Annotated in this window: 52 protein-coding genes (1 of these 52 running past the window's edge); 30 read left to right on the forward strand and 22 right to left on the reverse strand. The window is 33.7% G+C overall.

Going from position 1 to position 57,671, the window contains the following annotated elements; genetic code table 11:
- Positions 1-241: 241 nt before the first annotated feature.
- On the reverse strand, positions 242-2,203 hold the full coding sequence (locus VOI54_RS00005; protein ID WP_326280641.1) for a putative porin: 1,962 nt from the start codon (positions 2,201-2,203) through the stop codon (positions 242-244).
- Positions 2,204-2,658: 455 nt separating this feature from the next.
- On the opposite strand from VOI54_RS00005, the gene rnhB reads away from it, so the two are divergent.
- The 3 genes from rnhB (at position 2,659) to VOI54_RS00020 (ending at position 7,119) form a co-directional block, all read left to right on the forward strand.
- On the forward strand, positions 2,659-3,258 hold the full coding sequence (rnhB, locus tag VOI54_RS00010) for a ribonuclease HII (protein WP_326280642.1): 600 nt from the start codon (positions 2,659-2,661) through the stop codon (positions 3,256-3,258).
- Between the two features lie 51 nt (positions 3,259-3,309).
- Complete coding sequence (locus VOI54_RS00015; RefSeq protein WP_326280643.1) at positions 3,310-5,742, forward strand: ribonuclease HII; 2,433 nt, start codon at positions 3,310-3,312, stop codon at positions 5,740-5,742.
- A 327-nt stretch (positions 5,743-6,069) separates the two neighbouring features.
- A complete protein-coding gene (locus VOI54_RS00020) occupies positions 6,070-7,119 on the forward strand; it encodes a nucleoid-associated protein (protein ID WP_326280644.1) in 1,050 nt (349 codons plus the stop codon).
- Positions 7,120-7,159: 40 nt separating this feature from the next.
- Here VOI54_RS00020 and pdxR read toward each other — a convergent pair whose 3' ends face one another.
- Entirely contained in the window at positions 7,160-8,653 is a 1,494-nt protein-coding gene (gene pdxR / locus VOI54_RS00025) for a MocR-like pyridoxine biosynthesis transcription factor PdxR (protein WP_326280645.1), read from the reverse strand.
- A gap of 84 nt (positions 8,654-8,737) precedes the next feature.
- Here pdxR and VOI54_RS00030 point away from each other — a divergent pair, with 84 nt between their 5' ends.
- Together VOI54_RS00030 and VOI54_RS00035 are read left to right on the forward strand one after the other, a co-directional pair.
- A complete protein-coding gene (locus VOI54_RS00030) occupies positions 8,738-9,403 on the forward strand; it encodes a pyridoxamine 5'-phosphate oxidase family protein (RefSeq protein WP_326280646.1) in 666 nt (221 codons plus the stop codon).
- 147 nt (positions 9,404-9,550) lie between these two features.
- The gene (locus VOI54_RS00035; protein WP_326280647.1) at positions 9,551-10,516 is read left to right on the forward strand and encodes a bile acid:sodium symporter family protein; all 966 of its coding nucleotides are present in this window, start codon (positions 9,551-9,553) and stop codon (positions 10,514-10,516) included.
- Between the two features lie 16 nt (positions 10,517-10,532).
- On the opposite strand, the gene lipB is transcribed toward VOI54_RS00035, so the two are convergent.
- Together lipB and VOI54_RS00045 are read right to left on the reverse strand one after the other, a co-directional pair.
- A complete protein-coding gene (lipB, locus tag VOI54_RS00040; protein ID WP_326280648.1) occupies positions 10,533-11,231 on the reverse strand; it encodes a lipoyl(octanoyl) transferase LipB in 699 nt (232 codons plus the stop codon).
- A 29-nt stretch (positions 11,232-11,260) separates the two neighbouring features.
- Positions 11,261-11,419: a YqaE/Pmp3 family membrane protein gene (locus tag VOI54_RS00045; protein ID WP_019388284.1), complete on the reverse strand. Its 159-nt coding sequence runs from the start codon at positions 11,417-11,419 to the stop codon at positions 11,261-11,263.
- Between the two features lie 247 nt (positions 11,420-11,666).
- Here VOI54_RS00045 and lysS point away from each other — a divergent pair, with 247 nt between their 5' ends.
- Together lysS and VOI54_RS00055 are read left to right on the forward strand one after the other, a co-directional pair.
- Positions 11,667-13,358: a lysine--tRNA ligase gene (lysS, locus tag VOI54_RS00050; protein WP_326280649.1), complete on the forward strand. Its 1,692-nt coding sequence runs from the start codon at positions 11,667-11,669 to the stop codon at positions 13,356-13,358.
- Between the two features lie 508 nt (positions 13,359-13,866).
- Positions 13,867-16,344, forward strand: a complete 2,478-nt coding sequence (locus VOI54_RS00055; protein ID WP_326280650.1) for a TonB-dependent receptor plug domain-containing protein — start codon at positions 13,867-13,869, stop codon at positions 16,342-16,344.
- A gap of 154 nt (positions 16,345-16,498) precedes the next feature.
- Here VOI54_RS00055 and yiaA read toward each other — a convergent pair whose 3' ends face one another.
- Entirely contained in the window at positions 16,499-16,987 is a 489-nt protein-coding gene (gene yiaA / locus VOI54_RS00060; RefSeq protein ID WP_326280651.1) for an inner membrane protein YiaA, read from the reverse strand.
- Positions 16,988-17,140: 153 nt separating this feature from the next.
- On the opposite strand from yiaA, the gene VOI54_RS00065 reads away from it, so the two are divergent.
- The 3 genes from VOI54_RS00065 (at position 17,141) to VOI54_RS00075 (ending at position 20,489) form a co-directional block, all read left to right on the forward strand.
- Positions 17,141-18,658 (forward strand): hypothetical protein, encoded by a 1,518-nt coding sequence (locus VOI54_RS00065; RefSeq protein WP_326280652.1) that lies wholly within the window; start codon positions 17,141-17,143, stop codon positions 18,656-18,658.
- Positions 18,659-18,692: 34 nt separating this feature from the next.
- Positions 18,693-19,913: a hypothetical protein gene (locus tag VOI54_RS00070; RefSeq protein WP_326280653.1), complete on the forward strand. Its 1,221-nt coding sequence runs from the start codon at positions 18,693-18,695 to the stop codon at positions 19,911-19,913.
- Between the two features lie 105 nt (positions 19,914-20,018).
- On the forward strand, positions 20,019-20,489 hold the full coding sequence (locus VOI54_RS00075; RefSeq protein WP_326280654.1) for a DUF4890 domain-containing protein: 471 nt from the start codon (positions 20,019-20,021) through the stop codon (positions 20,487-20,489).
- A gap of 66 nt (positions 20,490-20,555) precedes the next feature.
- Here the strand turns inward: VOI54_RS00075 and hemL are convergent, their stop codons facing one another.
- From hemL to VOI54_RS00095, 4 genes are read right to left on the reverse strand one after another with little or no spacing between them, the layout of a single operon-like run.
- The gene (gene hemL / locus VOI54_RS00080; protein ID WP_326280655.1) at positions 20,556-21,842 is read right to left on the reverse strand and encodes a glutamate-1-semialdehyde 2,1-aminomutase; all 1,287 of its coding nucleotides are present in this window, start codon (positions 21,840-21,842) and stop codon (positions 20,556-20,558) included.
- A gap of 8 nt (positions 21,843-21,850) precedes the next feature.
- Entirely contained in the window at positions 21,851-22,663 is an 813-nt protein-coding gene (locus tag VOI54_RS00085; RefSeq protein WP_326280656.1) for a glucosaminidase domain-containing protein, read from the reverse strand.
- Between the two features lie 3 nt (positions 22,664-22,666).
- The gene (locus VOI54_RS00090; RefSeq protein WP_326280658.1) at positions 22,667-23,575 is read right to left on the reverse strand and encodes a 1-aminocyclopropane-1-carboxylate deaminase/D-cysteine desulfhydrase; all 909 of its coding nucleotides are present in this window, start codon (positions 23,573-23,575) and stop codon (positions 22,667-22,669) included.
- The gene (locus VOI54_RS00095) at positions 23,565-23,903 is read right to left on the reverse strand and encodes a hypothetical protein (protein WP_326280659.1); all 339 of its coding nucleotides are present in this window, start codon (positions 23,901-23,903) and stop codon (positions 23,565-23,567) included. The genes VOI54_RS00090 and VOI54_RS00095 overlap by 11 nt, the downstream gene beginning before the upstream one ends.
- A 50-nt stretch (positions 23,904-23,953) precedes the next feature.
- Between VOI54_RS00095 and VOI54_RS00100 the strand changes: the two genes are divergently transcribed.
- Both VOI54_RS00100 and VOI54_RS00105 read left to right on the forward strand, forming a co-directional pair.
- Positions 23,954-24,118, forward strand: a complete 165-nt coding sequence (locus VOI54_RS00100) for a C1orf53 family protein (protein WP_326280660.1) — start codon at positions 23,954-23,956, stop codon at positions 24,116-24,118.
- Positions 24,119-24,250: 132 nt separating this feature from the next.
- Positions 24,251-24,820 (forward strand): DUF4136 domain-containing protein, encoded by a 570-nt coding sequence (locus tag VOI54_RS00105; protein WP_326280661.1) that lies wholly within the window; start codon positions 24,251-24,253, stop codon positions 24,818-24,820.
- A gap of 40 nt (positions 24,821-24,860) precedes the next feature.
- Here the strand turns inward: VOI54_RS00105 and VOI54_RS00110 are convergent, their stop codons facing one another.
- Positions 24,861-25,964, reverse strand: a complete 1,104-nt coding sequence (locus VOI54_RS00110) for a bestrophin family protein (protein ID WP_326280662.1) — start codon at positions 25,962-25,964, stop codon at positions 24,861-24,863.
- 158 nt (positions 25,965-26,122) lie between these two features.
- Here VOI54_RS00110 and VOI54_RS00115 point away from each other — a divergent pair, with 158 nt between their 5' ends.
- Positions 26,123-27,883, forward strand: coding sequence for an aromatic amino acid hydroxylase (locus VOI54_RS00115; RefSeq protein WP_326283121.1), 1,761 nt, complete (start codon positions 26,123-26,125; stop codon positions 27,881-27,883).
- Positions 27,884-27,935: 52 nt separating this feature from the next.
- Here the strand turns inward: VOI54_RS00115 and VOI54_RS00120 are convergent, their stop codons facing one another.
- The gene (locus tag VOI54_RS00120; protein WP_326280663.1) at positions 27,936-28,685 is read right to left on the reverse strand and encodes an enoyl-CoA hydratase/isomerase family protein; all 750 of its coding nucleotides are present in this window, start codon (positions 28,683-28,685) and stop codon (positions 27,936-27,938) included.
- 117 nt (positions 28,686-28,802) lie between these two features.
- Between VOI54_RS00120 and VOI54_RS00125 the strand changes: the two genes are divergently transcribed.
- Positions 28,803-29,114, forward strand: coding sequence for a rhodanese-like domain-containing protein (locus tag VOI54_RS00125; RefSeq protein ID WP_326280664.1), 312 nt, complete (start codon positions 28,803-28,805; stop codon positions 29,112-29,114).
- On the opposite strand, the gene VOI54_RS00130 is transcribed toward VOI54_RS00125, so the two are convergent.
- From VOI54_RS00130 to alaS, 3 genes are all read right to left on the reverse strand, one after another.
- Positions 29,103-29,717 carry a DUF4230 domain-containing protein gene (locus VOI54_RS00130; RefSeq protein WP_326280665.1) on the reverse strand — a complete coding sequence of 205 codons (615 nt, stop codon included), beginning with the start codon at positions 29,715-29,717 and terminating at the stop codon, positions 29,103-29,105. The genes VOI54_RS00125 and VOI54_RS00130 overlap by 12 nt on opposite strands.
- 481 nt (positions 29,718-30,198) lie before the next feature.
- Positions 30,199-31,164: a GSCFA domain-containing protein gene (locus VOI54_RS00135; RefSeq protein ID WP_326280666.1), complete on the reverse strand. Its 966-nt coding sequence runs from the start codon at positions 31,162-31,164 to the stop codon at positions 30,199-30,201.
- Between the two features lie 185 nt (positions 31,165-31,349).
- On the reverse strand, positions 31,350-33,962 hold the full coding sequence (gene alaS / locus VOI54_RS00140; protein ID WP_326280667.1) for an alanine--tRNA ligase: 2,613 nt from the start codon (positions 33,960-33,962) through the stop codon (positions 31,350-31,352).
- 217 nt (positions 33,963-34,179) lie between these two features.
- Here alaS and VOI54_RS00145 point away from each other — a divergent pair, with 217 nt between their 5' ends.
- Genes VOI54_RS00145 through VOI54_RS00165 form a run of 5 tightly spaced genes read left to right on the forward strand, consistent with a single transcriptional unit; the run spans position 34,180 to position 37,393 of the window.
- Entirely contained in the window at positions 34,180-35,151 is a 972-nt protein-coding gene (locus tag VOI54_RS00145) for a M23 family metallopeptidase (RefSeq protein ID WP_326280668.1), read from the forward strand.
- Positions 35,151-35,480 (forward strand): MerR family transcriptional regulator, encoded by a 330-nt coding sequence (locus VOI54_RS00150; RefSeq protein ID WP_326280669.1) that lies wholly within the window; start codon positions 35,151-35,153, stop codon positions 35,478-35,480. The genes VOI54_RS00145 and VOI54_RS00150 overlap by 1 nt, the downstream gene beginning before the upstream one ends.
- 12 nt (positions 35,481-35,492) lie before the next feature.
- Entirely contained in the window at positions 35,493-36,107 is a 615-nt protein-coding gene (locus VOI54_RS00155; RefSeq protein ID WP_326280670.1) for a LemA family protein, read from the forward strand.
- 2 nt (positions 36,108-36,109) lie between these two features.
- Positions 36,110-36,550: a TPM domain-containing protein gene (locus tag VOI54_RS00160; RefSeq protein ID WP_326280671.1), complete on the forward strand. Its 441-nt coding sequence runs from the start codon at positions 36,110-36,112 to the stop codon at positions 36,548-36,550.
- Between the two features lie 6 nt (positions 36,551-36,556).
- On the forward strand, positions 36,557-37,393 hold the full coding sequence (locus VOI54_RS00165) for a TPM domain-containing protein (protein ID WP_326280672.1): 837 nt from the start codon (positions 36,557-36,559) through the stop codon (positions 37,391-37,393).
- Between the two features lie 13 nt (positions 37,394-37,406).
- On the opposite strand, the gene der is transcribed toward VOI54_RS00165, so the two are convergent.
- Complete coding sequence (gene der / locus VOI54_RS00170; RefSeq protein WP_326280673.1) at positions 37,407-38,711, reverse strand: ribosome biogenesis GTPase Der; 1,305 nt, start codon at positions 38,709-38,711, stop codon at positions 37,407-37,409.
- A gap of 166 nt (positions 38,712-38,877) precedes the next feature.
- On the opposite strand from der, the gene VOI54_RS00175 reads away from it, so the two are divergent.
- Entirely contained in the window at positions 38,878-39,384 is a 507-nt protein-coding gene (locus tag VOI54_RS00175; protein WP_326280674.1) for a GTP-binding protein, read from the forward strand.
- 49 nt (positions 39,385-39,433) lie between these two features.
- Here the strand turns inward: VOI54_RS00175 and VOI54_RS00180 are convergent, their stop codons facing one another.
- From VOI54_RS00180 to VOI54_RS00200, 5 genes are all read right to left on the reverse strand, one after another.
- Positions 39,434-40,951 carry a choice-of-anchor I family protein gene (locus VOI54_RS00180; RefSeq protein WP_326280675.1) on the reverse strand — a complete coding sequence of 506 codons (1,518 nt, stop codon included), beginning with the start codon at positions 40,949-40,951 and terminating at the stop codon, positions 39,434-39,436.
- A gap of 82 nt (positions 40,952-41,033) precedes the next feature.
- Complete coding sequence (gene era, locus VOI54_RS00185; RefSeq protein ID WP_326280676.1) at positions 41,034-41,915, reverse strand: GTPase Era; 882 nt, start codon at positions 41,913-41,915, stop codon at positions 41,034-41,036.
- A 124-nt stretch (positions 41,916-42,039) separates the two neighbouring features.
- A complete protein-coding gene (gene bamJ, locus VOI54_RS00190; RefSeq protein ID WP_326280677.1) occupies positions 42,040-42,735 on the reverse strand; it encodes a BamJ family beta-barrel-assembly machinery protein in 696 nt (231 codons plus the stop codon).
- A 182-nt stretch (positions 42,736-42,917) separates the two neighbouring features.
- Positions 42,918-43,586: a bifunctional 4-hydroxy-2-oxoglutarate aldolase/2-dehydro-3-deoxy-phosphogluconate aldolase gene (locus tag VOI54_RS00195; protein WP_326280678.1), complete on the reverse strand. Its 669-nt coding sequence runs from the start codon at positions 43,584-43,586 to the stop codon at positions 42,918-42,920.
- Positions 43,587-43,675: 89 nt separating this feature from the next.
- Positions 43,676-44,722, reverse strand: coding sequence for a PfkB family carbohydrate kinase (locus VOI54_RS00200; protein ID WP_326280679.1), 1,047 nt, complete (start codon positions 44,720-44,722; stop codon positions 43,676-43,678).
- A gap of 154 nt (positions 44,723-44,876) precedes the next feature.
- Between VOI54_RS00200 and VOI54_RS00205 the strand changes: the two genes are divergently transcribed.
- Complete coding sequence (locus tag VOI54_RS00205) at positions 44,877-45,905, forward strand: LacI family DNA-binding transcriptional regulator (RefSeq protein WP_326280680.1); 1,029 nt, start codon at positions 44,877-44,879, stop codon at positions 45,903-45,905.
- Positions 45,906-45,924: 19 nt separating this feature from the next.
- Here VOI54_RS00205 and VOI54_RS00210 read toward each other — a convergent pair whose 3' ends face one another.
- Complete coding sequence (locus tag VOI54_RS00210; RefSeq protein ID WP_326280681.1) at positions 45,925-46,974, reverse strand: LacI family DNA-binding transcriptional regulator; 1,050 nt, start codon at positions 46,972-46,974, stop codon at positions 45,925-45,927.
- A gap of 126 nt (positions 46,975-47,100) precedes the next feature.
- On the opposite strand from VOI54_RS00210, the gene VOI54_RS00215 reads away from it, so the two are divergent.
- The 9 genes from VOI54_RS00215 (at position 47,101) to VOI54_RS00255 (ending at position 56,642) form a co-directional block, all read left to right on the forward strand.
- A complete protein-coding gene (locus tag VOI54_RS00215; protein ID WP_326280682.1) occupies positions 47,101-48,111 on the forward strand; it encodes a zinc-binding alcohol dehydrogenase family protein in 1,011 nt (336 codons plus the stop codon).
- Positions 48,112-48,119: 8 nt separating this feature from the next.
- Entirely contained in the window at positions 48,120-49,772 is a 1,653-nt protein-coding gene (locus VOI54_RS00220; RefSeq protein ID WP_326280683.1) for a UxaA family hydrolase, read from the forward strand.
- A 9-nt stretch (positions 49,773-49,781) separates the two neighbouring features.
- On the forward strand, positions 49,782-51,230 hold the full coding sequence (locus VOI54_RS00225; RefSeq protein ID WP_326280684.1) for a tagaturonate reductase: 1,449 nt from the start codon (positions 49,782-49,784) through the stop codon (positions 51,228-51,230).
- Positions 51,224-52,051 carry an amidohydrolase family protein gene (locus tag VOI54_RS00230; RefSeq protein ID WP_326280685.1) on the forward strand — a complete coding sequence of 276 codons (828 nt, stop codon included), beginning with the start codon at positions 51,224-51,226 and terminating at the stop codon, positions 52,049-52,051. Before VOI54_RS00225 ends, VOI54_RS00230 begins: the two co-directional genes overlap by 7 nt.
- A gap of 2 nt (positions 52,052-52,053) precedes the next feature.
- Positions 52,054-52,845, forward strand: a complete 792-nt coding sequence (locus VOI54_RS00235; RefSeq protein WP_326280686.1) for an SDR family oxidoreductase — start codon at positions 52,054-52,056, stop codon at positions 52,843-52,845.
- Positions 52,846-52,942: 97 nt separating this feature from the next.
- The gene (gene fucP, locus VOI54_RS00240) at positions 52,943-54,262 is read left to right on the forward strand and encodes an L-fucose:H+ symporter permease (protein ID WP_326280687.1); all 1,320 of its coding nucleotides are present in this window, start codon (positions 52,943-52,945) and stop codon (positions 54,260-54,262) included.
- Between the two features lie 4 nt (positions 54,263-54,266).
- On the forward strand, positions 54,267-54,611 hold the full coding sequence (locus tag VOI54_RS00245) for an L-rhamnose mutarotase (protein WP_326280688.1): 345 nt from the start codon (positions 54,267-54,269) through the stop codon (positions 54,609-54,611).
- Between the two features lie 167 nt (positions 54,612-54,778).
- On the forward strand, positions 54,779-55,651 hold the full coding sequence (locus tag VOI54_RS00250) for a helix-turn-helix domain-containing protein (RefSeq protein WP_326280689.1): 873 nt from the start codon (positions 54,779-54,781) through the stop codon (positions 55,649-55,651).
- Positions 55,652-55,751: 100 nt separating this feature from the next.
- Positions 55,752-56,642 carry a nuclear transport factor 2 family protein gene (locus VOI54_RS00255; RefSeq protein ID WP_326280690.1) on the forward strand — a complete coding sequence of 297 codons (891 nt, stop codon included), beginning with the start codon at positions 55,752-55,754 and terminating at the stop codon, positions 56,640-56,642.
- 168 nt (positions 56,643-56,810) lie between these two features.
- Here VOI54_RS00255 and VOI54_RS00260 read toward each other — a convergent pair whose 3' ends face one another.
- A protein-coding gene (locus VOI54_RS00260) for a SulP family inorganic anion transporter (RefSeq protein ID WP_326280691.1) crosses the window boundary here: on the reverse strand, positions 56,811-57,671 show its 3' portion. The gene runs 753 nt beyond the window's last position; only the last 861 of its 1,614 coding nucleotides appear in the window; its start codon lies beyond the right edge, outside the window; it ends in the stop codon at positions 56,811-56,813.

Here is a 57,671-nt window from a genome sequence, read left to right on the forward strand (position 1 = left end):
TACAGCCTCTTAATACCTCTTTATCCACACTCTTTAGTCTTAAACTCAACTCCTTTCTAATCCTAATATATAATCCTTATATATAAAGAACACCACACCAATCCTATTATAACCCCATAAAAAACCAAAACCGGATTACTACAAACTAAATACCTTATCCTTTACCCTACTTCTATCTTAAAGATTATTAAAGATTAAATGTAGCCCCCCCTTTTTTATGTTATATATTGTAGGTCTGTGTTTATAAAAAGAAATTCCAAACCACACCAAAACGAATGACAAAATCCCGGTATGGATTTCTGGGTGCCGAATAAAAGTTATAACCTGTTATGGAAGAATTAAAATGCTCTAACTTAAAAAATATACGTGTCTGGCGAATTCTTGCATTTAGAAAGAAATCAAGTCTAGGGAAATCTCCAAACTTTCTATTTCTTTGTACATAAAACTCTGCCAGTACCGGATTATATGCATTCATATAATACTTGGTAAAATAGTTAAGTGTGAGTCCTGTTTGTAAATACATAGCTTTTTTAAACACATGGCTGGAGAAATACAAAGTATTACGCGTATTAAACTCCGGAACATTTAAAACAGTATCTTTATCTTTAACGTTTTGATATTCTACGGTAGTATTAAATCCAAACTTCCCAAATTTAATATCTTTTTGCAGCCTTAATCTTAAATAGTTAATTGTGTTATTACTTTGAAAAGCTGCTACCTGATTTGTAGCTTCATCTTCTTTAAAATAAACATAATTACTAATTGTTGAAAAGTCTACAGAAACATCTGCTATTTTTTTAGACACTAATTTAAAACCAACTTGTTGTGTCTCAATATTGCTTAATTTATTCTGCCAATTATAATTTATATATTGACTTTGATACAATAAGGCATTATAATTTGGTGCTTTAGAACTATGATTGATAGTTGCTGTTGCCTTTATATTGTCATTTAACCTGAACCCTGCTGTTCCTTTTATATAGTTACCCTGAAAATCTCCAGTTACATTTATCCCTATATCCCCGTTTAGTTCAAACCCTTTATAATATTTATGGTACTTTCCTCCTACCGAAACCACACTACCTTTTAACCTATTTGATATGATTTGACCATTAAGAGATACTAATCTGTTATAACCATAATTATACCTACTATGACTGGCATTAAATTGTAAATCCCCAATTATACTATTACCATAATTTAATTGAAGTTGATTATATAATGTTTTAAGCGTAACCTTATCATCTAAGTCTCTTGTGGCAAAAGCCGGTCCAAAAATAGCAGTTTGCGCCGTTGTTTGGTTATACTGAAAGTACTTAGTTTCATAAGATACAATATGATTAATATCTAATTTATTTTTAGCAACAGAATCATTAGGTTTAATCAGTTTATAGTTATGCTCAAGATGATAACGCTTCCCTATTAATATGCTTTCTGCATCTTCAAAGTTAACCTCTAAAATAGAACGCTCTAGAAATTCTGGATCTCCGCTTTCAAAATCTTCAACACTTTGATCTTGAAGCCCTCCATTTTCCTGATTCATTAGATCTTGTGTTACTATATGCCCTCTAAGGTTATACCTGTTGTTTTTGGTTTTATAATTTGTGGTAAACCTAAAATTACCTGTACTAGTTAATAAATGCTGATATTTACCTAGTGAACGCAAGCCTTTATAAGCTATAGAAAAATTAAATCCAGGTGCGGTATTTACTGTGAAAAAAGAATCAACTAATTGGCCTTGCTCAAATGCCGTTTTAAAAAATAATTCTGTTAATGGTGTTGGAACCCGATAGTAATTGATGTCTTCAATCTCCATATAATTGAAGTGCCTTGCACGGGCACCAAATATTGGCATCAAACTGGTGTTCTCAAAATTGTACGTTAATGTGTTATAGGTTTGCCCTAAATTTGAGAATGGAATTAAACCAAAATTATCCTTTCGCAAATAATTAAACTTATATTCTTTTTGGATTGTTAAAGTGGTATCCACATAAGTTGTATCATTTTGATGAGAAATAATCAAGTAGTCTTGAATTTTTGCCTTTGGCTCATCTTTTTTTTCCTGATTTGGAATTTTGTCTATACCATTACTTGGTGTCACCTGGGAAATAATGCTATTTGTAAACAACAACAAACAAACCAAAATCACTTTTTGCACCTTAGGCATGTTATTTCCTAGTTTTGATAATAAAGGTATTTTCATATTATATTTAATGACGTCAAACGTTATACTCAACGTTATTTAGCTTCTGTTTTATGAAGCAAAAGTAATTATTTGAACGTAAAGTGTCAGCAAATATTTTAAATAAAGAAAGCCAGCAAAAAAATGCTGGCTTTCTTTCAAAATATTAATTATTCATTTAAAAATAGATGAATGTTAAATATTTATTTTGAGTTAGTCAGTTGCAAACATGCAAATATTATATCTAAAAAACAAAATCCTTTAACAAAAAAAGCAATTATTTAAGAAGATCTACCCAGCTCCAATTATCAAATCGTCAAAATATCACCTATATTTTAATGATTTCTTATTTAAAAACAGCATAAATCAATAATATCAAAACGTCTGCTATTAATTTTTTAATAAAATCACATAAATCACTATGCATACATAATAATTAAGGCTCATTATTATGGATTTATCAATATTTTAGCTTCATGTTATTAAAAAATTATTCAGGCTTTATTTTAGAGTGTGGTACGGACGAAGCTGGCAGGGGTTGTCTTGCTGGCCCTGTCACAGCTGCTGCAGTAATTCTACCTAAAGATTTTAAGAATCTTTTACTAAATGACTCTAAACAGATTAGCGAAAAAAAAAGGTTTTTACTAAAACCCATTATAGAAACAGAAGCTCTAAGTTTTGGCGTGGCTCATATATTTCAGGAAGACATTGATAGTATTAATATTTTAAATGCATCAATTTTGGCAATGCACAAATCAATAACCCAATTAAAACCAAAACCTGAATTCATTATTGTTGATGGAAATAAATTCAAGCCTTATAAAGAGATTCCGTTTGAAACCATTGTAAAAGGAGACAGTAAGTATTTAAGTATTGCTGCGGCTTCTGTTTTAGCAAAAACCTATCGGGATTTATACATGGATAAAATCCATAAAGAATTCCCCATGTATAATTGGAAACAAAACAAAGGCTATCCCACTAAAGAACATAGAGAAGCTATAAGAAAATACGGAATAACTAAATACCATCGAAAATCGTTTAGGTTATTGCCTGAACAGTTAAAGTTAGAGCTTTAAGCTTTTAAGGCACTAAAAAATATATTAGGTTTGTACAAATTAATTCAGTTTATGAAATTTCTTTGTTTCCCTCTCTTGCTTTTATTGTTAATTAGTTGTTCTGATTCTGGAACAAAAAGATCTAAACTTCTGGATTTTGTTCCAAAAAACACTTCTATTATTTTAAAATCTTCAAATGCTGAAAGCTTAAAAAACAGTATTACAAATAGCGGCTTCTTACAAGAGTTTTCAAAATTAGAGTCATATAAAGACCTGCAAAATAAACTGAACGGCTTATCTGTTATAAAACCGGCTAATGATTTTTTAATCTGTTTTTCAAAAGACTCTAAAGACAGTATTCAATATTCCATTATAACAAAGCTATCAAAAGGCCTTTTTAAAACAGACTCGTTATCAAATTATATTGAAGAAAAATTATCCTATCAAAACAAAACAATTACTAAATCTACAATTAACAGCAACACTTTTTATAGTACAGTTATTGATAGTACTTTTATTGCATCGTCGTCTAATCGTATCATAGAAGGGTTCTACAACTACCCGGAAAAAAATACTGAATTAGAAAAGCTGTACAACGCCACTGACAATGACAAAACCTTTTCTGTTATTCTTAAACCTAACAACCCTTTTATTTCATCTTTTTTCAATGAAGATTCTTTATCTCTTGATACCTTTTCTGAGTATTTAGCCCTTGATATCGAGCTCAATCAAAAAGAACTTGCATTTAATGGAATTACAAAGGCTAATGATTCCACCAATAGCCTGATCAATATTTTTAAGAATACCGTTCCCCAAGAAAATCAAATTCAAAATATAGCTCCCTCAAATAGTGATGGGTTCATGAGTTTTACATTTGATAACTTCAAAGTTTTTGAATCTAATTTGTCTAAGTTTAATCGGAAAGATTCTATAACACATAACACCTCTTTATTTAATGACATTGTAGAGGTTGGCGTCATCTATGAAGGTAATAATTCTGCTGTTGTTATAAACTCCATTGATGCTATAGCCACTAACGATGCTCTGACAGGAGAACAAACAACCGTTAGCAATTACAGAGAAATTGATATTTTTAGCTTTAGCCAGCCTGTTTTATTTGCACAAACATTTTCACCTCTTATCACTTTCAATAAAGCCAACTTATATTGTAATTTAGATCATTTTTTTGTGTTTGCTAATTCTATTGAAACGCTTCAAAATATTATTGCTAACTATCAAAATAAAACCTTTTTAGCAAGCAAAAGTTACTTTAAAGCCTCCAAAGAAAATTTAAGTGATGCCTCATCATTATTACAAGTATCAAATACATCTGCTTTAAAATCTATTATAAATAAAAACCTTGAAGGGCAGCCTACTTATAGACTAGATAATTATGATGCTTCAGCCATTCAGTTTATTTATGACAACAACTTTGCACACGTAAATGGTATTATAAAAAAGAATAAAACCAGAGCTACTGTTAACTCGGTATCTGAAGAATTAAATATTAAGTTGGATACGGACCTTTTAAATAATCCACAGCTTGTAAAGAATCATATCACAAAAACGTTAGAAATTGTAGTCCAAGATATCAACAACAACCTGTATTTAATTTCAAACAAAGGCAAAATTCTTTGGAAAAAACAACTTCAAGGGCCTGTTTTAGGAAAAATTGAGCAAATAGATATTTATAAAAATGGAAGGCTCCAACTGGCATTCGCAACACCTAAGCGGGTATACGTTTTAGATAGGAACGGTAAAGAAGTTCGGCCTTTTGCTTTAAAATTTAATGATGTCATTACACAGCCACTCTCGGTCTTTGATTATGACAACCGTAAAAATTACAGGGTATTAGTAACCCAGGGCAAAAGTGTTTTAATGTATGATATCAAAGGGAAGACTGTAAAAGGATTTAAATTCAAATCTGCAAATAATACAATAATAAGCCAGCCAAAACACTTTAGAATTGGAAACAAGGATTATATTTCACTGAAAACCAAAAACAAATTGTTCATTTTGGATAGAACCGGTAAAACAAGGGTAAAACCAAAAGAATCCCACACTTATTCCAATCAACCTGTATTTTTATTCAACAATACGTTCACCACCACTACTCATAGTGGAGATTTAATATCTGTTCATCCCAACGGACGAGTTTCAAAAAGGAGTTTAAATCTTTCTGAAGCGCATTTCCTGGAAACAACAAGTAAAACCTTAGTTGCCCAAAGCGAAAACAAATTATTGATAAAAAGTAAAACTAACGAGCTGGATTTTGGAGAATATTCAAATCCGAAAATCTTTTATATCAATGATAAAATATATGTCTCTACAACAGATTTACAATCTCATAAAGTCTACTTATTTGATAGTCAGTCTAAATTACTCCCTAATTTTCCTGTTTACGGTAATAGTTCTATAGACCTCAATAACATTGATAAAGACAGGAATTTGGAATTCGTAGCTAAAGGAGAAGGCAATGCCGTAATACTTTATCAAATTAATTAGTAATGCATACACTATATAAAGCTTAGTTATTATAAATTTAACATGACATTTTTGTGGGTAATAAACTAATTTTTATCTTTAAGCCAGCTATTAATCAATTTTTTACAAAAAAGATCCCAGGTATAGACCACTCAAACTTAAGACTAACTCTCAATCTATACATATAATTTGATGTAATTATAAATAAGGTTACATCATTGAACAATAATATAAAATCAACCAAAACAAGTCCTCGAATCTCGAGCGTCAAAGTATTAGGCTTTGGCGCTCTTTTTTTACAATAATTCAAGTTATTTTAATAGTATTGCAATCTTATATATTACAGCTATGATCTCAAGAAAAAATGCCTCAATATCCCAATTTATAATTCATAAAGTGGGCAATAAGTTTAATGACACCAAAAATGCTTTCTCAGACAAGACTGTAGATTTTGACGAGGACAGCTATGACCTGATGCTTCCTTTTCTTTTAAGGCCTTTTGGCACAGTAGTACAAAGCTATAGATTTAATCACCATGCCAATATTTCTTTAAATGAAATTAACAGCTATAGTTCGCAACTATTTAATGATGAAGATAATTTTATTGAGGTTTCTAAACATATCGTTACACATTTGTATGAACAATCCAATTCTGCTAATATAAAAACAGGAGATGTTTTAGTGGTTATGTTTGAAGGTATTGAATTTAGAGACATAACAACCAACGCTATTGGTATTTTTAAGATCGAGAATAAAGTAAATTTCTTTCAAACTTATTTGGAAAACAACAGCTATGATGTGTTGGTACAAAAAGGCATCAATGCTAAAAAAGTAGACAAAGGTTGCTTGATTTTAAACCAAAGTGATACTGAGGGCAACATCATTTTAAGTGTAGATAATAATAATTATGATGCTCAATATTGGATCAATCATTTTTTAAATATCAAATATGCCGATGATGCCAATAATCATACCCAGCAATATATAGAACTTTGCAAAGAGTTTTCTACCGAAGTTTTAAAAACCAACTATGGCATGCAAGAGCAAAATAATTTTTTAGCAAAAACCATCGATTTTTTTAAAGACAATGAAGTCGTTAATATAGAACGTTTTAAAGATGAATTGTTTGAAGAGGACAAACATAAAAAAGAATTTGACTCTTATAAGAAAACATTTGAAGGAGAACAAAATCTTGTAATCAGAAATCAGTTTGATGTAGCCGAAGCAGTAGTAACTAAAGAAAAACGAAAAATTAAAACAGATATTAAACTAGACACCAATATTCAAATTAAACTAGATATTGATGCCCCTGATGCTTCAGCAGAATATTTAGAACGCGGTTATGATGACGATAAAAAAATGCATTATTACAAAGTCTTTTTTAATGCTGAAAACTAATACCGTAAACATTCATTTAAAATGATTTATTAAAAAACTGTTATTGTTCTACACAAACAAGATTCATTGTCTTTTTAAACCGTTTTACAAACTCATGGATTTCACTTTCATTGTATGTAGCAAACCCCATCCTAATAGCATTATGCTTAGAATTTGCCATATCATAGCGTTGCCATTCAGAAATAACAAGTTTTTGCTCTAAAGCTTTCTTTGCAACACTATCCCATGAGTATTTCTTATTCAATGTTGCCCAAATTGCCATACCCCCTTTAGGAATTTCAAAAGATAAGTATGCTCCTAATTCTTTTTCCAGCAATTCACAAAATAAGTCACGTCTCGACTTATAAACTTTAAGTACTTTTTTTATATGCCTGTCTAAATTCCCATTTTTTATAAACTTAGCAAACGCCATTTCCAGTACAGCATCTCCCTGCCTATCAACAAACCGTCGTAGTTTAGCACACTCATCAACAAATGCCTTGGGTGCAATTAAGTACCCCACTCTGTAAGCAGGAGCTACAGTTTTACAGAACGACCCTACATATATCACATTTCCGTTTTTATCATGGCTGGCTAAAGGTAATATGGGTGCATGGTTATAATGAAAATCATAATCGTAGTCGTCTTCAAGAACAGCAAACTTATAGGCTTTAGCAAGATTTAACAAATGTATTCTTCGCTCTGCCGATAAGGTAACCGTTGTTGGATGATGGTGGTGAGATGTTGTATAAACCGCCTTTATTTCATAACTCTTACATAGCTTTTCAATATCCTTTGTAACCAAACCATGCTCATCTACGTTTACCCTTAAAAGTTTTGCCCCTGAAAATTCAAACGTGGTATCAGAAGAACTATAATTGGTCGCTCCTATAATTATATAATCTTTATTGGAAAACAGTAATTGTGCTGTTAAATACATACCCATTTGGCTCCCTCTGGTAATCATTATATTGTCTAATGTAATGGCCAGCCCCCGCGTTTCATTTAAATACGTCACAAGAGTTTTTCTCAATGATAAGTCTCCATAGGTTGTTCCATAAGCCAAATGAGGCACTGTACTTTTTTTAGCAATAAGATTTCTATAAATCAGTGCTATTTCATTAACAGGTGCCAATCTGCCATCTGAAATACCATCGTTCACATAAATGTAATCTGTATTAAAACTTTGAGGAAAACTTCTGTTCAGGATAGAATTTCTCTTAAAATCAAATCCAACACTATCCATATTTCCATCCATTACATCAAAATCATCTCCTAATTGTCTTTTCTCCAAAATGGGCAATTTTGAATTTACAAATGTTCCTTTTTTGGGAACGCTTTCTATCCAACCTTGTAAAGTCAACTCGTCATATGAGGCAACTACAGTTTTTCTATGTAATCCAATTAATTCAGAAAGTGTTCTACTTCCCGGAAGCTTTGTAGTGGGTGCGAGTTTTCCGTTTTTTATTAAGTCAATAAATTGATTTGTTAACTGAATATAAAGGGGCTGTTTGCTTTTTCTATTTAAACTAATAATAGTTTTATAGGGAATCATAACTGGACTATTTAAAAAATGAATTCTGGACGAAATAAACCATCCATAAAACTAGTAATTTTGATTTATTAAATTTCAAAAGTTATGAAAGAATTTCAAAAATCAGAGCTAAACAAGGTTATCCGTGGTGTCAATAGAGCAACTTACAACATAGATACCGTAAGCAGTATTTTAGACGCCGGATTTATAGGTTTTATAAGTTATACTTATCAGAGTAAAGCCATTACAATTCCTATGGCATATGGCAGGATGGGCAATAAAATTTATTTACATGGTTCTAAAAAAAACAGAATGTTATTGACTTTATTGCAAAATAAAGCAGCAAGTATAACTATAATGCATCTGGATGGTTTGGTTTTAGCCCGCTCCGGATTTCATCATTCTGTAAATTACAGGTCGGCAACACTATTTGGAACATTATCTCAACTTGAAGATCCTATTAAAAAAGAAGAAGCCTTAAAATGTATTGTAGACCAAATGATCCCAAAGCGCTGGGAGAAACTTAGGCCAATGACTGAGAAAGAATTCAATAGTACACTGGTTGTTGAAATGGTTATAGAAACTGCTTCTGCTAAAGTTAGAGATGAAGGAGCTATTGATGAAAAAAACGATATGAACTTACCCATTTGGGCTGGTGTTATCCCTATAAAACAGGTTGCTGAATTTCCTGAAAGTGATACATTCTTATCTGAAAATATTAAAATTCCCAAACATGTTTTAAACTATTATCAAACCCATAAAGCACAATAGATATTTACGCTCTTTTTAGTGAAAAATCAGGGATTAAATGTGGTTACCATGTTTGAGATTTGCTATTTAGATCTTTTATTAATTTAGTCTTATTACTTTTGCTAAAGTTTTAAAATTAGCCAAAAGATCAGATAATAAGCCATTCAAATGAAAATTGACCGCTTTGTACTCGCTATTATAGCGACCATTACTATTGCTTATTTTTTTCCGTATTGGGGAAGTAAAGACAGTACGGTTCCTTTAGATTTAATTGGCAGTATAGGCGTATCTCTGATTTTCTTCTTTTATGGACTAAAATTAAGCCCCGATAAAATAAAAGATGGCTTAAAAAACTGGAGGCTTCATGTTTTGGTACAGTCTTCTACTTTTTTGATTTTCCCATTAATAGTATTGGGTTTTAAACCCTTCTTCTTATCAGAAGAAGGCCTTACTTTATGGCTTCCTTTTTTATTTCTTGCTGCATTACCTTCAACGGTATCTTCATCTGTTGTTATGGTATCTATAGCTAAAGGCAACATACCAGCAGCCATTTTTAATGCCAGTATATCCGGGCTTATTGGTATTGCCATTACACCTTTATGGATGGAGCTCTTTATACCGCCAACAGCAGGCAATTTTGACTTAGGTGCTATTTATATCAAGTTGATTATTGAAATCCTGGTTCCGGTAATGCTCGGTATAGCACTACAGCGCTACTGGGGAAAATTTACAAATAAGTATAAAAGTCAGCTTACCCTTTTTGATAAATCCATTATACTATTAATCATATACAAAAGCTTTGCTGAATCTTTTGAAGACAACGTATTCAGTTCAGTAAGTATTTTTGATTTATTTCTTATTTCCGGAATTATTATCGGACTTTTTTACAGCGTTTACTTTTTAACCGGATTGATCTCAAACATGCTTAATTTTAATACCGAAGACCGTATCACTGCACAGTTCTGTGGCACAAAAAAGTCTTTGGTTCACGGTACCGTATTTTCTAAAATTTTGTTCCCTTCCTCTTTTCCTATTGGTTTGATATTACTTCCTTTAATGCTTTTTCATGCCATGCAGATATTTATTATCAGCATTATAGCATCAAAACGAGGAAGGCGTCAGACTATTTCCTGATTTTTTAAAATCACTTCTAAACAAACTCAGCTTCAAAAAGCTTTTTAAAATGCGTCAATAGTTTTTCTTTCACCTCTGCCTCATTAATTTCTTTTTCGCCTAACTCTACATTTAAGGACGTTACTGCTTTCCCTCGAATCCCACAGGGAATAATGTTATCAAAATAACCCAGATCAGCATTTACATTTAGAGCAAAACCGTGCATGGTTACCCAGCGACTTGCACGAACGCCCATAGCGCAAATTTTTCTTGCGAAAGGTGTTCCTACATCTAACCAAACCCCTGTTTCTCCTTCGCTACGCTCAGCTTTTAATCCGTACTCTTCCAATGTAAGAATAATCATTTCCTCTAAAAGACGAAGATATTTATGGATATCTGTGAAAAAGTTTTCCAAATCTAAAATTGGATAGCCCACTATTTGTCCGGGACCATGATAGGTAATATCACCTCCTCTGTTTATTTTATAAAACGTTGCACCTTTATTAGCAAGCTGTTTTTCATTTAAAAGCAAATTTGACAAATCGCCACTTTTACCTAAGGTATATACATGCGGATGTTCTACAAACAAGAAATAGTTGTTAGTCTTTAAATCTGCATCTTCTCGTCTGTTCTTAACTTTAGTATCTACAATACCTTTAAACAGCCCCTCTTGATAATCCCAGGTTTGCTTATAATCTTTATATCCTAAATCTTGCAGTTCTACTATCCTATTCATAGGCTGCAAAATTACAATATTTTTATGGTTTAATTCTTAGGGTTATTAAGTATAACTAATGCAGCAATAACCCCAGGTACCCAGCCACAAAGCCATAATAAGAAAACAATAATAATAGAGCCACAACCTTTATCAATAACTGCTAAAGGTGGACAAATAATAGATAGTAAAACTCTCCAGAAACTCATGTGTTGATTTATATTAATTGATGATTAATTATAGGACGTTAAAGTTTTTAGTTTGTTACATTTTATAATGGCGTTTTAAAATATCCGTATCCTTCAAGTCCGCCCTGGATAAACCTAAAAGCCTGGCCCCAGTTTCCAAGGTGGATTCGAGAGGAAACTAAGCCAAAAAATCACAATTCAATGATAGAAAAAAGGAAATCAAATGATTATCTTTGTGCCTTTAAAATTTTCACATCATTTTTATAGTATGTCACAATTATCTGAACAAGAACTTGTAAGAAGAGAAAAGTTAGTAAAATTACGTGAGTTAGGGGTTAATCCCTATCCAGCAGACCTATATCCTGTAGACCACACTTCAAAACAGGTTAAAGATGCTTTTGAAGAAGGTAAACAGGTTACTATAGCCGGACGGTTAATGATGATAAAGGTTCAGGGAAAAGCTAGTTTTGCTCAATTACAAGATGCTGAAGGAAAAGTTCAGATATACTTTAACAGAGATGAGATCTGCCCTGGTGAAGACAAATCAAAATACAATGACATCTTTAAAAAACTATTGGATTTTGGAGATTTTATAGGTGTTGAGGGCGAATTATTCACGACTAAAGTTAGTGAAAAAACTGTAAAAGTCAAAGATTTTACACTTCTAAGTAAAGCTTTAAAACCTTTGCCATTACCTAAAGAAAAAGACGGTGTTATTTATGATGCTTTTACTGACCCAGAGCAACGTTACAGACAACGTTACGCTGATTTAGTAGTAAACCCACAAGTAAAAGAAGTATTTGTTAAACGTACTAAATTGTTTAATGCCATGCGTCAGTTTTTTAACGACGCTGGATATTTTGAAGTGGAAACCCCCGTATTACAACCTATCCCGGGTGGAGCCGCGGCCCGTCCGTTTATCACACATCACAATGCTTTAGATGTCCCCTTATATATGCGTATTGCCAACGAGCTTTATTTAAAAAGACTTATAGTTGGTGGTTTTGATGGCGTTTATGAGTTTTCTAAAAACTTTAGAAATGAAGGCATGGACAGAACACATAATCCGGAGTTTACCGCTATGGAAATTTATGTAGCTTATAAAGACTACAACTGGATGATGAATTTTTGCGAACGCTTATTAGAGCATTGTGCTATTGCTGTAAATGGCACAACCAAAGTAAAGTTTGGCGAGCATGATATAGATTTTAAAGCACCTTATGCCAGAGTAACTATGGCCGATTCTATAAAGCATTTTACCGGTTTCGATATTACCGGAAAAACTGAAGATGAGATTAGACAAGCTGCTAAAGATCTAGGGGTTGAAGTTGATGAAACTATGGGTAAAGGAAAGCTTATTGATGAAATCTTTGGAGAAAAATGTGAGGGTAACTATATTCAACCAACTTATATTACAGATTACCCTAAAGAAATGAGTCCGTTATGTAAAGAACACCGGGATAACCCTGAACTGACAGAACGCTTTGAACTTATGGTTTGCGGTAAAGAAATTGCTAATGCTTACTCTGAACTTAATGACCCTATTGATCAACGTGAACGTTTTGAGCATCAATTAAAACTTGCCGCTAAAGGTGATGACGAGGCAACGGAGTTTATTGATCATGATTTTTTGCGTGCACTGGAATACGGTATGCCTCCAACTTCCGGTATGGGAATTGGTATGGACAGATTGATTATGTTTTTAACTAATAATCAATCCATTCAAGAAGTACTATTCTTTCCTCAAATGAGACCAGAAAAAAAGGCTATAGCCGTTAGTGAAGAGGCAAAAGTTCTTTTAGACACCTTAAAAAAAGCTGAAAGACTGCCTTTAGCAGACTTAAAAGCACAATCAGGATTATCTAATAAAAAATGGGATAAGTCTATTAAGGAGTTGACTAAAAATAATCTTGCTAAAGTAGAAAAGACTGATGACGGATTATTTGTTGAGGTTGTCTAAAACTCTGAAATAATTATAAATTAAAAAAGCCGGTAATAAAATTATTTCCGGCTTTTAACTAACTAACAAACTAAACTAAACTTAATTTACAAACTCATAATTTTCAAATTAAAAGTGTATTTTATCTTGACTATTATATGTTTTAAACAATTATAGTACAAAGAGACATAATTATTTCTAATTACTAAATTAATTTAGATTTGTTTAACAGTAGTTTTTTTGACTTTAAACATTCTTTAAGATATTAACGCCTTGTTTGTTAAATTTTTAAGAAACCCAATTTTACAAAGGCATTTTTTATTCAACTAACAACATCTCACCTGATGATAATTAATCCTTATTACAGGAATTGTTACAATTGATTTTAATATGAAACCTTTGACTTTTTATTTTTATCTAAAAAAAATTTAATCGGTCATTAAACCATACAACATTTTTAATATCTAATATTTCCTATACTATTAGTTTAGTGACTATATTTACTGTTTAAAATACATTAAAACACCCCATGATAAAAAAAATTTTATTTGGCTTCAGTATCATCGTATTTCTATCATTTACGTTTACCAATAATTTTAGAGAATTGGTATTTGAAAAATTAGAGAAGTACACTAATAGCTTTCCTGAAAAAATTTATGTTCAAACGGACAAGCCCTATTACTCCATAGGTGACGATTTATGGTATACTGCCTACCTTGTTAATGGTGTTACTCATCAAAGATCCCAAAAGAGTCGTATAGTTTATGTAGAGTTGATTGATGAGCAAGATAGCATCATAGCTAAAAAACAGCTTTTCACTAATGATTTAAGTGTTGCGGGAGATTTCAAAATAAAAAAGAACTTTAAAGAAGGCCATTATCTCCTAAGAGCATATACCAACTATATGCGGAATAATGATAGTGATTATTTCTTTCAAAAGGAGATTCCAATATGGAACCTAACCGAATCAGATGATACTACAGAAAAGATAATTGCCACACCTAAAGTCAATACTGAAAATAACCAGAGATTAGCTTCCAGGCCTAAGATTAATTTTTATCCAGAGAGCGGGAATCTGATAAATGGATTATTTTGTAAAGTTGCTATTAGTGCTAAAGACAATAAAGACAATAACATTGACATACAAGGATATATCAAAGATTCTGACAACAATGTTATAAGCAGCTTTAAAACTTTTGATTATGGTTTAGGGCTAATTACTTTAAACCCGGAAGTAAACAAATCTTACTTTGCCAGTGTCATTATAAATGATGAAGAGCTTAAATACCCATTACCAAAAGCTCTATCAAACGGCCATAATTTAAATGTTGCAAATTATGGCAACCAAATTATTATTAATGTATCGTCAAATGACCCTATTGGACTAAAAAACAGTTTTTTAGTAGGCCATCTGAGAGGGGATTTAATTTTTGAAAAATTAGAGACTGAGAATATTGACACGTATACCATAAAGCTTAACACAAAGCTATTACCTGATGGTGTTGCAAATTTTACATTATTCAATAGTAGCGGAAAGCCGGTTTGCGAACGATTGGTTTTTGTAGACAGCCCGGACAATGATGTTGCTGTAAATGTTAGCATGGACAAAACATTGCCAAAGACAAGAGAAAAAGTAACCATGCAGTTAGATTTAAAAGATGAAGAAGGGAATGCATTATCAGGAAACTTATCAATGTCTATAACTGATATTGATGTTGTTGCCCAAAGCACAAAAAGCGAAAATATTAAAACATACCTTTTGTTGAATTCTGATTTAAGAGGTTCAATTGAAAACCCGGGTTACTTTTTTGAAAAAAATGACGACCCTAAAAAACGCTACCTTTTAGACCTTATTATGCTTACCAATGGGTGGAGAAGGTTTACATGGACCAATTTATTAGATACTAATACCGAACAAAAAGACAAGTTTCAACCAGAAACAGGTTTATATATTTCAGGGTATACCAAAGCATTGAAAGGTGATAAGGAAAGAATATCTACAGCTACAAGGATTACCTTTATGGGTAAACCACCTTACCAGGACAAAAAACAATCTGACCAAAATGGTGCCTTTAAATATGGACCTTTTGTATTTAGTGATTCAATACCTACGCTAATTGAAGCACGCACAAAAAGTTTTAAATCTGATAACGAAAGAAAGAACAGGTTTGTTTCAATTTTTCTGGATGAACCGCTTTATGACAGTCCAAAAGTTATCAGAAATAAAATTTTTAAACCTTTTTTAGATGACGACAGCTCTAAAATTACAAACTTTATAAATCAAGCTAAAAAGATTGCTGCCATTGACTCATTGTATTTAGAACAAGCAACATTGCTTGATGAAGTTGTTATTACAGCCAGAAAAAAGGCAGAAGAAGAAAAAAGAAGAGAAGAATTAAATCAAAGAACAAATTATGGTAGCCCTAGTAACAGGGTAGATATGGCTGATTTTGATGACCAAAGGCACTTATCCATTTTTGATTTTCTTAATATGCTTCCCGGTGTAACGGCATATAATGATTCTATTTCAATAAGAAATCAAGGTACGCCTAGAATTGTTGTTGATGGTATACCGGTTGAATTAAGTGAAATTACATATATGACAGGAAATGAAATTGATTTTATTGACGTTTTAAAAGGGGCTGATGCAGCAGCATTTAGTAATGCCGGAAATGGTGTAGTTGCTATTTATACCAGAACAGGTGACTTTAACAGGAACATTAATGTAAAACGCAAACCCGGTATTATTGATTTTACAGCTACAGGTTTTTATACTGCTAGAGAGTTTTATGCCCCTGATCATATTAATGGGTTTGATGAAGCCCTTAAACAAGATATTAGAACAACACTACATTGGGAGCCTAAAATAGTATTAACAGATGACGCCTCCCGGGCAGAGGTTTCTTTCTTTACCAGTGATGCCAGAAGCATTTACGGAATTAAGATTGAAGGTATTACAGATACAGGAATACCTGTTTATCATTTAACTACACTTGAGGTAGATTAAAGGCCCATTCTATAAAAATTTTGAAAATATGGCATAAAGCCTGGTACTCATTTTAAAGCCTCACCATCTCTCAATAGTGAGGCTTTGGGTTAACTAACCATCAAAACAATCTCTTTAATTGTTCTTGTTTTGATCACAATCATATGTTTTTAAATCAATGTTGATCCTTTTTTTCACATCGTTCTATGTATTGAATATCTCTGGTATTTTTCTGAACGGCAATTGCCGAAAATAAACTTAACAGAAATGACATCCCATAAAAACCCTTTTCACTTAAAAGTAAATCGGCATTCCATAATCCAACAACCAGCAAGACCAGAGATGCTATTGTAGTAAACCAACTAATACTGTAATAAATGTCGGTAACAGGAATATTCTCTAACCTATCTCTCACGGCTTTTTGTACTGAAATAACGGAAAACAGGCCAAAAAGCAGAATGGTAAAATAATAGCCTTTTTCATTAAGTATCATATCAGCGTTCCATAAACCAATACAATATGAGGTCACGCCTATTAACAAAGCCGACCATGAAGCCCCTATAAATGCTGAAGTTGGCTTTTGGTCAAAGGTCTCTTTAAGCTTCTTGTCCTTTTTTACATTTTTTGGTTTCTCATCAACAGAAACCGTAGTTTGATAATTCATAATATTTGTTTTAATGATTACAGGACAAAACTGCAAAACATTACAAACTATAAAAACACATATTTTTCACAAAACTGACGATTAAATTTATACATTTATGGTTAAAATATTTAAAAACAAAAGTTTTTTAATATATAAACTGACGATTAAATCATGTTACTTAACTCTATAATAACATCATTTTCAAAAGAAGAACAACATAAATTTGTCCGGTTTTTGGAAAAAAGAAATAAACGTCATGATACCAAAAACATTGAACTGTTTAATTACATAGTAAATGGACAATTAAGCTCAAAGGCTATTTGCTTTCAATTATATGGAAGCCAAAAAAGTGATGCCTACCATGCTTTAAGAAAACGTCTGTATCAATCCGCAATAGACTTTACTGCAAATACCGTTTTACAGGATGAGAGCTCCCTTGAGATGCAAATCATGAAATATCTTTTAGCATCAAAATCATTTCTTCAGGAAAAAAAATATAAGGTTGCTTATAATATATTGAACAAAGCCGAAATATTGGCTAAAGAATATCATCTTTTTACTTTTATAAATGAAATTTATAGCATTAAAATTCAGTATGCTCATGCATATCCTTCAATAAATTTTGACGATTTAATTTTAGAATTTAAGAACAATCAAAAGCAAATTCTTATTGAACATGACCTCAATATGGTTTATGCCAAGATTAAAAAAGTTCTTAATAGCATTGCCTTTAGAAGAGAGGTATTAGACTTCCAGACCATTTTCACCAATATCCTTAGAGCACACAACATTAGCTCAACCAGTATTTTATCATTTAAATCTTTATATCAGTTAACAACCATAGTTAGTATTTCTGCTTTCATTACTAAAGATTATTTAAAAATTGAGCCCTTTCTAATAAATACTTACAAGAACCTATCTTCTCATAAAAGCAAAGAAAAGCAACTATATTACCATATTCATATTCTTTATGCCATTGCTAACACCCTTTTTAGAAATAAAAAATTTGATGAGTCCTTAACATATTTAAGGGTTATGCTGAGACACATGAATATGAATAGACAAAAATATTTTAAATCTTTCCAATTAAAGTACAATCTTTTGTTAGCCCTTAATTTAAACTATAATAATCAGCAGAAACTAGCCATTAAAACATTAGAACCTTTAATTTCAAAAAAACATCCTGACCTCGAAACAACTTTAGACATCCTCCTAAGCCTCATTATGTTTTATTTTCAGAATAACGATTTAAATAATGCCTATAAAATCTTTTCAAAGTTCTACCATACAGACGCTTGGTACATTGAAAAAGCAGGCATAGAATGGGTAATAAAAAAGAACCTAACAGAACTATTACTACATATTGAATTGCATAATACTAACCTAGTAGAGTCCCGACTGCTTAGTTTTAAAAGAAGTTATTATCCCTACTTAAAAGAGATTAAACAAGATAGAGTCATAACCTATCTAAGTTTTGTTGAAATGTATTATAAGCACCCACAAATAGTAACATCAGCTGATTTTAAGGATAAGATTGAAAAGTCATTTGATTGGGTTGAAACCCATAAAGAAGACATTTTTGTAATAAGTTTTTATAGCTGGTTGAAAGGTAAAATGAATAAAACAGACTTATACCCAACGACTTTAACAATAATAGAACAAGCTCAAAAAGAATTAAAACCGGAATAACTTTGAATTCTTTAAACTTTACTATTTTCACCGCATGCTAAAACAAATTCTTTTTCTATTTATTTTGGGGTATTATTTTATTGCTCCGGCACAAAAAAAAGATAGCTTATCTATAAAAAATGGTATAGAAAATCCAAATCTTTTAGCAACTCACCATTTTGGCATCTTTAGCTCCAGAATTAATACAAATTTCAAACTTTTACCCTCAAGACAAAATACTCTAACAATTCATTATACCAGTGGTAACAATTTCCATCCTTTTGTAGAAGCATATTTCCCAAAAGACCCCGCAGTAAGAGAGAGGTTAAGTCAAACCATTTGGCATGATCGCAGTTTCACTTTTCAGGATCAGCAAAGTACTCCTGCAGATTATTTAAATATTGTTATTGATGCCGTAATTAAAGAATTTAGAATAAATTTCAACATGCCATTAGCCAAAGGGCATGAATTAGACTTAAGCTTAAGGTCTTATTTGATTGGAAAAGGCAAACACCCTTTTTCTTTGTTTACAGGTGATGAATCCATTGAATGGTTTCATAGTAATGTTGCAGGTGGTGAAGATCCTTATGGAAGACGTTATTATGGATTAAATCAGGTTAATTTCAAATACCTTGACAAAAACGGTAACACTCTTGAACTAAATAACAATGACTTTTTTATAGGAGGTATTGAATTAAGCCACTATTATTATCCTAAACTAGCAATCAACAAATCAAAACTAATCTTTATTAATTTTGGAAGCCATTTGGGAATAAACACAACTAAATTTAATGCTTCGCTTGATATAGGCATTTCCGCAAATGCAGTGAAAAAAATAATCTTAAAAAACAATTATGAATTTAACGCTGCTCTAGGAGTTAATGTATTACGCAAAAACCTGCTCGACTTTAAAGATGATGTTATTGATTTGGGAAACAACAAATACTTAGGAACTTTAGAAAGCAATGTTGAAATCACCAAACACACCAAAAAAGGAAATTTCAATGCATTTGGAATTAATTTTCAAATGCAAACCAGATACAGCAAAAAGGAAGAAGCCAATTACTATAAGTTACTAGGTAAGTGGAAAGAAATAAATGGAGGCTGGCATAACGGCGTTGCCACTTTATATAAAACGCTATCTAATTGGAATTTTGTTTACACTTATGGCTGTCCAAAATTTAAGCTATCAATCTTCGTTAAAGAAGACTTTGAGGTAAACAATGCTCCTGACTTCCAGACAGGTTTGAATCTAAAACTCCCCGTTTTTAACTAAGCTTCAAAAGATTTAAATCGTTAACATTTCGTTAAAATACGACTCTCATTTAAACCTTTTTAGAATGACATAGTCCAAAGGGTATTAATTTCAAAACTCTTTGCCATGAAAAAAATAATTTTGATTGCAATAGCATTTATTGGATTGCAAGCCGTTGCCCAGGAGCACAAAAAGCAAGCCCATAAAAATCATGACAATCGTCAAAAAATGATGGATATGTCTGCTGAAGAAATTGCTACGCTACAAACAAAAAAAATGACTTTATTTTTAGATTTAAACGAATCTCAACAAACTGAAATAAAGAAAATAAATTTAGAAAACGCCACCAAAAGAAAAGCGGCAATGGCGGAATATAAAGCAAAAAAAGAAAGTGGTGAGGCTCAAAAACCTACCAAAGAACAACGCCTTGCTATGAAAAATGCCAAATTAGACCATATGATTGCTACAAAAGCAAAAATGAAAAAGATTTTAAATGAAGAGCAATATGCTAAATGGGAAAAGGCACAAAAGCGTGGAGCCATGAAAGGAAAACAAAAAAAGAAAGGCATGAAAAACGGACATGCAAAAAGAGAATAGTTAGTTTATTGATTATAGTTTGACGAAAAACGCATTTCTGAATTTGGAAATGCGTTTTTTTATTTTTTATAACGTTTTAGCCACTTTACCAATTGCAGCAATAGTAAAATCAAGGTCTTCATACGTCAGGGCATCTGTAATAAACCAGGTTTCAAAAGCACTTGGAGCAATATAAACCCCTTCATTTAAAAGCCCGTGAAAGAATTTTTTAAAAGTGTCATTATTCCCATTGGCTGCAGTATCAAAATCTACAACAGGAGTGTCATCAAAATGAACAGATATCATAGAGCCTACTCTATTTATGGTATGTGTAACATCGTTTTCACTTAAAACGTTTGCAATTCCTTCATGCAAATACTTAGTTTTATCTTCTAATCTATTAAATACGTCGTTATCGTCATTCAATTCGGTAAGCATAGCTAAGCCAGCAGCCATAGCCAGCGGATTCCCGCTTAGTGTTCCTGCCTGGTATACAGGACCTAATGGTGCCAAGTGTTGCATAATATCGTCTCTGGCCGCAAAAGCGCCAACCGGTAAGCCTCCTCCTATAACTTTTCCAAAACAAACAATATCTGCGTCAATTCCAAAGCGTTCCTGAGCCCCACCTTTGGCTAATCTAAATCCGGTCATAACCTCATCAAATAGTAACAATATTTTGTTAGCAGAGCACAGATCCCTCAACCCTTGTAAAAACCCTTCCTTAGGCGGTACACACCCCATATTTCCTGCTACAGGCTCTATGATAATACAAGCAATTTCATCTTTATTGGCTTCAATAAGTCCCTCTACATTTTTAAGATCATTATACTTTGCCAATAAAGTATCCTTTGCAGTCCCCTGAGTAACTCCAGGGCTATTTGGGGTTCCAAAAGTACTGGCTCCACTTCCTGCCTGTATTAAAAAAGAATCGGAATGCCCATGATAACACCCTGAAAATTTGATGATCTTATCTTTTCCAGTATAACCACGAGCCAGACGCACTGCACTCATACAGGCTTCAGTACCTGAATTTACAAATCTTATTTTATCAATATTAGGCACCATTGAAACTGCTAATTCAGCTATTTGAGTTTCAATTTCTGTTGGCATACCAAAGGATGTACCTTTTTTAGCTTTTTCAACTACGGCATCCACAACCGGAGCATGTGCATGGCCTAAAATCATAGGTCCCCATGAATTTATGTAATCAATTAACCGATTACCATCTTCGTCATATAAGTACGCCCCTTTAGCCTGTTTAACAAAAATTGGAGTTCCACCAACCCCCTTAAACGCTCTAACCGGTGAGTTAACACCTCCCGGAATCACCTTTTCTGCCTCTGTAAATAAGGCACTGCTTCTTTTATAAATCATGAATACAATTAATTTTTGGATGCTGGTTTAACTACTAATATTTGTCCTATACTAAGTGTAGTCCCATTTAAACCATTTAAATTTTGAAGTTCTTTTACTGTTATATTATATTTTCTTGAAATAGAATACAATGTATCACCTTTTGACACCGTATATACAAGCCTATCTTCATTAATTGGGGATTCATATTTAACATAAGCCTCTCCCAATACTCCTTTATCAAACTCATATAATTTATAACGCTCTATCAAACTAATGAGTTTGCTAGGATATTTTCTATCTGTTGCATAACCTGCAGCTTTCAGTCCTCTGGCCCAACCTTTATAATCTTCTTGTTTTAGTTTGAAGAGCTTTGAGTAACGACTCCGTTCACTTAGAAATAGTGAATGGTCTCTAAAAGAATATTTAGCATCCTTATATTTTCTAAAACACTCCTGTTTTTTATCATCATCATGATAAATTTTGGCGCCGGTCCAACCATGACATTTAATACCAAAATGATTGTTGGCCTTTACAGATAGTCTACCTTTACCCGATCCGGATTCCAATATGCCCTGAGCCAAAGTAATACTGGCGGGAATGCCATACAGCTTCATTTCCTGTTGTGCCGTAGCCTTATGCTTATCAATATAACGTTCTGTATTACTGGTGTAAACTTTGGGAGTTACTTTAATAACGTCTTTTTCTTTATCCGATTCAACCTGCCTTGGCCTTTCAACATGCTTTGAACGTTCATCAGGTTTTTTGGTTATAATGCTTTTTTTAGATCTACAACTAAAAACAAAGCATGCCATAAAAATTAAAAATACAATTCTATTCATTACCTATATTATTAACGGTAAATTTTTCTTTTTTAAAACACTGTTCATACCTCCTATTCCCTGCAAACCACCGGTATGTATGGCTAAAACCTTAGACTTTTTCGGAAAAAACTCCTTTTTTATCAGGTCAAAAATTCCAAACATCATTTTCCCGGTATAAACAGGGTCTAACGGGATATTATAATCTGCTTTAAACTGATTGATAAACATTACCAAATCTTCATTTATTTTAGCATAACCACCAAAATGATAATTTGTAATTAAATCCCAATTTGTTTGTTTTGCAAATTTACTAATATCGTTTTTTAAAAAGTCTCCTTTTAAGGCAGGAAAACCGAAAACTTGTTGACCAGGTTTTGAACAATTTATTAGCCCTGAAATAGTCCCCCCTGTTCCTACTGCGCTACAAACGTAATCAAACCCCTGATCTTCAGTATTCAATATCTCTTCACAACCTCTTACAGCCAACGCATTTGTTCCTCCTTCTGGCACTAAATAGAAGTTTCCAAAAAACGCCTTTAAATCTTTTAAAAAAACTGCATCAGATTTCTTTCTGTAAACCACTCTTGATACAAATTCAAATCGCATTCCATTAGCTTTTGCAAAACGAAGTGTTTCATTATCAGCAACCTTAGCTCTTAACTCATCACCTCTTATTATACCAATAGTCTTAAATCCAAATATTTTACCCGCAGCAGCCACCGCTGCAATATGGTTGGAAAAGGCACCTCCAAACGTTAATAATGTATCATGTCCTAAAGATTTAGCTTCTTCAAGATTGTATTTTAGCTTTCTATATTTATTTCCTGAAACAAATGGATGTATTTTGTCTTCTCGCTTAACATACAATTCAATACCCTTATCAGGTAAATGTATTTGTTGATTAACACTATTTTCAGGTTTAAAAATCATAACAGCGAAGATACTTTAAAAAACTCCAAATTTTTCTATGCTTTAAATATTCCAGATTAGTTTCGTGAAGATATGCTTCTTTTTCAAATGATATATTTCTATAAGCCGTATTTCTGTTTTTGAATTGTGCTAATTTTATCAAAAATTCAATTCCATAAATAAGATAAAAAGGAATTATCAGGAGTTCCATCTGTTGCCTCAAATGAATACTTTCATGATTCACTAAAGCCTTATCCTGTATTGCTTCTTTGGTTTTTAAAAACACAAAAGGATATACTGTCATTCCCAAATAGCCTTTTGGCACCAAATATTTAGAGGTTAAAATCATACAAGATTACAACTCAAAAATCAATCCAATTTGCATTATCTTTGTTGCTAATGAAAAAAATAATTCCAATTGAAGAAGGCGACTACTATCTTACCCCGGAAGGCTATCGCTGTTTTACCGAACAATATCACTTAAAAAGAGGCTATTGTTGTGAAAGTGGTTGTAGGCATTGTCCGTACGGATATGACAAAAGCACAAATTCAATAAAAAAATAGCTTTTCAACATCCTTAATGAAGTGTGTTTTTGGTATGATTCTTGATGCTTTAAACCACAAAACTTTGCTTATTATCAAGGCATTTGCTTGATTAAAAGTGCTATATTTAAAAGAATTAAATAACTTATCGCTATGAAAAAAATTTTTAAAGTATTACCGCTTTTGCTCCTCCCTATTCTTATTTTATCATGTAGCTCTGTTAGGGTAGCAGCAGACTATGATAAAAATGCAACATTTAATAATTATAAATCCTTTGCTTTTTTTAAAACCGGTATAGACAAAGCTGAAATTAATGATTTGGACAAACGCCGTATTTTACGTGCCATTGAAGCAGAGCTTTTAAATAAAGGCTTTACAAAATCTGAAAATCCCGATTTACTGATCAGTATATTTACCAAATCCAGTCAACGCGTAGATGTTTATAACAATGCCTGGGGCTGGGGAGGCTGGGGCTGGGGAGGCTGGGGCCCCTATGGTGGTTTTTATGGTCCCGGATGGGGATGGGGATGGAATCAACCCAGTGTTTCAACCACTACGCAAGGGCAATTATTTATAGACCTTATTGACTCCAATAAAAAAGAACTTGTCTGGCAAGGTATGGGTACTGGTTATTTAACCAGAAACATGGAAAAAAAGGAAGCTCGTATTAAAGAGTTTGTTTCTAAAATCATGGAGAAATACCCTCCAGAAATCAAACAATAGAATAAAAAAAAGCAACTCACCTGAGTTGCTTTTTTATTTTCTACATAATAATATCATTTTTCCATTTATAGGGAGCCGGAATATCGGTATCATCAATTAATTGTCTGATATCAATTTCAATACTTCTGCTTAAATCTGTGATAGGCACATCATTAGGTCCACCTTCAAATGGATTTTCTGTATTTTCTCCTATAATTTCCATGGTGTGAAACACCCATGAAATCAAAGCACTGAATGGTACTGTAAACCAAACAAAATGTTTTGCCATAAACTCCTGGCCCTGGTGAATCATTGAGGTTTGATACAAATGCTGATCCAACATTAAAAAAATCTTATTACCAAAAGCATCAAACTCCTGCATCATTCCATAAGGAAGAAAAAGAATAAAGACCCAAACAAATATATAATTGAGTGTGGCAAACTGCCTGGGATAAGGGAAGTTTTTAATACGCTCACATTGCCCCTGTAACGTATAAAATTCCACTAACATATTTGTCATTTCCATATGCCTAAAATCTTCTATCAACCCCTGTTCCATCAATTGTTTAAGCCTTCTGGATTGTAACCCTAACAATTGAGAGGCTCTATTTCCTTTTGCAAAGATTTCTTTAAAATCAGCTTCAGACAGGTAGGGCTTAATAGCGTCTTCCAGTTTACTCTCCTCCTCACATATGCGATACTTGTTAGCTCTGAATTCCATGTTAGATTTTTCCTGTTTTAGGTGCATCTCCCAGGGCCTTTCTTCCCGCAATTGGTAACGTAATGCTGTTAACCACGCTACATGCCTATGTACAAGTTCTTTCTTTATTTCTCCCAACTCAGTAGTATTCAAGTCGGTCATAGTATAATCATTGGTAATAAAATCTTTTACCATGATAGTCCATGAGCGTGATGAATTTACAATGCCCCCCCATATCTTCCTTGCTTCCCAAAGCCTGTCATAAGATGCATTATTTTTAAACCCTATAATGAAAGCAACGGCAGTACCAAGCACGCCTAACGGTAACCACGGCGCATGAAGCCATTTAAGTTCAAGGACATCAAATAATATAACGGGAATTACCGCCAACAGATGAAAAAGTAAAATATGACGGCGTGTCCATTTTAAAACAGTCCCAATGGGAAAAATACGTCTTGTATACATTTATGACTTTGTTTCTATTCTATAAATATATTGAAATAATTACTTAATTTTTAAACAAACCTGTAGTTAGCAACATAAAAATCAATTATTATCAACAAATCAATAAAATTCATCAATAATTCGTATTTTTACTTGATACTATTTAGAACATTTGAATGATGCCCAACACTATAGAATCTAACCCCATTTTAAATAGATTGCCAAAACATTTAAAGCAGTTTATAAAACCTCAAAACTATGAAAACTATTCTGCAATAGATCAAGCAGTATGGCGCTACGTCATGCGTAAAAACATTGATTTTTTGAGTAAGGTAGCCCATAAATCGTATATAGATGGCCTTAAGCAAACCGGAATTTCTGTAGATGCTATCCCCAATATGTATGGCATGAATAGAATTTTAAAGGACATAGGTTGGGCAGCAGTTGCTGTTGATGGTTTTATTCCTCCTAACGCCTTTATGGAATTTCAAGCGTATAACGTCCTGGTGATTGCCAGTAACATCAGGCAATTAGAACATATAGAATATACACCTGCTCCGGATATCATTCATGAAGGTGCCGGGCATGCACCAATAATTGCTAACCCAGAATATGCAGAATACTTAAGACGCTTTGGCGAAATTGGATGCAAGGCCATATCATCAGCAAAAGATTATGAGCTTTATGAAGCTGTTAGATATTTATCTATCATTAAAGAAGCTCCCGGAACCGATGCAGGTGCCATTGCTTCCGCAGAACAAAAAGTAGAAGAGTTACAGCGTAATATGGGTAAGCCCAGTGAAATGGCCCTTATAAGAAACTTACATTGGTGGACCGTTGAATATGGGCTAATTGGCACTGTTGAAAATCCAAAAATATATGGAGCCGGGTTACTCTCATCAATTGGTGAAAGTGCATATTGTATGACTGATGCTGTTAAAAAATTGCCTTATGATATCCATGCGGCTTATAAAGATTTTGATATTACAAAGCCCCAACCTCAACTTTATGTCACTCCAAATTTTGCTCATCTGAGTTTGATCTTAGAAGAATTTGCTAACACTATGGCATTACGTAAGGGTGGATTATCCGGAATAAACCAGCTAATAGAATCAAAAGCCTTGGGGACGATTGAATTAAGTACTGGATTACAAATATCAGGTATTTTCACCAACGTAACAGCATATGATGGCACGCCTATTTATATTCAAACCACCGGTAAAAGTGCATTAGCCTATAGAGAAAAGGAGTTAGTAGGTCACGGTACCCATGCACACTCAGAAGGATTTGGCTCTCCTATAGGTAAGCTTAAAGGTATAAATATAGCTATTGAAGATATGAGTCCCAGAGATTTAGCTGCTTATAATATTTATGAAGAAAAAATTGTGACCTTAGAGTTTGAAGGTGGGGTCAAAATATCCGGAGAGATCATTACCGGAAAACGAAACTTACAGGGAAAAATAATATTGATCAGTTTTAAAAACTGTACTGTAAAGCATCATGAGACTGTACTTTTTAAGCCTGAATGGGGCATTTATGATATGGCTGTTGGAAAAAGTATTGTTTCTGCCTTTTCCGGACCGGCAGATCTAAACAGTTTTAACCTGATCACACACAAACTTTCATCACAAACCATACAGGTAAAAAAATCAGAAGACACCATTCAACTTGAAACACTGTATCAACAGGTTAGAGACTATAGAGAAGAAAAAAATCAAACCATTTCAAGAACCAAGGTTTTGGAAAAACTCATTGATAATCACCCAAATGATTGGTTATTACCGGTAGAACTTTATGAATTAGCCTCTAGAGCAAATGAAAAAGTACTTTGCAAGAACATTTTAGAGCATTTAGAAATAATAAAACAAAACCGGCCTGAGATTGGAAAACTCATTGATGACGGTTTGGGTATTATTAATTCACAAACAATAGTTAGTTGATAAAACCTTTCATCTAAGCTTATTCCACGGGCTTAACATAAATTGAGTACGTTTACCTAAACCGTTTTAATGTTTTTTTGGTAAACGTGCTCAACACAAGTTTTCCGCTTATTTCAGCCCGTTGTGGCAATAGCTGATCCCAATGTTGAGTATCCTTCCAAAATACAGTCTTCATTTCCTTTAAAGCTTCAGGGTTATAACCTGCCAGTCTTTCTGCTAGGCTTTTAACAGCTTTGTCCAGTTCTTCCTGAGTTTCAAAAACTTCAGCATACAAGCCATTATCTTTTGCAAATTCAGATGTGTAATAGGTTTCTGCATCTATGGTCATTTGTGACATAGCAGCAACACCCATTTTTCTTGAAACAGCCGGCTCTATAACAAATGGTCCTATACCAATACTCAGTTCACTCAACTTTACAGATGCATATTTTGTGGCCAAACAATAATCTGTTGCTGCTGCCAAACCAACTCCACCTCCTACTGCTTTCCCCTGAACTCTACCAATAATCAATTTAGGGCAGCTTCTCATAGCATTGATTACATTGGCAAATCCTGAAAAAAATTGCCTTCCTGTTTCCGCATCTTCAATAGCCATTAATTCATTAAAACTTGCTCCCGCACAAAACGTTCTATTTCCTCCACTCTGTAAAACAATTATTTTAATACTTTTATTTGTTCCGGCACTTTTAATTGTTTGTTCCAGTTTCAACAAAATATCACTTGGCATTGCGTTTTTATTAGGATGAAAAAACTCAATATAACCAATTTCATTCTCAACATGTAATGTTACATATGCCTGCATCTTCTCTATTTAAATTTCAAAGTGAATATACATAATTTTTATATATAAAACCTTTTGGTAACTCTTGTTACGCGGTATTTAATAAAGATTGTTGTAATTTGTACAAAGCTCAATATTATGGGAATAATTAATTTACTTTTTGGAAACAAGAAAGATAGGATTAAGGCATTTAAAGCAAGACATGCCATAATAATAGATGTTCGTACAGAACATGAATACAGCCAGGGAGCAATCCCAGAATCCAAGAACATTCCACTTCAAATCATTCCTTCTAAAATTCAAGACATAAAAAATTACAATAAACCTATAATTACCTGTTGTGCAAGCGGTATACGCTCTGCCAATGCCGCTTCTATTTTAAAAGCTAGCAACATTGAAGTTATAAATGGTGGCGGTTGGAAAAGTTTGTATAGTAAATTACAGTTTTAAATCATGTAATTCATTAATATGGTTAATGGAAGTTTTATCATACTGTAAAGTCCAACCCAAAGAATTTGTAAGTATATAAAATTTTGAAAGCTCACTGATCAATCTATTTTGAGCATTTGACTTTAAACTTGATGCTTCAACTTTTTTATGCAATGAGGCTATAACGATGTCTTTAATATTATTATAATCTTTTGCTTCAAAAGGGTTAAAAAAATCTGCCTGAATATCATAGTACTCAAAATCTGGACTTATTTTGATTTCTTCCTCGGGAATACTTAAAATAGTTAGCATTTTACTGGCTTCATCAACATCAAATTCAATTTTATTTAAATCATAAGCTATAGTCACATCAGCATTTACCACAACTAATGCCTGCTTTTCTGATGTAATATAATCTCCTAAAATGTCTTTGGAATTTTTATAATTGAAAACTTCGCTAAAATGCCCTTCTGTAACAACAAGTTTCCCTACATTTTTTATTTGCTCCTGAATAAGCATTGAATTTTCTTGAAGTAATATTTTATCATCCTGCTTATCATCACAATATTTAAAAGAAAACAGAATAATTAAAGTGATTATAACACCAAATAAAATTTTTCGCATGCACTAATTTAGAAATAATTTTTAAAGTGCACTTTACCTTATACCATAAAACAAAAAAACATCAGTTTCCTCCGACATAAGGAGTCTAACCAATGTATTTATGAAATTTAAATAACAATTCAAAAATAGAGTAACTTTTCCAATAAGATATTAATTCAAGGTTAAGTAAACTTTATATCTGATTATACGCTTCTCATTAAAACCAATCAACTGAAAAAAAAAGCACCCATTGTTCTCATTTTACTGATTATAACAATAGATGCTTTTTGATATGAACTGATTAATAGCATTCTAAATCTACAATTATTCATTTAAGATTTACCAATTTTTCGACAAAATGTTACTAAAAAAGGTTAAGCGCAACTCTTGGTTATCAAAGCAAATTATATACATAAATATTTTCTCACAGCAGAGGCATTCTATTATAAAACCATTACAAATCTCTTCCTTAAAATTTGATCAATGTGATAAATTATACATTTTAAAAAACAATATGCGGAAATTGAGATTGAAGTTGAGTAGCTTTATTTTCTAAATTCTGAACAAACTTTTGATGGGCCTGAGATTTAGGGTTGAATGGTTTATGTTGAAACCCTTTTTGAATAATTTCAACCTCATTCATAGTTTTCACCGCTGATTCAGAAACCCAAACTGTATTAAACTTTTCCCAAATATAGTCTATAGCTGTTTGATTTGGGTGGATCATATCCGATGCATAAAACCTGTAATCCCGAAGTTCATCCATCATAATCTCATAGGACGGAAAATAGCTTGATTGATTATTCTCTATGAAGGATTCACTTTTTAAATATTGATGTATCCCTGTGATTAAATGTGCTTTACTCTGTGTATTTTCAACAAAACCATCTTTTAAATGCCTTACCGGTGACACTGTAAAAATTATAGGTACTTTTGATTTTATGCTTCTTATTAATTCTACAGTTTTAGACAAGGATGACACAATCTCTTCAACAGATAATAACTCCTTCTTAAATTGTTTTTGCGGAATCTTATGACAATTAGCCACAATATGGTCTGATTGGACAAACCGATACACCCAAGCCGTACCCAGAGTAATAATAATATGGGAGGCCTTGTTTAATTGCTGATAAGTAGATTGAACATTTAAGTTTAATACACTCAAAAGTGCTTCTTTTGAACTATTACTTAACTTAGAATGTGCATCAAAACAATGCCATTGCTCATTATACTGAAAAACATCTGCCTTGGAGTACTTCTTTCCTGAAACAGCGTTAAAAATCAAAGTCTCAATAGCTTTGGGGTGAAATAAAATCCCGAAAGGATTTTGAAGACTTTGAAATTTAAAATAACTTAATTTATCACCTATATTTTCGGAAAAACAAGAACCTAATAAAAGTACGTTAGACTTATAGTCTATCAATCTTTCAGACTGTTTTTCCAGAAGTATTTGTGTTTGGAGTTTCATTGTTAAAAATTGAGTCGGCTCTAAACGTTAAGAGTTATTATATAATGAGAAACTTCAATCGTTTCTTATTTTGACATGATAAAAAACTACTATTCAGACCTCCGGGTATTTCAAACAGATTGAGAAATTGCACAGTTAATACAGCAAAGACCTATTTTCAATTCCAGTCCTTTACCAAATATCTTCTATTTAAGATATTTCTCAGCTTCTTTCAAAGCCTTGTCAATGCCGTCCGGGTTCTTTCCTCCTGCTGTTGCAAAAAACGGTTGTCCTCCGCCACCTCCTTGAATGAATTTACCTAGCTCTCTAACTACCTGGCCCGCATTCAAATCTTTTGCAGCAACCAGCTCTTTTGAAATATAGCATGATAATAATGCTTTTCCGTTTTGCTCGGTTGCAAACAGTAAAAATAAATTATCAAACTGGCTTCCCAGTTCAAACGCCACATCTTTTAATCCGCCGGCATCCAGATCCAGTTTTTTTGCTAAAAACTGAACACCATTAACATCGGTTAATTCGCTCTTTAGTTCTGATTTTATATGTTTTGCCTTATCTTTTAACAAAACTTCAATCTGCTTTTTAAGGGTTGAATTTTCATCCTGTAACCCTTGAAGTGCTTTTACCGGATTTTTAGCATTGTTAAGCAAATCCCTCATTTCAAAATACACCCTGTTATTTTCAAAATAAAAGTCTTTAACGGCGTCATTTGTTATAGCTTCAATACGTCTAATCCCTGCTGCTACTGCTCCTTCAGACACTATCTTAAAATGCCAAATATCGGCAGTGTTTTTAACATGAGTCCCTCCACAAAGCTCAATAGATTGTCCAAAACGTATAGCACGCACAGTATCTCCATACTTTTCTCCAAATAAACTCATGGCTCCTTCAGCTATAGCTTCTTCCTTTGGTATACTTCGCTTTTCAATAAGCGGTAATTTCCCATCAATCCGTCTATTCACAAAACTTTCTACTTCCCGTAATTCCTCAACTGTCAATTTGGAAAAGTGTGAAAAATCAAATCGTAAATACTTTGAATGTACAGCACTTCCTTTTTGTTCTACGTGAGTTCCTAAAACCTCTCTTAATGCCTGATGTAACAAATGTGTTGCCGTATGGTTACACTCCGTTCTGTGACGTTGTTTGGCATCTACTACAGCTTTAAATGATTCATTTATATGTTTTGGTAAGTTTTTGGTAGAATGGATAATAACATTGTTTTCTTTTTTAGTATCCAAAATGTAAATCACATCGCCATGTTCATCTTCCAAATAACCTTTATCTCCAACTTGCCCCCCTCCTTCAGGGTAAAATGGTGTTGTATTAAATACCAACTGGTACATATCACCGTCTTTTTTGGTAGTGACTTTTCTGTATCTGGTTAACTTAACATCTGCTTCTAAAGTATCATATCCAACAAACCCTTCTTCAGCATCTTCTGTTAAAATAGTCCAATCATCAGTAGACATTTCACTGGCTGCCCGTGATCTGGTTTTTTGTTTATCTAATTCACGATTAAACCCTTTCTCATCAAGTTTTAATCCCTGTTCTGAAAGAATTAGAGCGGTTAAATCTATAGGAAAGCCATATGTGTCATACAATTCAAAAGCTTTCTCTCCGGAAACCGTATTGTCTTTGGCCTCTTCTACAATTTTATTTAACAACACTAAACCTTGATCCAGAGTCCTTAAAAAAGATTGTTCTTCTTCTTTAATAACATTTTCAATAAGTTGCTTTTGAGCTTTTAATTCCGGAAATGCATTTCCCATTCTTTTACTCAAAACATCAACTAGTCTATAAATAAATGGTTCGGTTTTATCTAAAAAGGTAAAGCCGTATCTGATAGCGCGACGCAGAATTCTTCTAATCACATATCCTGCTCCGGTATTACTGGGCAACTGTCCATCAGCAATTGAAAATGCCACGGCCCTAACATGATCTGATATCACACGAATAGCTATATCTATCTTTTCATCCTTACCATAACCCTTATTGGTAATGGTTTCAATTTCTCTAATAATGGGTGTAAAGACATCTGTATCATAATTAGACTGAACACCCTGCAAAACCATGCACAAACGTTCAAAGCCCATACCGGTATCTATATGCTTATTAGGTAGAGGTTCTAAAGTACCATTAGCCTTTCGGTTATACTGCATAAAAACCAAATTCCAAATCTCCACAACCTGCGGGTGATCCATATTGACTAGATCTTTACCGGAAATTTCAGCTTTTTCTTCAGCAGACCTGATATCCACATGTATTTCACTACAAGGGCCACATGGTCCCTGATCTCCCATCTCCCAGAAATTGTCCTTTTTATTACCTTTTAGAATACGATCTTCTGAAATAAATGCTTTCCAGTACTCATAAGCCTCTGTATCCATTCCAATACCATCTTCATCACTACCTTCAAAAACAGTAACGTATAAAATATCTTTATCAATACCGTATACCTCAGTTAACAATTCCCAAGCCCAGGCAATAGCCTCTTTTTTAAAGTAATCTCCAAAACTCCAGTTGCCTAACATCTCAAACAACGTATGGTGGTATGTATCATACCCAACTTCCTCTAAATCATTGTGTTTTCCTGATACACGAAGGCATTTTTGAGAATCTGAAATTCTATTATGCTTTGGTGCTGCATTTCCTAAAAAATACTCTTTAAACGGTGCCATACCTGAATTTACAAACATTAAGGTGGGGTCATCTTTTAAAACCATAGGTGCAGATGGTACAATACTGTGTTTCTTTTCTTCAAAAAAACTTAAAAACTTAGAGCGTACTTCTTTTGATTTCATGTAATATTCTTAAAATCTTGTTACTAATTTTTTACTTGTAATTATGTAACAATCTCTATTTTTATGCTACAAATTTATTGTAAATTTAGAACAGGGTATACCTTCTTTCCAATTATTATTATAAAACGTTATAATAATTTTTTTGTAGGTTTGTTCGTTAACAGAATTAAAGAGATGAAAATCTTTAATTTTCAGCAAAAATAGTATATTTTAAGAAATGAGTAAGGTAAAATATTATTACGATTCAGATACGCTTTCTTACCGTAAGATAGAGCGCAAAAAACGCACTACTTTTAAGTATATTTCAATCTTTCTTTTAGCCGCTGCTTTCTTTGCATTCATCTTTGTTTTTATTGGAAGCCAATACATAGAATCTCCTAAAGAACGTGCTTTAAAAAGGGAATTACAAAATGCGCAGTTGCAATTTGAATTACTCAATAAAAAAATGGAACATGCTGAAGCTGTTCTTGCAAACATAGCAGATAGAGATAATACTATTTATAGAGTTTATTTTGAAGCTAACCCTATTCCCGATGAACAACGAAGAGCAGGTTTTGGGGGAATTAATCGCTATAAAAATTTAGAAGGTTTTGATAATTCAAAATTAATTATTGAAAGTAATAAGCGTTTAGATATTCTACAAAAACAGATTGTAGTGCAATCAAAATCATTGGATGAAATTGCAAAACTGGCAGAAGAAAAGGAAAAATTGTTAGCTGCAATTCCCGCCATTCAGCCGGTGAGCAATGAAGATTTAACACGAATGGCTTCCGGATATGGTATGCGATCTGACCCCTTTACCAAAGTTAGAAAAATGCATTGGGGTATGGATTTCACAGCCCCCAGGGGCTCTCCCGTTTATGCTACCGGTGATGGTGTTGTAACACGTGCTGACAGTAATTCTTCAGGATATGGAAAGCATATAAGAATAGATCACGGATACGGTTATGTTAGTTTATATGCTCATTTATATAAATACAATGTGAGAAGAAACCAAAAGGTAAAGCGTGGTGATTTAATAGGGTTTGTTGGTAGTACAGGGCGTTCACAGGCTCCTCATTTACATTACGAAATCTTTAAAGACAAAAGACGTATAAACCCCATCAATTTCTATTATGGTAGTTTAACGGCTCAAGAATTTAACAAGCTATTGGAGCATGCTTCTTTAGAAAATCAATCTCTGGATTAATGCATATAGATTTACCTGAAAAACGATATTATAGTATTGGCGAAGTTGCTAAAGCATTCAACGTAAATACGTCGTTAATTAGGTTTTGGGAAAAAGAGTTTGACGTTTTAAAGCCCAAAAAAAATGCCAAAGGTAACCGTAAGTTTACCCCTGAAGATATTAAAAACCTAAAGTTCATTTATCACCTGGTAAAAGAACGCGGGTTTACTCTTGAAGGCGCTAAAACACATTTAAAAGAAGAAAAAAAACAGGCTTTAAGTAATTTTGAGATCATTAGTAAGCTTGAAAATGTTAAAAATCAACTCATCAAAATAAAACAACATTTATAAAACATTATTATTATGAAAAAAGGGATAATTGCTGGCTTAGGCTGTGGGGCACTAGTTATAATTGTAATTATAATCTTAGGGGCTTTTGCTCTAATTTTTGGCTACAATTTTAACAATACTGCTGTCGAATATGAAGCTGATGCAAAGACCGCTTGGTCTAAGGTAGAAAGCTCTTATCAGCGCCGTGCAGATTTAATTCCAAACTTAGTATCAACAGTTAAAGGGTACGCTGCACACGAAAAAGAAACCTTAGAAGGCGTTATTAAAGCAAGATCTGAAGCAACAAAAACGACTATTAACGCAGGTGACCTTACTCCCGAAAAGATAGCTCAATTTCAACAAGCACAACAGGGGTTAAGCGGAGCTTTATCAAAATTACTATTGACAGTTGAACGTTATCCAGAGTTAAAAGCTGACAAAAGCTTTTTAGAATTACAATCTCAACTTGAAGGAACAGAAAACAGGATTAATGTAACTAGGGATCGCTATAATGATGCTGTGAATATTTATGACATATATATAAAAAAGTTCCCAGGAAAATTGTTTGCAAGTATATTAGGTTTTGAGGAAATGGCTCGATTTAAAAGTGCACCTGGTAGCGAAAATGCTCCAAAAGTAGAATTTTAAAAATGTCAAAAATAGAAGACTTTCTTACTGCTGCTGAAGAACAAGACATTGTTGAAGCCATAAGGGTAGCAGAATTAAACACTTCTGGTGAAATACGTGTTCATATTGAAAGGACCTCTAATAGAGAGGCAACAGATCGGGCTTTAGAGCTTTTTCACACTTTGAAAATGGACAATACAAAACTTCAAAATGCCGTATTGATATACCTGGCCATTGATGACAAAACCTTTGTGATTTATGGAGATCAGGGTATTAATAAAGTAGTAGAACATGATTTTTGGGATTGCACCAAAGATATCATGCAATCCCATTTTAAAAACGGACAGTTTAAACAAGGGTTAGTTGAAGGCATTTTAAGATCCGGAGAGCGGTTAAAACACTATTTTCCTTATACTGATGATGATGATGCCAATGAACTTACCAACGAAATTTCAAAAGGATAGTTTGGTATGAAGGTTTTAGATTTAACACATAATCGATTGGGCTGTAAAAATGTCTATGCTTCATTATTTATAACACTTTTTGTATTCAGTTTTACATTTGCACAATTTGAGATCCCTAAAAAGCCTGAATTTCAAACTAGTGTTTATGACTATATAAACCTGCTTTCTTCTTCAGAAAAAAATCATTTAGAGCAGAAACTTATAAAATATTCTGACACGACCTCTACACAAATAGTAATAGCTATAATCAATTCTACTGAAGGTGAAAACATAAACTATCTGGGTGCAAAATGGGGACAAGATTGGGGTATTGGCCAGGAAAAAGAGGACAACGGTATTTTAGTTCTATTGGCTAAAAATGATAGAAAAATTGCAATCAATACCGGTTACGGTGTTGAACACCTTTTAACAGATGCCTTATCAAAACGAATTATTGAACGGGACATTATTCCATATTTTAAACAAAATGATTATCCGGGAGGTTTAAACAGAGGGATTGATGCTATTTTTGAAGTCCTTAATGGTGAATATAAAGGCTCCAGAAAATCAGATAGTCACGGGGCTCCAGTTGGGTTTATTATTATTCTCATTTTTATATTCATCATTATTCTGATATCTATTTCAAATAATAGACGTGGTGGTGGAAAAGGAGGAAACCGATTAGACAGTAGAGATTTACTGGAAGCCATTATACTAAGCAATATGGGAAGAGGCAACTATCGCAGAGGCTCATCAAGTGGCTGGGGCGGAAGTTCTGGTGGTGGTTTTGGTGGCGGAGGCGGCTTTGGTGGAGGCTTCGGCGGAGGTGGTTTTGGAGGCGGAGGAGCTTCAGGTGGCTGGTAACAAGCTAACAGGCCTACTTTTTTCGCATATACACACTGATTGGCACACCATTAAACCCAAAATTATCACGCAATTTATTCTCTAAAAATCGCTTATATGGCTCTTTGATATATTGAGGAAGGTTACAGAAAAAAGCAAATTGCGGCTGTGGGGTGGGCAATTGCATAATGTATTTTATTTTAACAAATTTACCTTTATATGCCGGTGGTGGATAGCTTTCAATAATTGGCTGCAGGACATCATTAAGCTCACTTGTCTTTATCTTCTTACTACGATTTTTATAAACCTCTACAGCGGTTTCAATAGCTTTGAATATACGTTGTTTTGTTAAAGCTGATATAAATACAATTGGCACATCTGTAAATGGTTCCATTTGTTTTCTTATAGCTTTTTCATATGCTTTTACAGACTTATGATCTTTCTCTACCAAATCCCACTTGTTAACCAAAACAACAATTCCTTTTCTATTGCGTTCAGCTAACCAAAAAATATTCTGTACCTGTCCATCAAAACCTCTGTTGGCATCTAAAACCAAAAGGCAAACATCTGCATGCTCAATAGCTCTTACACTCCGCATTACAGAATAGAATTCCAGATCTTCCTTAACTTTAGATTTTCTTCTGATTCCAGCAGTATCTACTAAGTTAAATTCAAAACCAAAACGATTATACTTGGTATCAATGGCATCTCGTGTAGTTCCGGCAATATCTGTAACTATATACCTGTCTTCTCCTATTAAGGCATTTATAAATGATGATTTCCCTGCATTTGGGCGACCAACCACAGCAAAACGTGGTAGATCCTCTTCTATAACGTCTTCCTTCTCAGGTAAAGCTTCAACCAAAGCATCTAATAATTCACCTGTACCACTACCATTTATACTTGCAATAGTGTAATACTCCCCTAAACCTAATGCATAAAATTCAACCGCATCTTCGGCTCGTTTTCCATTATCAACTTTATTGACTACTAAAAAAACTGGTTTATTAACTCTTCTAAGCAATTTAGCGACATCTTCATCCATACCTGTAACTCCTGCCTCTACATCAACCATAAAAATAATGGCATCAGCTTCATCTATTGCCAGTTCTACCTGCTTATCTATTTCAGCTTCAAAAATATCATCACTCCCTAAAACGTAACCTCCTGTATCAATTAGAGAAAACTCTTTTCCATTCCAATCACTTTTTCCATAATGACGATCCCTGGTTACTCCACTTACAGCATCAACAATGGCTTCTCGTCTTTGAATTAAACGATTAAAAAATGTTGATTTGCCAACATTTGGTCTTCCTACAATGGCTACTATATTGCTCATATACTTTTATTAAAGCTAACAGGTTAAAACCGATTCACTTAAGGTTTCCTGAAAACTTTTGCAAAAATAGGAAATATCCTGAATGTCCCATCCTTTTTATGATAAAGAATAAAATTCATCAATCTGAAAAAAAATAGTATTTTACTCATTCAAAAAACCAAACTCAATGGCTTTATCAAATGATATTGTTTTAAGACCACGATTTAAAATTAAAATAGGCAGGTATAATCAATCTATTTTGAGTGATTTTAGAAACGCTAAAACAACACAATCTGATTTTATAGTTACCAGAGTTGACGATCATGTTTTTATAAAGTTTCCAAGAGATAAACAGACATTTTGGTCACCTCAGTTACATCTAGAAATCAACAAAGTAGACGATAATAATAGTATCATTCATGGGTTATTTGGCCCAAATCCTACAGTATGGACCATGTTTATTTTTCTTCATTTTATGATAATCACAGTTTTTGTTATTTTAGGCATATGGGCTTATAGCGAATGGTCTTTAGAACAGAATATTGCGCTACAGGTAAGTTTAATGGTTTTAATGGTAGTCATCTGGATAGCATTATACTTTGCCGGTAGTATAGGAAAAGCTTCAAGCAAACAGGAAATGCACGCTTTAAATGATTTTATGTATAAAGTATTAGGCGAAAAAAAAGCATCTTAAAATAAGATGCTTTTCTAACTAACTCAAAATTCAATATAGCAATGGGTTACTATTGAATATTTTCGTAGAAACTAACTGTACCACTATCTTCGTTAGAAACTACCAATATATCTTTTCCGTTAGGGCTATCTTCAGCTTCTATTATCAATAGACCTTCAGGAGCTTCGTCTCCATTGTGTGATAATATATCTAAAAACTTAGGGGCTGTAGGATTGGTGACATCATATACTAATACCTGGTCGTTTCTTTCTAAACCAACAAATAAAATATATCTTTCATTTCCTATATTCAAAACATCAACTGCCTCAGGCTCTGCGCCTTTATCATCACTCCTTTTATCGGCATCGTTAAAACGACTTGGAGTTGCTGCCAATGTTTCTGTAGCTATGCTATGTCCACTATCATAAAGTAAGTTTCCATTTGAAGACCATACACTAAATGAACGTGCCCCATAGCTGTATATTTGATCTACGTCATTATCGTTATCAATATCCCCTAAAGTTGTGGTGGTTTTTAATCGGCCTAAATTAACTTCATTTAAAAAATCGCCCGCAACCGGGTAAGCAGATTCATCTAATGTTAAGTCGTCTACCCGCACCTCTTCACTATACCCGCCATAATCTCTGGCATCACCTTCATTAGCAGAAAATATATAATCTGTTCCTCCAATATTTACTGAGGTTATGGCATCTGGTTGGTAAATACCTAATACCGGCCAGTTTTTAAGTGCAGTAACTCCATCTTTATCACTGGCATCAATTTCATTACCAGGAACACTATAATCTTTAAAACCAAAAGGGTAAATAGCTTCAATGGTTTTAGATATCAAATTTACTTTAGCCATACCATTATTTTCCTGTAATGACACCCATGCTGTACTTGAATCATCTGAAACTGCCACATATTCTGGTTCAACATCCTGAGCTAGAGTTGCCCCAGGTCCAAACACTCTAAAACCTTGCGCTTCAAGATTAGCTTCTTCTCCGTTGAATGAAGTAAAATCTAATGTAGTTACAGAATCATCAGATAAATCTATAATACTAATTGTTCCTAAAGGGTCATTAGTATAATCGTCATTTGGTTCTCCTTCATTAGCAGAAATGATAAGGGTTCCATCTTTTGAAAAAGTAACCATATCCGGTAGTGCTCCAACGGTATATTGGTTTAATAACAAATGATCTGAAGTATCATAAACCAAAATTTTACCAGGGTTTTGTTTAGGGTCAGCTTCCACAGCAATAGCTAGTTTTCCATCATAAACAGCAACACTATTTGGTGACCCAAATGCTGCTAAATCTATTGGTGATTCTACTAGAGGTGCATCTAAATTTGAAATGTTATGAACTGAAACCTGATTAGATTCAACATTAACAGTAAAAAGTTTCTTTGAAATAGCATCGTATGCTGAAATTTCAGAAGCTCCTTCACCTCCAACTTTTATTGAGGTCTTGTATTGAAAATTCACCTCTGTATTTACAACAGGGTCTTTAGGGATTTCGCCATCTTCATGACAGCTATAAATTGCAGCAATACAAACTGCACTGGTAAGTAGTTTTTTAAATTTCATATTTGATTATTTTATTTGCACAAATATGAAGTCTCTACTTTATGTTAATGTTATCTAATCAAAAAGCTATTATTAGGATTTGCTAGTTATTGTAACCAAAACGTTTCAGTTGGTTTTGATTACTCCGCCAATTTTTATTGACTTTAACGTATAATTCTATATGAATCTGTTTTCCAAAGAAGGTTTCCAAATCCTTTCTGGCCTCAACTCCTACACGTTTTAGCGCGCTACCCTTATGGCCTATAATAATTCCTTTTTGGGTTTCTCGTTCAACCATAATAACCGAACGAACCCTGATAATATCTTCTTCTTCTAAAAATGCTTCGGTATCTACCTCAACGGCATAAGGTATTTCTTTTTTGTAATGAAGTAAGATCTTTTCGCGAATAGTCTCATTAATAAAGAAGCGTTCCGGCTTATCTGTTAACTGATCTTTAGGGTAAAATGGCGGAGATTCCGGAAGCAGCTCAATAATACGATTAAAAACTTCCTTTACATTAAAACCTTCTAATGCAGATACTGGAAAAATTTCTGCATTAGGCACTTTTTGAGCCCAAAGCTGCACTTGGGATTCTAATTGTTCCTGATCAGATTTATCAATCTTATTTAATAGCAATAAAACTGGTATTTTTGAATTGGTTATTTTATTAAAAAAAGCTTCGTCTTTTAGCTCGCTTTCACCAATTTCAACCATATAGATCAGTACATCGGCATCTTCAAAAGCAGATTTCACAAACCCCATCATAGATTCCTGAAGCTCATATGTCGGTTTTATAATTCCGGGCGTATCACTTAAAACCACCTGAAAATCATCGCCATTTACTATGCCAAGAATTCTGTGTCGGGTTGTTTGTGCCTTTGAGGTAATAATTGATAATTTTTCGCCTATAAAAGCGTTCATTAATGTTGATTTACCTACGTTGGGATTTCCAATAATATTTACAAAACCTGCTTTATGGGTCATTTGTTCCTGTTTTATACCGAATGCAAAGTTACAACTTGAATACCTTTATTCTACAATAAAAATATTATAAACAAAAAAGCAGGAAGTAAAACTTCCTGCTTTTTCAATACTTTAATTAGATAAATTATTTAATTTCTAACAACTCAACATCAAAGATAAGTGTTGCGTAAGGCTTGATTGCTCCTCCTGGTCTGGGATTAGCTCCGTAAGCTAATTCTTGAGGTATAAAGAACTTATATTTTGCCCCTTGTTTCATCAATTGTAGTCCTTCAGTCCACCCTTTTATTACTTGAGTTACACCAAACTCAGCTGGCTCACCTCTATCAACAGAGCTATCAAATACAGTACCGTCAAGTAAAGTTCCATGGTAATGTACTTTTACTTTAGAAGCAGTAGTTGGTTTTTCTCCTGTTCCTTCTTTTAAAACAATATACTGTAAACCACTTTCGGTTGTTTGCACACCTTCTTTTGATTTGTTTTCAGCTAAAAACTTTTCTCCTTCTTCCTTATTCTTTTCTCCCTCTTCCTGACGCTTAGCCACTTCTTCTTGTTGCTTCTTTTGGAAATACGCCTGAACTACTTTTTGTGCATCTGCCTGCTCTAATAAAATATCTGTTGAATCTAATACATTAACAAAACCCTGAATAAATAAATCGTTATCAAAATCATCAAAGCTAGCTTTAACGTTTCTAGCTACATCCATACCAATTGCATAACTCACAGAGTCTAATTCTGTTTTTATTGGTTTATTTGTTACTCCATTCTTATTATTACAAGACACTACTAGTAAAACCATTGCTACTAGACTTGAAAGTTTCATTATTTTCATTTTAATTATAATTTTTTTATGTGACGCCAAATGTAACAAATTTAAAGGGAGTAAAAAAAAGTTACTCAAAACATTCCGATACATAAACATATAAAAACCACATTTTAGAGCGGTTCTAAATATAAAAAAGAGCTCCAATTACGAAGCTCTTTAACATGACTAACTAAATATGATCATTGCCTGACTGATTTTACAATATCCAGTGCAGTTCTTACGTCCTGCTCTAGTTTAGTATAATCTTTATTTGCAATAATTTCTTTTGATATTAATTTAGACCCCATTCCAACACAAGTAACGCCTGCATCAAACCACCCCTTTAAGTTTTCCTTTGTTGGGGCAACGCCTCCAGTAGGCATAATACTAGTCCAAGGTTGAGGCCCTTTAACCCCCTTTACAAATTGAGGACCATATATATCTCCTGGAAATAATTTCACTATTTCACAGCCTAACTCTTCTGCTCTTGCAATCTCAGTTAAGGTTCCACAGCCGGGAGACCAAAGCACTTTTTTACGATTACACGCTATTGCTATATCCTCCCTAAGTACCGGTGTTACAACAAAATTGGCTCCCAAAGCCATATATAATGAAGCTGCTGCTCCATCAGTAACAGATCCTACTCCCATAATCATACCCGGTAATTCTGCAATGGCATATTTTGTTAACGCTCCAAAAACCTCATGGGCAAAATCACCTCGAGCGGTAAACTCCATTAAACGCGCCCCGCCATCATAACAGGCTTTTAAAACGTTCTTACTCAATTCTATATCACTATTAAAAAACAAAGGAATCATTCCAGTATCTTTCATAGTTTGTGCCACTTCTAATCTTGTAAATTGTGCCATTTTTCTAAATGTTTAATTGTTGATTCATGTAATTGCTGACCTATCAAATCTTTTAAACGATTCAACAGATCAACAATGATACACTTATATTATCTAGCAACTCGCCCGGAAGCATCACCTCCCATTAATTTTTCAACTTCTGCAACAGTAACTAAATTAGCGTCACCTTTTATAGTATGCTTTAAACAAGATGCCGCTACAGCAAAATCAAGAGCATTTTGGTCATCTTCAGGATATTTCAATAGTCCGTAAATCAATCCTCCCATAAATGAATCTCCTCCACCTACTCTATCAACAATATCAGTAATTTGGTATTGGCGTGTTTCGTACATCTTTTTACCATCATATAAAACACCTGCCCATGTATTATGAGACGCTGAGATAGAACCTCTTAAAGTAGTTATCACTTTCTTAGCCCTAGGGAATTTTTCCATCATTTGTTGACAAACAGATAAGAAAGCTTCGGCTTTAACATCATGCCCTTGGGTTTGAACTGTAATACCTTCGGGCTTAATTCCAAAATGCATTTCGGCATCTTCTTCATTTCCTAAAACAATATCACAATATGAAGTTAACTCAGTCATTACTGCCTCTCTATGAGATTCATCACAATATTTCCAAAGTTTTGCACGGTAATTCAAATCAGTAGAAATGGTGATTCCTTTTGTGCTGGCAGCTTTTACAGCTTCCAGACATACATCTGCAGCACCTTGGGATATTGCTGGTGTAATACCTGTCCAATGAAACCACTCTACTCCATCAAAAATGGCATCCCAATCAATCATTCCTGATTCAATTTCAGACATTGCCGAATGTGCTCTGTCATAAACAACTTTACTTCCTCTGGATACAGCACCGGTTTCCAGGAAATAAATCCCTAAACGGTCTCCCCCATAAACTATTTTATCTACACCAACACCTCTCTTACGCATTTCCATCATAGCACATTCGCCAATATCATTCTTTGGTAAACGTGTTACAAAATCTACATCAACTCCATAATTTGCCAATGAAACTGCTACATTTGATTCACCTCCACCATAAATAACATCAAAGTTATTGGCCTGTGAGAATCTTAAAAATCCTTGAGGAGCTAATCTTAACATGATTTCTCCAAATGTTACTACTTTACTCATTTTTAATGGTCTTATTAATATATTTTCAGTATTGCTTAAACGTTTAAGCAAAATTTTAAAAATAAATCAAAACCTTTTAGTTATATATAAGGTTTTGATTACACAAACTATTGCATTATATTTGCTTAAACGTTTAAGCAAATATATAAAAAAATTGAATATCAAAAAGAAAACCACCATAAAAGATATTGCTAACGTGTTAAATATCTCTCCGGCAGCTGTTTCTAAAGCACTTCACGATGATTCTCGAATTAGTGAAAAAACTAAAAAAGCGGTAAGGCAGGTTGCTAAAAACTTAAACTATCAGCCAAATCACCTTGCCAGTGCTCTTAGAAAAGGGAAAAGTAACCTGGTGGGTGTTATTGTACCACGGACAAATAGTAACTTTTTTTCCTCCGTAATTCAAAATATTGAGGAAGTATTGAATAAGGAAGGCTACAACATAATTATAACTCAATCCAATGAGTCTTATAAAAAAGAATGTGATAATATTGACACCCTATTATTTACACAGGTAGATGGTATTATTGCTTCTATGGCCAATGAAACTATCGATTTAAAATTCTATGAAAAGATTAAATCCAAGGGTATTCCCTTAATTTTATTTGACCGTGGTGAAAACGATTTAAATGTCGATTATATTGGGATTAACGACTACGATAGTAGCCATATGATTGTTAAACATTTGGTCAATCAAGGGTGCAAACGTATAGCCCATATAGGGGGTTACAGACATACTCGAATTTTCAACAATAGAATCAGAGGATACATTGATGCCCTAAAAGCACATCACTTACCTTTAGATGATGAACTACTGGTAGAAAGCAGTTTAACTACTGAAGATGGCAGAGCAAAAATGTCTCAATTACTAAAACTAAAGAACAGACCGGATGCGGTGTATGTGGCAGGTGACTATGCTGCATTAGGAGCACTTCAGATATTAACCGAACAAAATATAAAAATCCCTGAAGATATAGCTTTGGTTGGCTTTGGAAATGAACCTTTTACTGCAATGCTTACCCCATCAATTACAAGTGTAGAGCAACACAGTACTCAAATTGGTAAAGAAGCCGCTAAAACTTTTTTAGCACATTCAAAGACAAAAGTGGTCAAACAAACTTTAAATAAGATAATTTTGGATGCCGAATTAATTATTAGAGACTCATCCAATCTAAATAAGTAATATTTTAAACAGGCTATACTTATTTATTTCTATTTGAAGACTGCCTGATTATTAACTCAGTATCCAGTACAATTTTATTAAGTTTAACAGGTTTTTCCGGATGATTTATCCTATCTAAAAAAGTTTCTGCAGCAATTCTTCCCATGGCTTCACTATGCTGTTCAATACTGGAAATAGAAGGTGTTATTAAAGAGGTAAATGGCTCATTACTAAAACCGACTAAAGCAACCTCATCCGGAACACTAATTTTATGTTCCTGAAGCACTTGCAACGCTCCCAGAGTTGCAAAATCACCAGCTGCATACACTGCATCCGGTCTATGGCCCAACTTTAAAAAATCTTCCATAGCCTTTCTTCCATCTTCTCTTTTAAGGGTGCTTTCAATAATCAGGTCATCTTCAACAGGAAGGTTGTATTTTTTTAATGCGTCAATATACCCTTCAATTCTGTTTTGATAAATTCTGGTATGCCTATACCCGCCAATGTGTGCAATTCTTCTACAACCTTGGTCATATAGATGTTCAACCACCTTAAAACTACTTAAGTAATCATCAATACCTATATAGTCAACCCCAAGAGCGTCTTCCCCCCTATCAAAAATAATAAGTGGTATGCCTTTAGATTTAATTTTCTCATAGTGATCAAGCTGAACAGTATCATTAGCTAAAGAGGCTATTATACCATCCACCTGAGTATACAGTAAAGACTCTATATTTTCACATTCCCGTTCATAGGATTCATTGGATTGAGTTATGATTATATTATAGCCATCTAAACTCAATCTATCACCAACAGATTTAACAATAGATGAGAAAAAATTACTGTTTGCTCTCGGAATAATCAATCCAACCAAGTTGCTCTTTCCCTTTCTTAAGGCACTGGCCAGATAGTTTGGTTCATAATTCAACTCTTTGGCTGCTAACCTTACGGCCTCTTTAGTCTTATTGCTTATTCTTGGGTTATCATTTAACGCTCTGGATACCGTTGAAGAGGTTAGATTCAGAGCCTTAGCAATATCTTTTATGGTGGTTTTTTTTTTAATATCAAAAAATTTTATAAGTTTGTGCAATCGTTTGCCTAAATTAATATCTTTTTACCAAAACGCAAAATTATATATTTAAATAAAACCAATTAAATATTATAAAGTTAAAAATCAAAATATTTGTGCAAACGTTTGCACTATTAAAAATAAAACATGAAATATATTGTTTGTGAAAAACCGGGAGAGTTTAAACTGAAAGAGAAAGAAGCTCCAAAACCCAAAGAAGGTGAAGCTTTATTACAAATAAACAGCGTTGGAATTTGTGGTACGGACTTACACGCCTATGCCGGAAATCAGGCTTTTTTTTCTTATCCTAGGATTTTAGGACATGAGCTGGCATCAGAAGTCTTAGAAATTGGAGAAAATGACAGAGGTATTAAAGCTGGAGATAAAGTAGTGGTCATGCCCTATGTAAGTTGCGGTTCATGCATTGCCTGTAGAAACGGAAAGACTAATTGCTGTACAAATATTACGGTACTTGGTGTTCATGGTGACGGAGGTATGCAGCAACAAATCACAGTACCGGCAAATATTTTGTTGCCGGCCAACCACTTATCTAACAATGAAATGGCCATTGTAGAACCATTAGCCATTGGAGCACATGCCATTAGAAGAGCAGGTATACAGGAAAGGGAAACCGTTGCTGTAGTAGGTTGTGGTCCCATTGGCATTGGCATTATGAAACTGGCTCAAATTGCCGGAGCAAAGGTTATTGCTATAGATATGAACGAGCAACGTTTAGCTTATGCCAAAGAAAAAATTGGAGTAGACTATATAGTCAAGGCCGGAGAACATGTAGTAAATGACGTTTCTGAAATCACAAATGGCGATCTTTGCACAGCCGTATTTGATGCTTCGGGAAACAAGTTTGCTTTGGAGGCCTGCCCGGATTATATGTCTCACGGCGGACGTTTTATTTTGGTAGGTTTATCAAAAGGAGGCCTAACCTATACTCATCCTAAAGTACATGCTAAAGAAATGACTTTAATGTGTAGCAGAAATGCTACTACTGAAGATTTTGAGCACGTTATAAGTGTTTTGAATCAATTCCCAACAGAATCTTTTATAACCCACCAGGTTCCATTTACAGAAATGATTGATCATTTTGACAGTTGGCTAAAACCGGAAACAGGTGTCATAAAAGCAACCGTAAGTTTTAATTAAAAAAGAAAATGTCAAAAAATTACGTTCAAATTGACCCGAGAGACAACATCATTGTTGCTATAACTCCTCTAGATAAGGGTACCGTAACTACAGTAGCAGGTAAAGAAGTTACTTTAAAAGAACATATTAAACAGAAACATAAATATGCACTTAACGATTTTGCGGTAGGAGATGACATATTCATGTATGGTGTATTAATTGGAAAAGCACTTAAGCCTATTCAAGAGGGCTGTGCAATTACTATTAACAACGTTAAGCACGCTTCCGCTGAATTTCAAGATTCTGAAGAAAAATTTACGTGGACTGCACCCGATGCTTCAAATTTTAAGGGACGTACATTTAATGGCTATCATAGAAAAGACGGTAAGGTAGGTACCGCAAATTATTGGCTGGTCATTCCTTTAACCTTTTGTGAAAATAGAAATCTTGATGTTTTAGAAGGCGCTCTGTCTGAGAAATTAGGCTACGAAACCAAAAAAGACTTTGCGGTTGATACCGATGCACTGATTCGTCAATATAAATCCGGTGCAAGTGCCGAAGATATTTTTAATACGCCTATAATAACTACAAAAGAGGAAATGTCTAAAAACCGAATATTCCCAAATGTTGATGGAATTAAGTTTTTAAAGCATGATGGTGGTTGCGGAGGTATTCGTCAGGATTCAGAGGTACTATGTAAGCTCCTCGCCGGTTATATTACTAACCCAAATGTTGCGGGAGCAACGGTTTTTAGCTTAGGCTGTCAAAATGCCCAAATTGAAATGCTTCAAAGCGCTATTGACGCTATTGACCCTAATTGTGATAAACCCGTCCATTACCTGGAACAACAGCAAAGTGCCAGCGAAAGACACCTGATTGAAGAGGCAGTAAAACATACTTTCATTGGTTTAACAGAAGCCAATAACATAGTACGCCAACCGGCTCCATTAAATAAATTGGTCCTTGGTTTGGAGTGTGGAGGCTCTGACGGGTTTTCCGGTATTTCTGCCAACCCGGCTTTAGGCTATGCTTCAGATTTACTGGTTGCATTAGGCGGAAGCCCGGTACTATCAGAATTCCCTGAACTTAATGGCGTTGAGCAGGAATTGATCAATAGATGTGAAACTGCCGAAGACTCTAAGAAATTCTCAAACTTAATGAGAGCATATTCAGCAGCAGCAGTTGCTGTCGGTTCCGGTTTTGAAAACAATCCTTCTCCCGGAAATATTAAAGACGGTTTAATTACTGATGCCATGAAATCTGCAGGAGCTGCAAAAAAAGGCGGAACTTCTCCGGTTGTTCAGGTTTTAGATTATACCGAACAGGTCACAAAACCAGGTCTGAATTTACTTTGTACGCCCGGAAATGATGTAGAATCTACTACAGGTTTAGTGGGTTCCGGCTGTAATGTGGTTGTATTTACAACCGGTTTAGGCACTCCCACCGGTAACCCTGTAGCCCCTGTTTTAAAAATGTCAAGCAATACAAGTTTGTACCAACGTATGAATGATATTATTGACATTAATGCAGGAACTGTTATTACAGGAGAAGACACTATAGAGTCTATGGGCGAAAAGATTTTAGATCATATAATAAAAGTAGCAAGTGGTGAAGTAGCTTCAAAAGCTGTACTTCACGGAAATAACGACTTTATTCCCTGGAAAAGAGGCGTTTCATTATAAAAACAAACAATGAACACATTAAACAGAAATACAGTAAACACTAAGACGTACACTGAAAGAATTTTACAATTTGGTGAAGGTAATTTTTTAAGAGCCTTTGCTAATTGGATGATCCATGAAATGAATAAACAAGCTGACTTTGATGGAGGCGTTGTTGCTGTTCAGCCTATTGATCAGGGATTGATAAAAATGCTAAATGATCAGGATGGTTTATATACCCTATACTTAAATGGCATAAAAAATGGACAGGCTATTAGTGAACATGAAATAATTGATTGTATACAACGTGGTATTAACCCATATGAAAACTATACAGATTATCTGGCCAATGCCGAAAACCCTGATCTGCGTTTTGTGATTTCAAATACTACCGAAGCGGGAATAGCTTACAATCAAAATGATAAGCTAGATGATGCCCCACAAAGTAGCTTTCCCGGAAAGCTTACCGCGCTTTTATTTAAAAGATTTCAAACTTTTGGAGGCGCATCAGACAAGGGCTTAATAATTATTCCATGTGAGTTAATAGACCGAAACGGTGATAATTTAAAACGCATCGTTTTACAATACGCCTCAGATTGGAATCTAGGAGACGATTTTATTGAGTGGGTTAATGATGACACGATTTTCTGTAATACGCTGGTAGATCGAATTGTTCCGGGATACCCAAGAGACAAAATGGATATTATAACGCAGGAATTAGGCTATAAAGATAATTTAGTGGTTGAAGGGGAGCAGTTTCATTTATGGGTTATTGAAGGCCCAGAAGCTATCAAAGAAGAAATTCCAGCGGAAGCATGCGGATTAAATATTGTTTTTACAAATAATATGGAACCTTACAGAACACGTAAGGTTAGAATTCTTAACGGAGCACATACCTCACTGGTTCCTGTGGGTTATTTATATGGCATTGATAAAGTACGTGAATCTCTGGAAGATGAAGTTGTTGGAGGCTTTTTAAAAGATGTCATTTTTGAAGAGATTTGTCCAACTTTAGACCTGCCTGAAACTGAATTAAATCAATTTGCCAATGACGTTTTAGATCGTTTTAGAAACCCTTATTTAGAGCATGCTTTAATTAGCATTTCATTAAATTCAACATCTAAATATAAAACAAGGGTATTACCTTCGGTTTTAGAATATATCAAGAGAACAGATAAGTTACCTCAATGCTTATTATTCTCATTAGCTGCTTTAATTGCTTTTTATAAAGGAGAGAGAAACGGAGAAGCTATTCCTTTGAAAGATGATCAATCAGCTTTAGACTTTTTCAGGGAGCAATGGGCCATTGGAGATATTGCAACTGTTGCCAAAGCTACATTACAAAACACAAATTTCTGGGGGCAGGATTTAACGCAATACAACGGTCTTCTAGAGGAGGTTACTAAAAACTTGGAAAATATAGTTAATAGTGGAATGCAAACAGCATTACAGAGTTTTAAAAAAGTAGGAACATGGTAATAGATTCGCATCAACATTTTTGGAATTATGAATCCAAAAAGCATGAATGGATTGACGATTCAATGTCTGTCATTAGAAGAGATTTTTCACCTATAGATTTAAAGCAGGTTTATGATGAGAATGGTATTGTTGGTTGTGTAGCAGTACAAGCAGATCAAACTTTAGAAGAAACAAATTTCCTTATTAAGCTTTCAGAAGAAAATGATTTTATAAAAGGCGTTGTAGGTTGGGTAGATTTAAGAGGTGATAACCTGGAAAAGGATTTAGAGTTATATGCTAACAACAAGGTCTTAAAAGGTTTTAGGCACGTCGTTCAGGGGGAAGCGGATCATAATTTTTTGCTAAGACCAAATTTTTTACATGGTATAAAAACCCTGGAAAAGAATGATTACACTTATGATATTTTAATATTCCCGCATCAATTAGGAGCTACTTTAGAGTTTGTTAAACGCTTTCCAAATATGCGTTTTGTAATTGATCATATTGCAAAACCGTATATCAAGGATGGGTTTTATGATGGATGGGCAGTATTAATGAAAGAGGTAGCCAAACAGGAGAATGTATATTGTAAAGTATCAGGAATGATAACAGAAGCCGATTTTAACACCTGGACTCCAGATCAAATAACCCCATATATGAATTTGGTATTTGACGCTTTTGGAACAGATAGAATAATGTTTGGTTCGGATTGGCCAGTGTGTTTAGTTGCCGGAAACTACCAAAAAGTAAAACAATTAATTACTGATTTTATAGCTGATTTAAGTGAAACAGAGCAAACCAATGTTATGGGACTTAACGCTATGAAATTTTATAACTTATAAATATGGATTTAGGATTAAAAGACAAAGTTGTTGTTGTAACAGGCGCTGCCGGAATTAAAGGAAGTATAGGAGAAACCATTGTACAGTCCTTAGCTAATGAAGGTGCTATACCTGTAATTGTAGATAGAAATGCCAGAGGTTTTGAGTATGCTGAAGAATTACAAAGCAAAGGTATTGATACTATTTTCGTCCAAACTGATTTATCAGATTACAAGCAAATTGAAACAGCTGCAAAAGTAATTGAAGAAAAATATGGTAGAATTGATGCCTTAATCAATAACGTAGGCGTAAATGACGGAGCTGGATTTGAAGCTTCAATGGATGATTTTATGTATTCATTAAAATTAAATGTGGTTAGCTTTTTTGCTATGACCAAGTATTGCTTACCAATGCTCAGAAAAACAAAAGGTAACATCTTGAATATTGGCTCTAAAGTAGCACTTACAGGCCAGGGAGGAACATCGGGTTACGCAGCAGCAAAAGGCGGTGTACTTGGTTTAACCAGAGAATGGGCTGTGGATTTGATTAAAGAAGGAATCCGTTCTAATGCTATAATCATTGCAGAAAGCTGGACTCCGGCATATGATACCTGGATTAAAACCTTAGAAAATGGCGAAGAAAAATTAAAATCCATAGTTAAGAAAATCCCTTTGGAAAACAGGATGACCACACCTACTGAGATAGCAGACACATGTTTGTTTACAATTTCAGAAAAATCATCACATACTACCGGGCAATTTATAATAGTAGATGGCGGCTATGTTCATTTGGATAGATCGCTCTTAACTGAATAAACTTGTGTCACTTCATTTAAAATAATGTTTGAGTCTTAACTTTTGCATTTTCTGTCCTGTTTAAAATTTAAACACTAACTAAACTAAATATCTTATTATGTCTAATGAAAAAATTCCTGTAGTAGCTAAATCTGCACTTATCCCCTTTATTTTAATTACATCTTTATTTGCGCTTTGGGGTTTTGCCAACGATATCACAAACCCTATGGTATCCGCTTTTAAAAAGGTTTTAGAACTAGATAATTTTCAAGCATCATTGGTACAAATGGCTTTTTATGGCGGCTATTTTACAATGGCTTTACCTGCTGCTATTTTTGTAAATAAATATTCTTATAAAAAAGGCATCTTATTAGGTTTAGCGCTTTATGCCATAGGCGCTTTATTATTTTATCCAGCAGCAGCTTTTGAAGCATTCGGTTTTTTTCTGGCAGCATTATATATTTTAACATTTGGACTGGCTTTTTTAGAAACTACTGCAAACCCTTACATTTTATCAATGGGAGCAGAAAGCACAGCCACTCAAAGATTAAATTTAGCACAAGCTTTTAACCCTATTGGAGCTTTGGGAGGCTTAATTATTGCTCAAAAATTCATACTGGGATCTTTACAATCTGACGACTTAAATGCTGATGGAACTCCTGTTTATGATACACTTAGTGAATCAGCAAAAGCCTTAATAAGAACATCCGATTTACAGGTTATTCGTAATCCCTATGTTATTTTAGGACTTGCAGTAATAGTTTTTTTTGTTGTAATAGCCATAATGAAAATGCCTCAGAATAAAGACCAGGAAACCAAAGTCAATATTGGAAACTCTATAAGCAGGCTTTTCAAAACCGGAAAGTTTGTATGGGGTGTAATAGCTCAGGCCTTTTATGTTGGTGCCCAAATTATGTGTTGGACATACTTATACCAATATGCTGAATCTATAGGTATAGATAATCAACCTGCAGTAACGTATGGCATTAGTGCTCTGGTAATTTTTCTTTTAGGAAGATGGGTAGGAACAGCCCTATTAAAATATATTAATAGTGGTAAATTATTGTTTTACTTTTCTATAGGAGCATTAATTTGTACTGCTATAACCATTTTTGTACCGGGAATGATTGGGTTATATGCTTTAATTGGAATTTCTTTCTTTATGTCCATTATGTTTCCCACTATTTACGGTATTGCTCTTGAAGGTCAAGGTGAAGATGCCAAGTTTGGAGCAGCATTTCTTGTTATGGCTATTGTAGGTGGTGCATTAATGCCTACTTTTCAAGGTTTAATATTAGATTTAGGAGGTAAAGGTTATACTGATATAACTATTTTAGGGGTTCCTGAGGTTAATTTTTCATTCATTTTACCTGCATTATGCTTTGTAATTATTGCTTATTATGGAGTAAGAGTATTTAAAAATAATTTTTCAAAATAAAGCCATGAACAAAATTAAAAGATACTGTTATTCTTGTGATTTAAAAGATAACCCGAAACTAATAGAAGAATATAAAGCACACCATGCTGCTGGAAATGCATGGCCAGAGATTACCAAAAGCATAAAAGATGCCGGAATTGTTGACATGGAAATTTACCTCGTAGGAAATAGAATGTTTATGATTATGGAGGTTGATGACAGTTTTGATCCGGTAAAAAAAGCTGAAATGGATGCTAACAATCCTAAGGTTCAAGAATGGGAAAATTTAATGTGGAACTATCAACAAGAACTGCCCTGGGCTAAAGATGGCGAAAAATGGATCTCCCTGGATCGTATTTTTAAATTGTAATATCTCTAACTAAATTTTTTAAAAAGCACTCTGGTCAACATCAGGGTGCTTTTTGTTTTAATGCCTCTCTCTATAAGGCTTGTATGAAACTTGTTCAATTAATACATTATATTTGGGTGTATATAGTAAGTTTCCAACTGTAACAATATTCACTCATTGAAAATCTTGTGGAAGAAAAGATTCAACAAATAGAATTCAATAACAAACGAAAAAACAGTGAATTTGACTTTATCAACTTAAAGGATTTGTTCTCTCGTAAAGACATAAGTCACTCCCTATATGATTTTCAAAGAATTAATTTTTACATGTTGTTATTTTTCACAAATGGGCACGGCCAACATACTATTGATTTCACAGATTACACATACTGCAAAGGCACAGTTTTAAGTATCAGAAAAGATCAAATCCATAAATTCTTTAAAACTGATGGAACAGGTTATTTACTTCTATTTACAGATGATTTTTTGATACAGTTTTTTGAAAGATCCGAAGTTTTAAAAAGCTTACAACTTTTCAACGAGCTTATTACCTCTCCAAAAGTACAGTTAAATAATAACGAGTTTTTAGAATTTTCTGGACTTATAGAAGCTATAGCCCAGGAATATTTAAGTTTTAAGGATGATCATTCAATGAGTATAATTCGTAGCTTGTTACATATCCTTTTTAGGAAAATGCTTAGGATCAAATCAAAGAATCATCAGGTTTTAAGCGATAAAAAATATTTGCGGGAGTTTATACAGTTTCAACAATTAGTAGAACATCAATGCTTTCAGACTAAAAAGGTGGCAGATTATGGTAAACAATTAGGTGTAAGTACCAAAACACTCAACAATATTACCAACCATATAGTACATAAATCTGCAAAAAATTTCATCAATGAAATAGTTATTACACAAATTAAACGCTTACTTGTCAATACTAACCTTTCTATTAAAGAAATAGCTTTTAGCTCAGGTTTTGAAGATTCCAGCAACCTCTTTAAATTCTTTAAAAAGTACACACAGCAAACACCTGAGGGCTTTAGATTGTCACATCAGTAACTCTTAGTTTCCCATTTTTACAGTCTAAAGACATTATTGTATAGCCACTATACTCCTAGCTGTGCATAATTTTGTTTCATAATTATAATAAACTGTAACAATGAAGAAGTTAAGCTCACCCCTAACCTACTTATCGATTAGTATAGCTCTATTAATAAGCTCATGTAATACATCAAAAAAGACAAATACAGTATCAAAAACAAAAGAAAACATGGAACAAAAAAATCTAAAGTCAATTGCTAAAAATGCTCAGGACGCTTTTTTTAAAGATTATAACGCCGAAGGCATTAAAATTCATTTTATCGAAAACTACATTCAGCATAACCCTCATGTCCCAACCGGAAGAGAAACCGTTATTGGGTTTTTACCAACCTTAAAGCAGGCCAAAACAACGAGTAAAACACATCGGGTTTTACAGGATGGGGATTTTATTGTTATGCATAACACTTATTCTAATGCTGAAGCATTTGGTGCAAAAGAAATGGTAGCTTTTGACGTTTACAGAATAGAAAACAATAAGGTAGCCGAGCACTGGGACAATCTAAGTCCAATTGCTAAAAAAACAGCCAGCGGGCGCTCTCAATTTGACGGATCTACTGAAATCGTTGATAAAGAAAAAACAGAAACTAATAAAGAACTGGTACGGAACTTTGTTAATGACATTCTAATGGGTAAAAACCCTAATAAAATAACCGAATATATTAGTACAGAACAATACCATCAGCATAACATTGCCGTAGAAGATGGTTTAGATGGCTTGGGTAAGGCCATTGACTACCTAGTATCGCAGAACGACATGTTTATCTACAACACACTACATAATATTTTGGGAGAGGGCAATTTTGTACTTACCATGAGTGAAGGTGAATGGCATAAAAAACCACATGCTTTTTATGATTTATTCCGTATAGAAAATGATAAGATCGTTGAACATTGGGATATTATCAATGAAATCCCTGAAGTTATGGCTCATAACAATGGTAAGTTTTAATAGTTACGAAACAGGCTAGTTTAAACAGAGTAAAAAAACAAGGCTCAAAAGATTATATTTTTCTTTTGAGCCTTGTTATAAAATGACTATATAATTTTAATTGTGACTTTATTAAAAAATTAATCTTTCTAACCCCAATTTCATGTCATTTCTATAATACTTTTCAAGTTAAAACTTATACTCAGACAACCCTTTAGTAAAAGCTTCAGGGTTTTCAGCTAAATGATAGCGCGGATCATCAATATCTTCAACTATAACCTCTCTGAATTTAGGATTTGATTTATATAAAAGTACTTTACAATCTTCACTTAAATGCTTCAATTTAATTTGCTTACCCACTGCTTCGTATTTATTTACCAAATTATAAATAGCTTCAATTGCAGAGTGGTCACTCACTCTGGATTCCACAAAATCTACTTCAATTTTATCCGGGTCATTCTTCACATCAAACTTTTCATTAAAGGCAATAATTGATCCAAAAAACAGAGGCCCCCAAATCTCATAAACCTTCGTTCCGTCTTCTCGCATTCGTTTTCTGGCTCTGATGCGTTTTGCATTTTCCCAGGAAAATACTAATGCACTGATTATAACACCTGCTATAACAGCAACTGCCAAATCAAAAATTACAGTTAAGGAAGATACTGCCACTAGCACTATAACATCACTTAAAGGAATTTTATTTAAAATTCTAAAACTACTCCATGCAAATGTGCCAATAACTACCATAAACATGACTCCCACCAAAGCAGCAATTGGCACCTGTTCAATCAATCCGGAAGCAAAAAGTATAAATACCAATAATAACACCGCTGCTACTATTCCTGATAACCTGGTTCGTCCACCTGATTTTATATTAATTAAGGATTGTCCAATCATAGCACAGCCTCCCATGCCTCCAAAGAACCCTGTAACAATATTAGCTCCTCCTTGTGCCATACACTCTCTATTGGCATTCCCTCTGGTTTCTGTCAATTCATCTACCAAATTTAAGGTCATTAATGATTCAATCAATCCTATAGCAGCTAAAAT

It is taken from the genome of Alterotamlana spongicola (assembly GCF_035818475.1).
Classification (GTDB): Bacteria; Bacteroidota; Bacteroidia; order Flavobacteriales; family Flavobacteriaceae; genus Cognatitamlana.

Coding starts and splice junctions, on each gene's coding strand:
- rnhB (WP_326280642.1), top strand. CDS start 2,659: ATGTTATTAAAAAATTATTCAGGCTTTATTTTAGAGTGTGGTACGGAC.
- VOI54_RS00070 (WP_326280653.1), top strand. CDS start 18,693: ATGCTAAAACAAATTCTTTTTCTATTTATTTTGGGGTATTATTTTATT.
- VOI54_RS00180 (WP_326280675.1), bottom strand. CDS start 40,951: ATGAAATTTAAAAAACTACTTACCAGTGCAGTTTGTATTGCTGCAATT.
- VOI54_RS00100 (WP_326280660.1), top strand. CDS start 23,954: ATGAAAAAAATAATTCCAATTGAAGAAGGCGACTACTATCTTACCCCG.
- VOI54_RS00030 (WP_326280646.1), top strand. CDS start 8,738: ATGAAAGAATTTCAAAAATCAGAGCTAAACAAGGTTATCCGTGGTGTC.
- era (WP_326280676.1), bottom strand. CDS start 41,915: ATGACCCATAAAGCAGGTTTTGTAAATATTATTGGAAATCCCAACGTA.
- VOI54_RS00175 (WP_326280674.1), top strand. CDS start 38,878: ATGGCTTTATCAAATGATATTGTTTTAAGACCACGATTTAAAATTAAA.
- hemL (WP_326280655.1), bottom strand. CDS start 21,842: ATGATTTATAAAAGAAGCAGTGCCTTATTTACAGAGGCAGAAAAGGTG.
- VOI54_RS00015 (WP_326280643.1), top strand. CDS start 3,310: ATGAAATTTCTTTGTTTCCCTCTCTTGCTTTTATTGTTAATTAGTTGT.
- VOI54_RS00195 (WP_326280678.1), bottom strand. CDS start 43,586: ATGGCACAATTTACAAGATTAGAAGTGGCACAAACTATGAAAGATACT.
- VOI54_RS00145 (WP_326280668.1), top strand. CDS start 34,180: ATGAGTAAGGTAAAATATTATTACGATTCAGATACGCTTTCTTACCGT.
- yiaA (WP_326280651.1), bottom strand. CDS start 16,987: ATGAATTATCAAACTACGGTTTCTGTTGATGAGAAACCAAAAAATGTA.
- VOI54_RS00200 (WP_326280679.1), bottom strand. CDS start 44,722: ATGAGTAAAGTAGTAACATTTGGAGAAATCATGTTAAGATTAGCTCCT.
- VOI54_RS00225 (WP_326280684.1), top strand. CDS start 49,782: ATGAACACATTAAACAGAAATACAGTAAACACTAAGACGTACACTGAA.
- VOI54_RS00230 (WP_326280685.1), top strand. CDS start 51,224: ATGGTAATAGATTCGCATCAACATTTTTGGAATTATGAATCCAAAAAG.
- VOI54_RS00045 (WP_019388284.1), bottom strand. CDS start 11,419: ATGAGTTTCTGGAGAGTTTTACTATCTATTATTTGTCCACCTTTAGCA.
- VOI54_RS00085 (WP_326280656.1), bottom strand. CDS start 22,663: ATGAATAGAATTGTATTTTTAATTTTTATGGCATGCTTTGTTTTTAGT.
- VOI54_RS00155 (WP_326280670.1), top strand. CDS start 35,493: ATGAAAAAAGGGATAATTGCTGGCTTAGGCTGTGGGGCACTAGTTATA.
- VOI54_RS00220 (WP_326280683.1), top strand. CDS start 48,120: ATGTCAAAAAATTACGTTCAAATTGACCCGAGAGACAACATCATTGTT.
- VOI54_RS00235 (WP_326280686.1), top strand. CDS start 52,054: ATGGATTTAGGATTAAAAGACAAAGTTGTTGTTGTAACAGGCGCTGCC.
- VOI54_RS00005 (WP_326280641.1), bottom strand. CDS start 2,203: ATGAAAATACCTTTATTATCAAAACTAGGAAATAACATGCCTAAGGTG.
- VOI54_RS00055 (WP_326280650.1), top strand. CDS start 13,867: ATGATAAAAAAAATTTTATTTGGCTTCAGTATCATCGTATTTCTATCA.
- VOI54_RS00160 (WP_326280671.1), top strand. CDS start 36,110: ATGTCAAAAATAGAAGACTTTCTTACTGCTGCTGAAGAACAAGACATT.
- VOI54_RS00115 (WP_326283121.1), top strand. CDS start 26,123: ATGCCCAACACTATAGAATCTAACCCCATTTTAAATAGATTGCCAAAA.
- bamJ (WP_326280677.1), bottom strand. CDS start 42,735: ATGAAACTTTCAAGTCTAGTAGCAATGGTTTTACTAGTAGTGTCTTGT.
- VOI54_RS00020 (WP_326280644.1), top strand. CDS start 6,070: ATGATCTCAAGAAAAAATGCCTCAATATCCCAATTTATAATTCATAAA.
- VOI54_RS00110 (WP_326280662.1), bottom strand. CDS start 25,964: ATGTATACAAGACGTATTTTTCCCATTGGGACTGTTTTAAAATGGACA.
- VOI54_RS00065 (WP_326280652.1), top strand. CDS start 17,141: ATGTTACTTAACTCTATAATAACATCATTTTCAAAAGAAGAACAACAT.
- pdxR (WP_326280645.1), bottom strand. CDS start 8,653: ATGATTCCCTATAAAACTATTATTAGTTTAAATAGAAAAAGCAAACAG.
- VOI54_RS00035 (WP_326280647.1), top strand. CDS start 9,551: ATGAAAATTGACCGCTTTGTACTCGCTATTATAGCGACCATTACTATT.
- lipB (WP_326280648.1), bottom strand. CDS start 11,231: ATGAATAGGATAGTAGAACTGCAAGATTTAGGATATAAAGATTATAAG.
- VOI54_RS00165 (WP_326280672.1), top strand. CDS start 36,557: ATGAAGGTTTTAGATTTAACACATAATCGATTGGGCTGTAAAAATGTC.
- fucP (WP_326280687.1), top strand. CDS start 52,943: ATGTCTAATGAAAAAATTCCTGTAGTAGCTAAATCTGCACTTATCCCC.
- VOI54_RS00255 (WP_326280690.1), top strand. CDS start 55,752: ATGAAGAAGTTAAGCTCACCCCTAACCTACTTATCGATTAGTATAGCT.
- der (WP_326280673.1), bottom strand. CDS start 38,711: ATGAGCAATATAGTAGCCATTGTAGGAAGACCAAATGTTGGCAAATCA.
- VOI54_RS00135 (WP_326280666.1), bottom strand. CDS start 31,164: ATGAAACTCCAAACACAAATACTTCTGGAAAAACAGTCTGAAAGATTG.
- lysS (WP_326280649.1), top strand. CDS start 11,667: ATGTCACAATTATCTGAACAAGAACTTGTAAGAAGAGAAAAGTTAGTA.
- VOI54_RS00090 (WP_326280658.1), bottom strand. CDS start 23,575: ATGATTTTTAAACCTGAAAATAGTGTTAATCAACAAATACATTTACCT.
- VOI54_RS00120 (WP_326280663.1), bottom strand. CDS start 28,685: ATGCAGGCATATGTAACATTACATGTTGAGAATGAAATTGGTTATATT.
- VOI54_RS00095 (WP_326280659.1), bottom strand. CDS start 23,903: ATGATTTTAACCTCTAAATATTTGGTGCCAAAAGGCTATTTGGGAATG.
- alaS (WP_326280667.1), bottom strand. CDS start 33,962: ATGAAATCAAAAGAAGTACGCTCTAAGTTTTTAAGTTTTTTTGAAGAA.
- VOI54_RS00105 (WP_326280661.1), top strand. CDS start 24,251: ATGAAAAAAATTTTTAAAGTATTACCGCTTTTGCTCCTCCCTATTCTT.
- VOI54_RS00130 (WP_326280665.1), bottom strand. CDS start 29,717: ATGCGAAAAATTTTATTTGGTGTTATAATCACTTTAATTATTCTGTTT.
- VOI54_RS00125 (WP_326280664.1), top strand. CDS start 28,803: ATGGGAATAATTAATTTACTTTTTGGAAACAAGAAAGATAGGATTAAG.
- VOI54_RS00215 (WP_326280682.1), top strand. CDS start 47,101: ATGAAATATATTGTTTGTGAAAAACCGGGAGAGTTTAAACTGAAAGAG.
- VOI54_RS00075 (WP_326280654.1), top strand. CDS start 20,019: ATGAAAAAAATAATTTTGATTGCAATAGCATTTATTGGATTGCAAGCC.
- VOI54_RS00245 (WP_326280688.1), top strand. CDS start 54,267: ATGAACAAAATTAAAAGATACTGTTATTCTTGTGATTTAAAAGATAAC.
- VOI54_RS00150 (WP_326280669.1), top strand. CDS start 35,151: ATGCATATAGATTTACCTGAAAAACGATATTATAGTATTGGCGAAGTT.